General features: G+C 39.3%; 30 protein-coding genes and 4 pseudogenes. 30 read left to right on the forward strand and 4 right to left on the reverse strand.

The annotated features are described in order from the left end of the window. Nucleotides 1-80 precede the first annotated feature (80 nt). Nucleotides 81-2,264, reverse strand: a complete 2,184-nt coding sequence (locus HMPREF9182_RS09385; protein ID WP_441347892.1) for an LTA synthase family protein — start codon at nt 2,262-2,264, stop codon at nt 81-83. A 253-nt stretch (nt 2,265-2,517) separates the two neighbouring features. On the opposite strand from HMPREF9182_RS09385, the gene HMPREF9182_RS09390 reads away from it, so the two are divergent. The 15 genes and pseudogenes from HMPREF9182_RS09390 to HMPREF9182_RS11020 all read left to right on the forward strand — a co-directional run bounded on the left by HMPREF9182_RS09390 (nt 2,518) and on the right by HMPREF9182_RS11020 (nt 17,006). Next, nucleotides 2,518-3,678, forward strand: a complete 1,161-nt coding sequence (locus tag HMPREF9182_RS09390) for a class I SAM-dependent rRNA methyltransferase (protein WP_009754902.1) — start codon at nt 2,518-2,520, stop codon at nt 3,676-3,678. Continuing rightward, complete coding sequence (gene aroD / locus HMPREF9182_RS09395; RefSeq protein WP_009443924.1) at nt 3,675-4,352, forward strand: type I 3-dehydroquinate dehydratase; 678 nt, start codon at nt 3,675-3,677, stop codon at nt 4,350-4,352. Before HMPREF9182_RS09390 ends, aroD begins: the two co-directional genes overlap by 4 nt. Continuing rightward, entirely contained in the window at nt 4,342-5,199 is an 858-nt protein-coding gene (locus HMPREF9182_RS09400) for a shikimate dehydrogenase (protein WP_009755115.1), read from the forward strand. The genes aroD and HMPREF9182_RS09400 overlap by 11 nt, the downstream gene beginning before the upstream one ends. Before the next feature lie 70 nt (nt 5,200-5,269). After that, entirely contained in the window at nt 5,270-6,337 is a 1,068-nt protein-coding gene (aroB, locus tag HMPREF9182_RS09405) for a 3-dehydroquinate synthase (protein ID WP_009443849.1), read from the forward strand. A gap of 89 nt (nt 6,338-6,426) precedes the next feature. After that, on the forward strand, nt 6,427-7,593 hold the full coding sequence (gene aroC, locus HMPREF9182_RS09410; RefSeq protein WP_009754349.1) for a chorismate synthase: 1,167 nt from the start codon (nt 6,427-6,429) through the stop codon (nt 7,591-7,593). Nucleotides 7,594-7,681: 88 nt separating this feature from the next. Next, on the forward strand, nt 7,682-8,020 hold the full coding sequence (locus tag HMPREF9182_RS09415; RefSeq protein ID WP_009443478.1) for a YlbF/YmcA family competence regulator: 339 nt from the start codon (nt 7,682-7,684) through the stop codon (nt 8,018-8,020). 113 nt (nt 8,021-8,133) lie between these two features. After that, entirely contained in the window at nt 8,134-9,048 is a 915-nt protein-coding gene (locus HMPREF9182_RS09420; protein ID WP_009754456.1) for an L-lactate dehydrogenase, read from the forward strand. A gap of 181 nt (nt 9,049-9,229) precedes the next feature. Next, entirely contained in the window at nt 9,230-10,513 is a 1,284-nt protein-coding gene (gene aroA, locus HMPREF9182_RS09425; protein WP_009754810.1) for a 3-phosphoshikimate 1-carboxyvinyltransferase, read from the forward strand. Beyond that, entirely contained in the window at nt 10,506-10,991 is a 486-nt protein-coding gene (locus HMPREF9182_RS09430) for a shikimate kinase (protein WP_009443568.1), read from the forward strand. Before aroA ends, HMPREF9182_RS09430 begins: the two co-directional genes overlap by 8 nt. Next, entirely contained in the window at nt 10,982-11,809 is an 828-nt protein-coding gene (gene pheA / locus HMPREF9182_RS09435) for a prephenate dehydratase (RefSeq protein ID WP_009754595.1), read from the forward strand. The genes HMPREF9182_RS09430 and pheA overlap by 10 nt, the downstream gene beginning before the upstream one ends. 14 nt (nt 11,810-11,823) lie before the next feature. Next, on the forward strand, nt 11,824-13,146 hold the full coding sequence (locus HMPREF9182_RS09440) for an LCP family protein (RefSeq protein WP_009443294.1): 1,323 nt from the start codon (nt 11,824-11,826) through the stop codon (nt 13,144-13,146). Nucleotides 13,147-13,230: 84 nt separating this feature from the next. Beyond that, nucleotides 13,231-14,589: a 23S rRNA (uracil(1939)-C(5))-methyltransferase RlmD gene (gene rlmD, locus HMPREF9182_RS09445; RefSeq protein ID WP_009754371.1), complete on the forward strand. Its 1,359-nt coding sequence runs from the start codon at nt 13,231-13,233 to the stop codon at nt 14,587-14,589. 214 nt (nt 14,590-14,803) lie between these two features. Further along, nucleotides 14,804-15,703 (forward strand): ABC transporter ATP-binding protein, encoded by a 900-nt coding sequence (locus HMPREF9182_RS09450; protein WP_009443268.1) that lies wholly within the window; start codon nt 14,804-14,806, stop codon nt 15,701-15,703. Continuing rightward, nucleotides 15,693-16,433 carry an ABC transporter permease gene (locus HMPREF9182_RS09455; protein ID WP_037602888.1) on the forward strand — a complete coding sequence of 247 codons (741 nt, stop codon included), beginning with the start codon at nt 15,693-15,695 and terminating at the stop codon, nt 16,431-16,433. Before HMPREF9182_RS09450 ends, HMPREF9182_RS09455 begins: the two co-directional genes overlap by 11 nt. Further along, a pseudogene (locus HMPREF9182_RS11020) lies at nt 16,426-17,006 on the forward strand (hypothetical protein). The gene HMPREF9182_RS09455 and the pseudogene HMPREF9182_RS11020 overlap by 8 nt, the downstream one beginning before the upstream one ends. Before the next feature lie 753 nt (nt 17,007-17,759). Here HMPREF9182_RS11020 and HMPREF9182_RS09465 read toward each other — a convergent pair. After that, nucleotides 17,760-19,001 carry a glycosyltransferase family 8 protein gene (locus HMPREF9182_RS09465; RefSeq protein ID WP_009754885.1) on the reverse strand — a complete coding sequence of 414 codons (1,242 nt, stop codon included), beginning with the start codon at nt 18,999-19,001 and terminating at the stop codon, nt 17,760-17,762. Between the two features lie 382 nt (nt 19,002-19,383). Between HMPREF9182_RS09465 and HMPREF9182_RS10165 the strand changes: the two are divergent. The 10 genes and pseudogenes from HMPREF9182_RS10165 (at nt 19,384) to HMPREF9182_RS09510 (ending at nt 32,682) form a co-directional block, all read left to right on the forward strand. Continuing rightward, a pseudogene (locus HMPREF9182_RS10165) lies at nt 19,384-20,786 on the forward strand (IS1182 family transposase). Nucleotides 20,787-20,972: 186 nt separating this feature from the next. Beyond that, nucleotides 20,973-22,184, forward strand: coding sequence for a glycosyltransferase (locus HMPREF9182_RS09475; RefSeq protein WP_009443877.1), 1,212 nt, complete (start codon nt 20,973-20,975; stop codon nt 22,182-22,184). Between the two features lie 119 nt (nt 22,185-22,303). Continuing rightward, nucleotides 22,304-23,563, forward strand: coding sequence for a preprotein translocase subunit SecY (locus HMPREF9182_RS09480; protein WP_009754682.1), 1,260 nt, complete (start codon nt 22,304-22,306; stop codon nt 23,561-23,563). A 9-nt stretch (nt 23,564-23,572) separates the two neighbouring features. Next, complete coding sequence (gene asp1, locus HMPREF9182_RS09485; protein WP_009754570.1) at nt 23,573-25,159, forward strand: accessory Sec system protein Asp1; 1,587 nt, start codon at nt 23,573-23,575, stop codon at nt 25,157-25,159. Next, nucleotides 25,146-25,343, forward strand: coding sequence for a hypothetical protein (locus HMPREF9182_RS11025; protein ID WP_050792360.1), 198 nt, complete (start codon nt 25,146-25,148; stop codon nt 25,341-25,343). The genes asp1 and HMPREF9182_RS11025 overlap by 14 nt, the downstream gene beginning before the upstream one ends. Continuing rightward, nucleotides 25,328-26,710: an accessory Sec system protein Asp2 gene (gene asp2 / locus HMPREF9182_RS09490; protein WP_255263279.1), complete on the forward strand. Its 1,383-nt coding sequence runs from the start codon at nt 25,328-25,330 to the stop codon at nt 26,708-26,710. Before HMPREF9182_RS11025 ends, asp2 begins: the two co-directional genes overlap by 16 nt. After that, nucleotides 26,707-27,741 (forward strand): accessory Sec system protein Asp3, encoded by a 1,035-nt coding sequence (gene asp3 / locus HMPREF9182_RS09495; protein WP_009754282.1) that lies wholly within the window; start codon nt 26,707-26,709, stop codon nt 27,739-27,741. Before asp2 ends, asp3 begins: the two co-directional genes overlap by 4 nt. Then, complete coding sequence (secA2, locus tag HMPREF9182_RS09500; RefSeq protein ID WP_009443990.1) at nt 27,731-30,118, forward strand: accessory Sec system translocase SecA2; 2,388 nt, start codon at nt 27,731-27,733, stop codon at nt 30,116-30,118. The genes asp3 and secA2 overlap by 11 nt, the downstream gene beginning before the upstream one ends. A 76-nt stretch (nt 30,119-30,194) precedes the next feature. Further along, nucleotides 30,195-31,460, forward strand: coding sequence for a hypothetical protein (locus HMPREF9182_RS09505; protein WP_009754553.1), 1,266 nt, complete (start codon nt 30,195-30,197; stop codon nt 31,458-31,460). Nucleotides 31,461-31,515: 55 nt separating this feature from the next. Then, nucleotides 31,516-32,682 (forward strand): family 1 glycosylhydrolase, encoded by a 1,167-nt coding sequence (locus HMPREF9182_RS09510; protein WP_009443302.1) that lies wholly within the window; start codon nt 31,516-31,518, stop codon nt 32,680-32,682. A gap of 360 nt (nt 32,683-33,042) precedes the next feature. Here the strand turns inward: HMPREF9182_RS09510 and HMPREF9182_RS10830 are convergent. Further along, nucleotides 33,043-33,431: pseudogene (locus tag HMPREF9182_RS10830) on the reverse strand (ISL3 family transposase); the annotation flags it as partial. Between the two features lie 290 nt (nt 33,432-33,721). Between HMPREF9182_RS10830 and HMPREF9182_RS09520 the strand changes: the two are divergent. From HMPREF9182_RS09520 to HMPREF9182_RS10785, 5 genes are all read left to right on the forward strand, one after another. Then, entirely contained in the window at nt 33,722-34,384 is a 663-nt protein-coding gene (locus tag HMPREF9182_RS09520; protein WP_009443171.1) for a hypothetical protein, read from the forward strand. A 9-nt stretch (nt 34,385-34,393) separates the two neighbouring features. After that, nucleotides 34,394-35,935, forward strand: a complete 1,542-nt coding sequence (gene gtfA, locus HMPREF9182_RS09525) for an accessory Sec system glycosyltransferase GtfA (protein ID WP_009754384.1) — start codon at nt 34,394-34,396, stop codon at nt 35,933-35,935. Nucleotides 35,936-35,952: 17 nt separating this feature from the next. Further along, nucleotides 35,953-37,281 carry an accessory Sec system glycosylation chaperone GtfB gene (gtfB, locus tag HMPREF9182_RS09530; RefSeq protein WP_009443802.1) on the forward strand — a complete coding sequence of 443 codons (1,329 nt, stop codon included), beginning with the start codon at nt 35,953-35,955 and terminating at the stop codon, nt 37,279-37,281. Between the two features lie 108 nt (nt 37,282-37,389). Then, entirely contained in the window at nt 37,390-37,569 is a 180-nt protein-coding gene (locus HMPREF9182_RS09535; protein ID WP_009755069.1) for a hypothetical protein, read from the forward strand. Between the two features lie 164 nt (nt 37,570-37,733). Next, nucleotides 37,734-49,223 (forward strand): KxYKxGKxW signal peptide domain-containing protein, encoded by an 11,490-nt coding sequence (locus HMPREF9182_RS10785; protein ID WP_009754823.1) that lies wholly within the window; start codon nt 37,734-37,736, stop codon nt 49,221-49,223. Here the strand turns inward: HMPREF9182_RS10785 and HMPREF9182_RS10790 are convergent. After that, nucleotides 49,203-49,441, reverse strand: a pseudogene (locus tag HMPREF9182_RS10790) (hypothetical protein); the annotation flags it as partial. The gene HMPREF9182_RS10785 and the pseudogene HMPREF9182_RS10790 overlap by 21 nt on opposite strands.

Consider the following 49,441-nt stretch of genomic DNA (forward strand, 5'->3'; position numbering starts at 1 on the left):
GCTAGGACTTTTGTCCCAGCCTCTTATTTTATAAAAGCTAATGAAGATTTTTTGAAGATAGGTTATAAAGTGGAGGGTCACTACTTGCTAGAAGAAGAGCTCGAGCTAGCTGAACTATCGCTACTTGATTGAGAACTTTCTGAAGAGCTAGTGCTTTCAAATTGTTCTGGATGAAGCGCACGATAGCTCGGAGCGTTAAAGAGGTCAATAGTCGATTCGTCTTTACGCTGGCTGTAGAGACTGGTTGACTTATCTCCTTTTTCCTTTTCGATTTTTTCCTCTGCTTTAAGAGAGTGATTATAGGAGTATTTTTTGATATCCACTTTTCCAAGATCATTACCAGTATAGAAGCGAAGTAGATCACCTGTTTGGATAGCATCACTCATTTTAAGTTGGGTATTTGCTGCGTTGCGAATTGCTTCTAGCTCTGATTGAGTGGTCGGATCTGGATTGGTAATCTCTTGGCCTGTTTCAGTATAGTAGGTTCGGCCACTATAACTTGTATATTTTGGAGTTACAAAGTTATTCGTAGAACGGAACGTTGTAATCTGTTGATGTTTCTTAGATAAGAGATCTTGTCCAACTTGTAGGAATTTACTAGAATCAATTCCCATCAAGTGTTCCAAAGTTGGTAAGATATCAATTTGTCCACCAAATGTTTGAATAATTTTTCCTGAAGTCATACCAGGGATGACAACCATATATGGGATACGCTGTAACATGGCATTGTCATAACTAGACCAAGTTTCAGAGTTTTTTCCGAGAAGTGGTGCTAAATCTGGATTTCTAGAGTTTGAGATACCGTAGTGGTCTCCATAGAGAACGATAATAGAATTTTCATAAAGGCCACTTGTCTTGAGGTAATCAAAGAAAGCTTTGACGGCTGAATCTAGATAGTTTGCAGTGGCAAAATAGCCGTTAATGGTTTCGTCTTTGGTCTTGGCAAGAGGAAAGCCGACTTCGTCTCCAATCAGACTTGTAGTATAAGGGTAATGGTTAGAAACCGTGATATACTTAGCATAGAATGGTTGTTGCATATGCTCTAAGTATTTGATGGAGTCTTTCAGCATTATCTTGTCGTTCAAGCCATACTGGAAGGAGTTTGTCTCGTCCTGCTTAGTGAAATAGGATGCATCAAAGAAATAGTTATAACCCCATTGTTTATAAGCTGTATTTCGATTCCAGAAACTTCCAGCGTTTCCGTGGAACACAGCAGAAGTATAGCCTTGTTTTGACAAAATAAATGGTGCCGCTTGTTGGGTATTGGTACCTCCATAGTTGACCATGAAAGATCCTTGGTTTAATCCAAATAAGCCGGTTTCTAACATTGTTTCGGCATCAGATGTTTTACCAGCTTTTACTTGATTGAAGATATTTGCAAAAGCTAGGGTAGAGTTTGAATGATAAAGAGAGTTTAGAAAAGGTGTTACTTCATACTCTTTACCATCTGCTTGTAATTTATAGTCAATCAAGAATTGTTGGAAGCTTTCCAAATGTATATAAAACACATTTTTGCCTTTAGCAATACCGTAATAGTCTGGATTTGGCTCAGCATAGTGACTCTTGACGTATGTTTCTACAGGTTTTAGATCATCAGCAGAAGCTTTGGAGCGTTCTTTATTTGCTTGATAGGTTTGGTTTCCACTGTAGCCTAAAAAGGCAGGTAGTCCTAAAGCTCGTACAACATAGTAGTTTGAGAATCCACGAGTTAAGAGTTGCGGTCGGTCAATTTCTGCTAAGAAAAGATTGGCTGAAAAAAGCATGCTAGATAGTGCTGTAATGGCAAAGCTAGCTCTTTTGTTAAAGGGACGGTTGTCAATTCGGATGGCCTTTTTATATAAAAGGTAGCCTAGCACAGGGAAATCAATCAAATAAATAACATCCCAAGGTCTAAATAGACCAAGTGCTGCTTCTCCCAAACCAGCCGAAACACTACTTGATGCCATCATGGTATTTACAGTGACAAAATCACTAAACTCACGATAGTAAATGGCATTTGAAAAGAGCCAAATAAAGAGAATAGTGTATATAAGAATAGCCAATCCATAGAAAAGCTTGCTTCTTTTTAGATAGAGTGCTAAGCCAATCAGCAGTAAACCAAGGGGGATCGGGTTGATAAAAGCTAGAAAAGCTTGGTAAAATCCTTGAATATCTAAATTAAAATCGACAGTGTATGCCCACATGGTTTTTAACCAGTATAAGCAAAGCAAGGTCAAGACAAAACCTAGTCTTGTACTCATAAAAATGAGTATCTTCCTAGTCATTTTTTTCACAAAAGTACTTCCTTGTCTTATTTCCTAAATTTTTCCGTAACGTAATAAGTATATCACATTTTTGATTTGATAGGGGAATGAAAAGTGTGTGGTTTTTCTAAATGAAACATTTAGCTGATTATCAGAAGATGTTCATGTTTGAAAAATAATTTGATTCAAGGAAATGGGTAAAATAAATAGGTTTGGTTTTTGGGCTTATGTAATTTTTTTGAAAAGTTTCTCAATATTTGATATAATTCTAGTTATGAAAAAGCTTACGGTATCTCGATACAGGGAAGAAAAAATCCGACAGGGTGTGTTGATTTTAGAAAAAGAAGACTTTCCAGAACTTTCATTTGATCATCAGGCGGTGGAAATAGTCAGTACTCAAGGGAAGTTCCTCGGATGTGGCTACATTTCTAAGCAAAATAAAGGCGGCTGGCTTGTTTCTCAACAAAAAGTCGCCTTTGATCGTGACTTTTTTATTTCTTTGTTTGAAAAAGCAAAAGAGAAACGGCAGTTTTACCGCCAATCTGAAGACATTACAGCTTTTCGCCTGTTTAATCAAGAAGGAGATGGCTTTGCGGGGCTGACAGTTGATATCTATGGAGATTACGCGCTTTTCTCTTGGTACAATCCTTTTGTATTTTCTTTAAAAAAAGTTATTTTACAAGCTTTTCAAGTTGTTTTTCCAGAAGTTTTTGGAGCTTATGAGAAAATTCGCTTTAAGGGGCTGGACTATGAATCAGCCCATGTCTATGGAGCTGAAGCACCAGAGGTCTTTACAGTTTTGGAAAATGGTGTTGCTTATCAGGTTTTTCTAAATGATGGTCTCATGACTGGAATTTTCCTAGATCAACATGAGGTTCGAGGGAGTTTGGTTGATGGCCTAGCATCTGGAAAAAGTTTACTCAATATGTTTTCTTATACAGCAGCATTTTCAGTTGCAGCGGCAATGGGAGGAGTAAGTGAGACGACTTCTGTTGATTTGGCTAAGCGTAGCCGAGAACTCTCTGAAGCGCACTTTAAGCTGAATGGTTTAAGTTTAGATAACCATAAATTTGTGGTTATGGATGTTTTCGATTATTTTAAATATGCCAAGCGACATGGGCTTAATTATGATGTTATCGTACTTGATCCACCTAGCTTTGCACGAAATAAAAAGCAGACCTTCTCTGTTGCTAAGGATTACTATAAGCTGATCAAGCAATCACTTGAAATCTTGAATCCTAAGGGAATTATCATCGCAAGTACAAATGCGGCAAATGTTTCACGTTCTAAATTTAGAAATGAAATTGAAAAAGGTTTTGTTGGCAAAAAACATCGCTATATCAAGGAATATGGCTTACCAGCAGATTTTAACTATAATAAAAAAGACGAAAGTAGTAATTACTTAAAAGTTTTTACGATTAAGGTAGAAGAATGAAATTAGTAGTTTCTGTCACGCCTAGAAATTTAGAGGAAGCCCAGCAGATAGATGCTCATCGTTTTACTGATGCAGACTTGATCGAATGGCGCGCAGACTTTTTAGAGAAAGATGAAATTTTAAAAGTTGCCCCAGCCATTTTTGAAAAGTTTGCAGGTCGTGAGTTATTGTTTACACTTCGAACAAAGCAAGAAGGCGGGAATATTCAATTATCCGACGAGGAGTATGTAACCTTAATAAAAGATGTAGCTCATCTTTATCAACCAGATTATGTAGATTTTGAATATTTCTCACATAAAGAAAAGTTTGAAGAGATGCTTGAATTTCCAAACTTAGTCTTGAGTTATCATAATTTTAATGAAACTCCAGAAAATATGATGGAAATCTTATCAGAGTTGACTAGCTTGACTCCGAAGACTGTCAAAGTATCTGTAATGGCTCATAGTGAACAGGATGTCCTCGATTTGATGAACTACACCAGAGGATTTAAAACTCTGAATCCGGAGCAAGAATTTGTAACAATCTCTATGGGAAAAGTAGGAAAGATTTCGCGAATTGCCTCTGACTTAACCGGTTCTAGTTGGTCTTTTGCGAGTCTTGATGAGGCAACAGCTCCAGGTCAAATCTCTCTAAGCAATATGAAAAAAATTCGAGATATTTTAAATGAGAATTGATGGTCATACTCGCTTAGCTGGGGTCATCGCAAAGCCAATTAAACATAGTATTTCGCCCTTTATTCATAATATGGCTTACCACTTGACAAATACGAATGCAGTTTATCTTGCTTTAGAAGTGGATTCCAAAGATTTAGGTAAAGCTGTTGAGAATATCAAGCTCTATCATATGCTGGGAGCTAATGTTTCTATGCCTTATAAATCAGAGGTTATACAGTTTTTAGATGAGCTAGATGAGTCTGCCCGTGAAATTGGTGCTGTTAATACGATTATCAACAGGCATGGTTGTCTTATCGGTTATAATACGGATGGTGTCGGCTTTTTCAAGAGTTTGCCGGATTTCAACCTTAAAGGAAAAAATTTAACCATTCTAGGAGCTGGAGGAGGAGCTTCCGCCATTATCAGTCAAGCAGTCAAAGAAGGTGTGAAACGAGTTTTTGTCTTTAGTCGTTCTAAAAATTTGTCTAAGACGGAGGATAGATTAACCCAGCTTTCTAAGCGCCTGTCACATCCTATTATAGTGCAGGCTATTGAGGATCTATCGGCCTTGGATACTGCGGTTGGCCAGTCGGCATTGTTTGTGAATGCAACTGGGGTTGGAATGAATGGGAAGTCTCTACCGATTCCAAATAGTTTCATCTTTCCTAAGCATATTTTAGTAGCTGATATTGCATACAATCCAATGAAGACACCTTTTTTACAAATGGCTAGTGAACAAGGCTTATCAACTGTAAATGGATTAGGAATGTTACTATATCAAGCCGATAGGGCGTTTGAGCTGATGACGGGAAAAGCTATGCCAACAGAACCAATCAAAAATGCTTTATTAAAGCATTTTGCAGAATAATTACTAAATTTTACGGGACATTCTTGGGCTGATAAGCTTGGATGTCCATTTTCATATATAGGAGGCGCTTATGAAACTGAATGTGAATCTCCCGCATCATCCCTATGATATTCTCATCGAAAAGGGGTCTTTATCTCAGGCTGGAAGTTGGCTGAGTCAGCTGTGGCAACCTCAGAAGGTAGTTATCGTCACGGACAATCGAGTGGCTAGACTCTATGCGGAAAAGGTTAAGCTGAGCTTGGAAGTGGCTGGATTTGAGGCCTTTGTCTTTTACTTTTTGGAGGGTGAAGCCAGCAAGAACTTAGAGACTGTCAACAAAGTCTATGAGTTTTTGGTCAAGGTTGGTCTGACCCGCAGTGACGGCATTGTAGCCTTGGGAGGTGGAGTCGTCGGTGATTTGGCAGGCTTTGTCGCTTCGACCTATATGAGGGGCATTCATTTTGTGCAGATTCCGACCAGTCTGACAGCTCAAGTAGACTCCTCTATCGGTGGTAAGACAAGTGTCAATACCCCTTGGGCCAAGAATATGGTCGGCACTTTTACCCAGCCTGACGGAGTTCTAATTGACCCTCAAATCTTGTATACTTTGGGTCAGCGGGAACTGATTGAAGGCATGGGCGAGGTAGTCAAGTACGGCTTGATTAAGGATAAGAAACTCTGGGACGAGCTTTCGGAAATGGATGGTAGTCCAGAGTCGATTTTGGAGCATGCGGAGAGCATCATTTACCATTCCTGCGATGTCAAGCGTAAGATTGTGATCGAGGACGAGCTGGATAATGGTGTCCGCCTCTACCTGAACTTCGGCCATACTATTGGGCACGCTATCGAAGCGACAGCGGGTTTTGGAAAAGTCATGCACGGTGAAGCTGTGGCTATTGGCATGGTTCAGGTTTCTCGCATCGCTGAAAAGCAAGGCCTCATGCCAGCCGGAATCACAGAAGACATCATCTGTATGTGTCAGAAGTTTGGCTTGCCGGTGGATTACCAGCCTTGGGATGAGACCGCTCTTTATCAGGCCTTGACCCATGATAAGAAGGCTAGAGGCAACTCTATCAAGCTAGTACTGGTACCTGAGCTGGGCTCGGCTAGCATTCACCAGATTCCGCTTGAAGAGATGAAAGAATTTCTGAAGAAATAAGTGCCAGATGGAGCTTAAGACGATTGGACAGTTTGGATGAAAAATAGATAGAATGTCCAGTTTTTCCATCTCGGAATAGGAGAAAATGTATGAGATACTTAACAGCAGGAGAATCGCACGGACCACGTCTGACAGCTATTATTGAGGGAGTGCCGGCTGGTCTTCCTCTGACAGCTGACTATATCAATGCTGAGCTCAAGCGCCGTCAGGGTGGATACGGCCGTGGTGCCCGCATGAAGATTGAAAGCGACCAAGTCGAGATTACGTCCGGGGTTCGGCATGGCTTGACCATGGGCGGTCCGATTACCCTCAATGTCACGAATCTCGATCATCAGAAGTGGCTGGAGATTATGAGTGCGGCAGATGTGGATGAAAAGAAAAAAGGGCTACGCAAGATTACCAAGCCACGACCTGGTCATGCGGACTTGGTCGGTGGTATGAAATACCGCTTTGACGATTTGCGAAATTCCCTTGAGCGTTCTTCTGCCCGCGAAACGACTATGCGTGTAGCAGTCGGAGCAGTAGCAAAGCGCTTGCTGGAAGAAATCGGTGTAGAGGTAGCCAGCCATATCGTAACCTTTGGTGGCATTGATATTGATGTGCCGGACGATCTGACTGTAGCAGAGATCAAGGAAAGAGCTGCCCAGTCAGAGGTTTCCATTGTCAATCCCGAGCGCGAAGAAGAAATCAAGGCCTATATTGATCAGATTAAGAAAGACGGGGATACCATCGGTGGTGTCATTGAGACCATCGTTGGCGGTGTGCCGGTTGGTCTGGGTTCCTATGTCCAATGGGACAAGAAGCTGGATGCTAAGATTGCTCAGGGAGTCGTGTCCATCAACGCTTTCAAGGGAGTTGAGTTTGGTGTGGGCTTTGAAGCCGGCCGTCTCAAGGGCAGTCAAGTTATGGATGAAATCCTCTGGTCTGAGGAAGACGGCTTCACTCGCAGAACCAATAATCTAGGCGGCTTTGAGGGCGGTATGACCAATGGTCAGCCTATCGTGGTGCGAGGTGTTATGAAGCCCATTCCAACCCTTTACAAGCCGCTGATGAGTGTGGATATAGAGACCCACGAGCCTTATAAGGCGACAGTGGAGCGGAGCGATCCTACGGCTCTGCCAGCGGCGGGCGTTGTCATGGAAAGCGTGGTGGCAACAGTTTTAGCCACCGAAGTTCTGGAGAAATTCTCTTCGGACAATCTGGAAGAACTAAAGGATGCTGTAGCCCGCCACCGGGAATTTGTCAAAAATTTTTAACAAATCATTATATTTTAGGAAAAATTTGCTACAATAATAGAAAGTACAAATAACTCTGTAGTTTAGATTGAAGAAATGGAGAATTTTTATGTCAAACATTTATGATTTAGCTAATGAATTAAACCGTAGCTTTCGTGAATTACCAGAATACAAAGCTGTTTTAGAAAGCAAAGCTTCTATTGATACTGATGGTGAGGCAAAAGCCTTATTTAAAGATTATATTGCTTTTCAAGGGAAAATTCAGCAAATGATGCAAACAGGCCAAATGCCTACACCAGAATTACAAGAAGAAATGAAGAATTTTAGCGAAAAAATTCAACAAAATTCGCTTTTAACAGATTTCTTTAATAAGCAGCAACAATTATCTATTTACCTATCTGATATTGAACGAATTGTTTTTGAGCCTGTTCAAGACTTGATGAAATAATGCCTAAGTGAGTCTGCAATTGATTTCAGTCTCGTTTTACTTAAAAATACTTGATTTTTGATTTTTTCTGAGTATAATGAAACATACATTAACAGAAATGGAAGGAATTGCTTATGTCACGTAAGGTTGCTATTATTGGAATGGGCAATGTCGGAGCTGCAGTAGCTCATGGCCTGATTGCGCAAGGGGCATTTGATGATTATGTCTTGATTGATACAAATGAGGACAAGGTTAGAGCGGATGCTTTAGATTTTCAAGATGCTGCGGCTAATTTGAATCATCATGCCAATATTACAGTTAATGATTATGAAGCTTTGGCAGATGCTGATGTCCTTATCTCTGCCTTAGGAAATATTAAACTTCAAGACAATCCAAACGCAGATCGTTTTGCAGAGTTACCTTTCACTTCGAAAGAAGTTATTGATATTTCAGAGAAGATTAAGTCAGTTGGTTTTAGTGGCGTCTTGATTGCGATAACAAATCCTGTAGATGTTGTCACCAGCTTATTTCAGCATTACACCGGTTTACCAAAAGAAAGAGTGATCGGTACCGGGACTTTACTTGATACAGCTCGTATGAAACGCGCTGTTGGAGTGAGATTTGGTGTTGATCCGAGAAGCGTTTACGGCTACAATCTAGGTGAGCACGGAAATTCACAATTTACAGCTTGGAGTCAGGTAAGAGTAAAAGGGAAGCCTATTCACACACTCACTTCTGATAAAGTGCTAGAAGAAATAGCAACGGAGGCTATGAAGGGCGGACACACTGTCTTTTATGGCAAAAAATATACCTCTTATGGTATTGCAAGTGCAGCTATTCGTCTAGCACTGGCGGTGGTATCAGATGCCCATGAAGAGCTTCCTATCACAAATTACTATGCGCCACTAGATACATATCTTAGCTATCCAGCCATTATCGGCCGAAATGGCGTAATAGAACAAGTGAAGCTGAGTTTGACTGATGAGGAAGAAGCGAAATTAGCTCACTCAGCACAATTTATTCAAGATAAATTTTCAAAACATATTTAGTAGCTTTGACAAATAAAATCACCCTAGAACTTTTGGACTGTACCTCAAAGTGAGATGGAAAATCTCATATTTGAGATCAGTACAATTTTAGGGTGATTTTTCATTCTTGTAATGCCTACCCGTATTTGTTTTCATGTTTTTTTGTGTTAAAATGATAGGAAACCAATGTATGAGGTATTCCATGAAGCTAAGAACAAATGCAAAAGGCTTGAAAGGGACTCTGTGTGTTCCAGGAGACAAGTCCATTAGCCACCGTTCCATTATCTTTGGTAGTTTAGCTAAAGGAGTTACGAAAGTCCATAATATTTTGCGAGGAGAAGATGTCTTATCAACTATACGAGCTTTTCGTGAAATGGGAGTAAAGATTGAAGATAAAGGCAATCTTGTTGAAATAAAGGGTTGTGGCTTTGATGGTTTACAGGCCCCTAAAAATCCATTAAATATGGGGAATTCTGGTACATCCATGCGTTTGATTTCAGGTGTTTTAGCTGGCCGTAACTTTGGTGTCCAGATGATTGGTGATGATAGTTTATCGAAAAGGCCAATGGATCGGATTGCTCTACCATTGCGACAGATGGGGGTGAATATTTCTGGGCAAACTAGCCGAGAATTACCACCTTTGGTCGTTCATGGAACTTCTGATTTACAGCCAATTCGATACCCGTTACCCATGGCTTCTGCACAGGTCAAATCAGCTTTGATTTTTGCAGCCTTGCAAGCAAAGGGTGAATCTGTAATCATTGAGAAAGAAATAACCCGTAATCATACCGAAGATATGTTGCTCCAATTTGGTGGTGAATTGAAGGTAAATGGGAAAGAAATTCGTGTTCAAGGAAACCAGGAACTGAAGGCACAAGAAGTCTTTATCCCAGGTGACATTTCTAGTGCAGCTTTTTGGTTGGTAGCTGGTCTTATCGTACCAAACTCAAAGCTTATACTTACGAATGTAGGTGTGAATGAAACACGGACGGGGATTCTAGATGTTATCCAGGCTATGGGGGGAAGACTATCTCTTTCTGAGGTCGATGATATGACTAAATCGGCAACAATCATGGTTGAAAGTTCGGACCTTCATGGGACGGAAATTGGAGGAGAATTGATTCCACGTTTGATTGATGAATTGCCCATTATTGCTTTACTTGCAACGCAAGCGAAAGGCCAAACGGTCATCCAAAATGCAGAAGAGCTTAAAGTAAAAGAAACTGATCGTATCCAAGTGGTAGCAGATGTACTGACGAGTATGGGAGCGAGGATAAAACCGACAGCAGATGGGATGATTATTCAAGGGAAAACACCTTTGAACGGAGCTTCTGTAAATACGAATGGAGATCATCGAATTGGTATGATGGCTGCGATTGCAGCGCTTTTAGTAGAGGATGGAACAGTTGAGCTGACACGAGCAGAATCTATCAATACTAGCTATCCAGACTTCTTTTCTCATTTGGAGGATTTGCTAGATGACTAAGATATTATTAGGTTTTATGGGAGCTGGGAAGACAACCGTAGGACGCCTTCTGGATCCTCATTTTTATGATATGGATGGACTGATAGTTCATCAGATCGGTATGTCTATTCATGACTTCTTTGTGCAAGAAGGTGAAGAGGCATTTCGAAAAGTTGAGACAGAGATCCTAGAAGATTTACTAGAAAATCAAGTAAACATTATCTCGCCAGGCGGTGGGATTGTGCTATCCCCCTATAACCAGACGTTGCTTAAGAAAAACCCTTATAATATCTATCTACGAGTCGATTTTGATACGATTTATAGTCGTCTTGAAAAGGATATGGCTATGCGACGCCCACTATACTTAAACCATACACGTGCAGCATTCAAGGAAATTTTTGAGGCTCGTTTGCCCTTGTACGAAGCGCTTGCGACTCATATTATTGATGTAGCTGATAAAACACCAGAAGAGATTGCGGAGACGATTCGATGCTTGTAGGTTATTTAGGACCAAAAGGTTCTTTTTCTCACCAAGTTGCGCAAAAGGCCTTTCCAAAGGCTGATTTAATATCTTATCAAACGATTACAGAAGTCATAAAGGCTTATGAAAATAGGCTAGTGGATTTCTCTATTGTTCCAGTTGAAAATTCGATTGAAGGAAGTGTCCACGAAACATTAGACTATCTTTTTCACCATGCTCAGCTTCAGGCTGTAGTTGAGTTGATTCAGCCTATCAAACAGCAGTTGATGGTCAGCAATCTTGGAAATCCAATCGAAAAGATATTTTCTCACCCTCAAGCGCTGGCTCAATCTAAAGTCTATATCCAAAAGCATTATCCAGATGCTTTGTTAGAGATGACGGCTAGCACAGCTAGTGCAGCGAGATTGGTCGCAGAACATCCGGATAAGCCCTATGCTGCTATTGCACCAGAATCAGCAGCTTATGAGTATGGTTTACAGATTTTAGCGCGTGATGTACAGGAAATGAGTGAAAATTTTACACGCTTTTGGGTTTTAGGGATAGAAATACCCATTTTGTCCTTGGAAAGACTTGGATTCAAGCAGACCTTGGCACTGACTTTGCCGGACAATCTACCTGGCGCTTTGTATAAAGCTTTGTCGGTTTTTGCATGGAGAGGAATAGATTTAACAAAGATTGAAAGTAGACCGCTAAAGACTGCCTTGGGAGAATATTTCTTTATCCTTGATGTAGATGGAAGACAGGAAAAACTACTTCAATTTGCGCTAGAAGAGCTGGCAACAATCGGAATTACTTTTAAGATTTTAGGACACTATCAAGTCTACCTTATTGAATGAATATCGGAGGAATTATGGCAAAACAAAATGACAATTTAAGCCATCATGAACAACTACGGTTAGAATATTTATATAAAAATTTCCATTATTTAAATGAGAAAGAACAGGAAGAATACGATTATCTAATACGAAAGTCTCAAGGGGAAGTTTATGATGCAAATCCTAGACAGGTTGAGGAAGCCCTGTCCGATAATTCTTTGCCGATGTCTTCTACTAGAGCAAGAAGCAGAAAAGATCGTCGAAAGAGTGAAAAAACTGAAAAAATGGCGAAGAAGCGTAGAGAAAATCCTACTTCAGATGAGCCAGATAGCGATACAAAGTTAAAAAAGAACAAAAGACGCAAGAAAAAATGGGGTTTTGCTCGAGTATTGAAGTGGTTGCTTACTCTATTCGTTCTCATTTTAACTGGAATGCTTATTATGTTTATCAAGGGAGTCTGGTCTGTGCCGTCTGAAAATAAGCCAACTGCTGAAGTTTTTCATGGTGAGGAGAGTCCAAATGGCACGAATATCTTAATTTTAGGAACAGATGGGCGAGTTGGACAGACCTCTGATGAGACAAGGACAGATACCATCATGGTGCTGAATGTTGGAGGAAAGGGTCATAAGCTGAAATTAGTCAGTTTCATGAGGGACACGCTGGTTCATATCGAGGGCGTTAGCCAACCTGGAGAATATGATCAGAAGCTAAATGCGGCTTATACGATTGGTGAGCAGAGCAATCATCAAGGTGCTGAGCTCGTTCGTGAAATGCTGAAGGATAATTTTGATATTTACATCAAATACTATGCCTTGGTAGATTTTTCAACCTTTGCGACAGCTATTGACACTCTCTTTCCAGAAGGTGTCGCGATGAATGCACAATTTTCAACGATTAATGGTCAGCCTGTAACGGAGGTAGAAGTCCCTGATGACCTCAACATGAAAGATGGAGTGGTTCCTAATCAAACGATAAGAGTTGGCCAGCAGCGGATGGATGGAAGAACTTTGCTTAATTATGCACGTTTTCGAAAGGATGATGAAGGTGACTTTGGACGAACACGCAGACAGCAGGAAGTATTGACAGCTGTAATTCAGCAAGCTAAAAATCCGATGAAACTTTTTTCAGGATCAGAAGCTTTAGGTAAGGTCTATGCAATGACATCAACAAATCTGCCCTACACCTTCCCTTTGACCAATAGTTGGTCTCTCTTGACTGGAGCAGCAGGTGGTATTGAGAGGGTAACCATCCCTGATTTGGGTGATTGGAAAGATGCCTATGATATGTACGGTGGCCAAGGTCTATTGATCGACTTTGAAGCCTATAAGGCCAAATTACAGCAAATAGGTCTCAGATAAGATATATGATATAATGAAAGGTAGGACAAGTTTCTACCTTTTCTTTTTGGAAATGGCAGAGCGATAAAGCAGAAAGAGAAAAATATGTTAAAAAAGAATGATATGATTGAAGTTGAAATCGTGGATTTGAGCCACGAGGGAGCAGGAGTGGCCAAGGCAGAAGGCCTAGTTTTCTTTGTGGAAAATGCTTTACCAGGTGAGATTATCCGCATGCGTGTGCTCAAGATCAATAAAAAGATCGGCTATGGAAAAGTGGAGGAATTTCTCCGTACTTCAGACCAGCGCAATGAAAATCTTGATATGGCCTATCTGCGCACGGGGATTGCTGACTTGGGGCATCTGAACTACCCAGCCCAGCTGGACTTCAAACGTAAGCAGGTAAAGGACAGTCTCTATAAGATTGCTAGTTTGTCCGATGTTGAAGTGCCTCCGACACTTGGTATGGAGCAGCCGCTGGGCTACCGCAATAAGGCTCAAGTGCCTGTCCGCCGTGTTAATGGCCAGCTGGAAACAGGATTTTTCCGGAAAAATTCCCATGATCTTCTGCCGATTGAAGATTTCTATATTCAGGCCCCAGTCATTGACCAAGTTATCCTTTTTACCCGTGACTTGCTTCGGCGTTTTGATTTGAAACCTTATGATGAAAAGGAGCAATCTGGCTTGATTCGGAACCTTGTTGTTCGTCGTGGGCACTACTCAGGACAAATCATGGTCATTTTAGTAACGACTCGTCCTAAAGTTTTTCGTGTTGACCAATTGATTGAACAACTAATCAAGCAGTTTCCAGAGATTGTGTCTGTCATGCAAAATATCAACGACCAGAATACCAATGCGATTTTTGGCAAGGAGTGGAAGACTCTTTATGGTCAAGACTATATTACCGACCAGATGTTGGGCAATGACTTCCAAATCTCTGGCCCAGCCTTTTACCAGGTCAATGCCGAGATGGCTGAAAAGCTCTATCAGACAGCCATTGACTTTTCTGAACTGACAGCTAATGATGTGGTGCTTGATGCCTACTCTGGTATCGGAACGATTGGGCTCTCTGTTGCTAAGCAGGTCAAGCAGGTCTATGGTGTCGAAGTGATTCCAGAAGCAGTTGAGAATAGCCGAAAGAATGCGGAAATCAACGGTATTACCAACGCCAGCTATGTCTGCGACACGGCTGAAAATGCTATGAAGAATTGGCTTAAAGATGGGATTCAACCAAGCCTTATCCTAGTGGACCCACCAAGGAAAGGTCTCACTGATAGCTTCATCAAAGCAAGCAGTCAAACAGGAGCTGGCCGCATCACCTATATCTCATGCAATGTCGCAACCATGGCGCGTGATATCAAACTATACCAAGAATTAGGATATGAGTTGAAGAAAGTCCAGCCGGTGGACTTATTTCCACAGACGCATCATGTTGAGTGTGTAAGTTTGTTGGTGAAACGTAACTAATCCTCAAAAGGTTCCCCAAACCTTTTGAGTCCATGGGATAGGACTCGTAGAATGAGGAGAGAAACCGACGAAATGATACGGTAAGTCTGAACCGCTGAGGGTGTAGCTTGCTCTTAAAAGCTTAGAAACCTTTTAGTGAAAGTAATTCAAAAATCCTTGTTTTTAAATTTTTGACAGTTCAAAGTATTAGTAATCGAAAGAGGTTAATGCAGGCATGACTGAAATTATTGTACGCAATCTAAAGAAAAATTTTCGTGGTAAAGTTGTATTGGACATTCCTAGCTTTGAATCGCATTCAGGAGAGATTGTTTCTATAGTTGGCACCAATGGTGCAGGTAAATCAACTTTCATAAAAATTATCTCTGGCTTAATGTTACAAGACGCAGGTGATGTATTTGTTTTTGGTAGTAAGAATACTTCGAAAGATATTCATAACAATGTCAAGCTTGTACTAGAAAGCGGTAGAGGCTACTACGAGTATCTGACGGCAAATCAAAATATTGATTACTTTTTACATTTGAATAAAAGTTCGCGTAGTCAAGTTAAGGATGAATTGGAGGATTTATTTAATAAACTAGCTTTCCATCCCTATGTTGATGTATTGGTGTCCGAATTATCACAAGGAACGAGACAAAAATTGTCTTTGATTATTGCCTTACTTTGTAAGCCAAAAGTATTGTGTTTAGATGAGCCAACTAATGGTCTGGATGTCATTGCCAAAAAGCAGTTTGCGAAATTGTTACTAACTCTCAGCCAAGAAAAAGGAACCATTGTTCTCATGACGACTCATGATATCTATTTTGCAAAAGAAATATCAACAAGAATTTGTATCATGAGTAGAGGCGAAATAATACAGCAAGGTAGTTTTTCAGAAATCTTTTGGAAAAATACTAGGTGGATTAAATATAGAATTGGTATTTCTGATTCTGAAAAAGATGCTTTTGAGAGACTGTTTCCTGATTTATCTTATCAAGTAGAAAATGAAAGGTTGATTGTTGAAGTAAAAGATAGTCAGGTAAAAAATAATATCTTTAATAATTTTGAGATGATATTTTTTGAAGAAGTTGAGGAAAGTATCGAAGAAATATTGTATGAGGTTATCAATGATGATTAAAGAAATAAGAAGGGAGTTAAAGAGACAGCTGCAAGAGATGATGCAGTTTAAATTTAATTTATTTTTTTCAAATTTTGGAATTTTGATAATGGTTTCAGCTTATCTTCAATACTTTAAAGATACGCAAAGTAAATTTTTATTGTTATGTTTATTATTTACTTGGTATTTTACGAGTCATAGTATTACGCATCCAACTTTTTTTATTGAGGATGACCTTTATGATAGAACTTTGATAAGTGTAATCCAGAGTAGTAAGAGTGTTTTTCATGTCTTAATGTTTAAAATTATTGTTCAGATATTGGTGGATCTAGTTAAAGCCATACCTATATTTATCATTTTATCCACGTTAAATGATATTGATTTTCCGGATGGTATCTTAAAGTTAGTTGGAAACCTGGTTGCATGTATGCTAACTATTATTAGCATATATGGTTTGGGCTTTTGCCTGTCAAGCCTCTGCTTCGTTTTTAATCGTACTTCTAGCATTACATCGTTAATTTCTTATTTCATGCTGTATTTTACTGGCATACTAACACCGCTAGGTGGTTTATTTGGCTTTATAGGAAAGCTTTTCCCTTACTATGCCTTGAGAAATTTTATTATTTCTCCGTCCTACCAGAGTATCTTTTTTATTATAGTCTATTGTGCAGTATATTGGTCAGCTGGAACTTTCCTATTTTTCACTTTATTAAACATTGCTAAAAAAAGAGGGAGTCTTTTCCATGTTTAGTGAATTAAGAAGATATGTTAATTATAGAGTTCGATACACGTTTGATAGTATTTGCGAAGTGATTTATTCCATGATTTTTATTACAGGAATCATTATTATTTTCAATAGTAATAAACCGATAAATCTACTCTATTTTTTATTTATTATTCTATAACTAATGTGATATTGCTTGCTAATGAGGAGTTGGAATTTGAAATTCGCACTAATCAATATACAAATATCAAAACAACTAGACGGACACCAATGATGATTTATATTGCTAGATCAACAACTTATTTTATTTGGTCAACACTCATTTTTTTGATTTCAATCATTCTATCTCATATGTTTTTTAATGGAAAATTTTTTATGCCCTCATTACATTTAGTGGATTTGATTTTGATGTCAATACTTAATTATGCTGTATTTTTTGTCTTATATACCATGGCAATTAAGTTAACAGAACGCTTTAAACGAGTATCCGTCTTATTGAATTTATTTAATACTATAATGCTATTTTATTCTGGACTAGTATTTCCAGCTCCCCTTGTTAGCTATGCAGATGTGTTAGATATATTTTTGAATAAAAAATAAAAGTAAATTGATATGTCTAGAACTAATCATTTAAGTCTTTCTCTGAAAGATTATAAAGTAGCCTTACGTTTAATGGTTTAATTTAAATCTTTCGACTACTATTATTTTGTTTTATAGTATGGGAAATAACAGTCAGGATATGTTGAGGCGGTATCACTGCTTGTAAGAGCTGAGGCATCAGCAAGTAGAAGTAGAGGCTACTCCCATGGGATAGGACTCGTAGAATGAGGAGGGAAACCGACGAAATGATACGGTAAGTCCGAACCGCTGAGTGCGTGGCTCTGTTCGTGAAAGCTTAAAATATTTTGATAAATCGCTACAATGAAAAGCCTTGATTTCCAGGCTTTTTGTAATATAAGAGGAAGCGTCAGAGTAAGAGCATCAGAGGTATTATGGTATTCTCCAAGAGTTGTCCCGCACTGGAAACTGTTTTCCAAAGCAGAAAAACCACAGGACTCAGATTTGTCAGTTAGTAGCCATCTTTACTGACTATTGAAAGTAGATAAACTCATTAAAGCTCCTGTCCCTGGATTAGAAGAACGGCTGTTTCGTATTAAGAAACTTATTGAGATGGATAATCACGTGGAGGTTCTGCGCTAAAACGTTACTGGAAATTCGTTGTTTTGAACATCAAAAAGGAGAGAACTAATTTGGTCCTCTCCAGGTTGTAGCTTTTCATTAACTCACTACAGTTGGCAATGAGACTTTTTATGTTTATCAAGATAGAGTTGATAAACATAAAAATTTCAAATATTACTTGGAATTATCCTTGATGTATAATTGTTTAATATGATTGACCATCTGTTCTGGATGAGAATCATCAAAAATGATACTCTGACCTGTCTTATCATGATTGGTAATTTTGAAAGTTAGTACAGGTTTATTCATTGAGTGTACAGTATTCACAATATCATCAACTTCGCTGAAATAATTAATATCTAAATAGAAGTCTATTTTATCTAGTACTTCACGACTAACAAAAGGGTTGTAAGATGGGAAAAGAGAAACATTTAAATAGCTTTGCAAATCCATTACGCTAGCTGCAAAATTTGTTGGAGCTAAGATGTTAAAATGAACTTCAGGTAATGCTTTGATAAGATATTCCAAATGTGCCATTTCTGCAGCATTTGTAAAGATACATGTCTGGAATTTCTCTTTATCAACGACACTTTCATAACCTCCTTTAAGTGCATAGGAACGGAGCAAAATGTCAGACCAGTCTAATGAATGGTAGAACCACCATACATCTTTATAACGATTCGCATTGAGTGCTTGCCAAGGTTTACCAGCAGTATAGTGGATGATTTTTGGCATATATGTATGTGGGTTTTTGTTTTCTATAGACTGATCATACCAGCTTTGGTCACCATCCGCAACAGAATGTACAATGCTATCTAGACCAACCATGTAATTATATTTTTTGTCAAGGTGTTTCCAACGATTTTGAAAGTACATATTTAAAACACCTTGGTCACCATAAACATGTTCATGATGCTCGTTGGTCAATTCGATTAAATTTTGCAATACATTTTCTTCGCGCCATTTATCAGTGTCAATTAGCATCACGCCAGAATTAAAAATTGTTAACCATCCCCAAGAAGAATAATCTTGAATAGCCGCTAAAGGTAATCCTTCTAAGTCTGTTGTAAATAATTCATCTAAATTTCCAGTGACAAGAGTATCTGAATCAAGATAAAGGACACGACTATCATGGATGTAATGAGGGATGAAGTATCTAAAGAAAGCTGCATAATTTAAGCGTTGTGCATCGGGAACACTATATTCTTTTAAAGGATGTTCCGTGATTTTTACATTCACAATTTTAGAATTAATAGTTTTTAAACGATGATTCATGATTCTGAACCATTCAGAAGGTACATCATCGTTTAAAAGATAAAATGTTATATTATCATTGTGAGCGCAGATAGATTTAATTGTAGTAGTGACCTTATCAATATAGGCGTTATCTGCACCAAAGGCGATTGCTTTGTTCATATTTAACCTTTCTTTTTATGCAAAAATGATTAAGCCAAGTATAACATAAATACTTATATTTTGCTAGTCAATTTAAGCTATTTGTTCCCGAATTTATAAATATTCTTTGAGTACAATTCTCTAAACGTAGTTTTAATCCTGTACTAAACAAACAAAGGAAGTGATTTAGAAATAGCTTCTTAACACCAAAGAAATACTTTTGAATCAAGACATGGATGGAATTTGCACGAAAAAAATGGATGTAGAAAACAACACTTAATATATATCAGATTAAAGATAAAGTCCTTAGAAAACAAGATTTTAAGGGCTTTTCTTGATGTAAAATCATATAATAGAGTTAAGAAGAGTTGAGGGTTGTTCCTTAGCCTTTACAAAGAAAAAATTGATTATAAGCGCCACTCGTCGCCAATATGGCTTTTACACGCTAGATAAATTGGTCCCAAAAGATTATGTAGATTCGAAGATTGATTCTGATTTTATCTATGACTTAGTTGAAGAAACTTATAGCCCCGATCAGGGCCGTCCTAGTCTAGATCCGGTCATGTTAGTTAAAATCCCTTTGATTCAATGTTTTTATGGTATTCGCTCTATGCGCCAAACCATTAAAGACATTGAAGTCAATGTAGCCTATCGTTGGTTTCTTGGACTAAGCTTGGATGACAAGGTGCCTCATTTTACCACATATGGAAAGAATTACAGTCGTCGCTTTCAAGATAGAGAACTGATTACTGGGATATTTTCACAAGTACTCCATCAAGCTTTATGTGCTGGTTTGATTGATCCTTCTGAAATATTTGTGGATGGTACCCATATCAAAGCGGCAGCTAACAGTCACAAGTATCATAAGGAAATGGTTGACCAACAAGCAAAATTTATGAGTGAGCAATTGGAAATTGAGATTGATTTAGATAGGAGAAAACACGAAAAAAAGTCCTTAAAGCCCGCGCAAGAAAGCGAGGCTAAGGAAAAGAAAATCTCAACGACAGATCCTGAGAGTGGTTGGTTCCACAAGGGGGAACACAAGGAAGTATTTGCCTATTTTGTCCAAGTAGCTTGTGATAAGTATAGTTGTGCCTTGGTTTATACGGTTGAAGCATGACATGTTCATGATAGCCAGGCTTTTTCTTCTCTTTTTTCAAAGTTAGAACTTTTCTCACCCCGCTACATTATTGCGGAATCAGGCTACAAGACCCTAGCTATTGCTCAGTATTTTATTAAAGAGAAATATCATCCCTGTTTTTTTATACTCGTCCCAAAGGAGTTAAGGGAAACTCAAGACTCAATGACTTTGTTTATGATGACTACTATGACTGTTATCTCTGTCCAGAGAACTAGGTGTTAACCTATCTCACTACGACACGAGAAGGCTATCGTGAGTATGAGTTTACTCCCAAGGGGTGTCATTTGTCCTCTATTATCCAATTGTACCCGAAGGTAGAATTTCCAAAGGTAAGAACGAGATATTTATGGAAAGAAGACCTTGAATATTGTGAAGAGATTCGGTATCAAAGAGGGATGAAGGAGCTCTATAAGAAACGCAAAGAAACAATTGAACGCTTCTTTGAGACTGCTAAGGAGTACCATAACTTGAGATACAGCAGAGAGAAAGAAAAGTTTAGAATGGAAGAAAAGTTTGGGCTTACTTTGGTGTATTTAAATTTCAAAAAATTAGTGAAATGGATAGCGAATATCCCTTTATTTTTCTCTAAATCAGATTTTGGGATAGAGTATTATGTAGTGAAGAAAATATTTTTGAAAAGAAAAAAGACAAACCTCCAAATTTGACGTTTGCCTTTAATATAAATATATAGTCATATCGTTTTGATATCTCATGTGATAAACATACTAATTCGTAAAAAGCAGTTATCCCTTTTTATGCTTTTTGATGATGATACTTGAATGAATCCGTCAAATGTGCTATACTAGTGAAGTGCTGTGCTTTATAATTAAACTCAAAAGGGAGAATTGTATATGAATAAAACAAAAGCGGTAGTTCTTGCGGGAGATTATGGGTATATTAGACAGATTGAAACTACTATTAAATCTCTTTGTAGTCACCATAAAAACTTGAAAATTCATGTTTTTAATCAAGACATTCCGCAAGAATGGTTCTACTACATGCGACATAATGTTCAGAAAGCTGGTAGTGAATTACAGGATGTTAAGTTATTTAATAGTCAGCTGAAATTAAAATGGGAAGCGGCAAATTTTCCACATATCAATTACATGGCGTACGCTCGCTACTTTATTCCAGATTATGTAGAAGCTGATAGAGTATTGTATTTGGATTGTGATATTGTGGTCACGCGAAACCTAGATAATCTTTTTGAAATGGATTTGGATGATTATTATGTAGCAACAACTCGTGCAACTTATGGGACAGGAATTGGTTTCAATTCTGGTATGATGGTGCTTAACAACAAACGCTGGCGCGAAGATAATATGTCACAAAAGTTAGTTGAGTTAACAGATAGAGAATTATATAATATTCCTGAAGGTGATCAGACTATCTTGAACATGATGTTTGAAGGTAAAAAGTTAGAATTAGAAGATACTTATAATTTTCAAATCGGTTTTGATATGGGTGCAGCCTTAGATGGTCATGATTGGATTTTTGAAATTCCGCTTTCTCCCCTTCCGGCAATTCTTCACTATATTTCAGGTCAAAAGCCGTGGAATACAGTTTCTAATATGCGTTTGCGTGAAGTATGGTGGTTCTACTATTTCCTTGATTGGTCTAGGATTATTGCAGGTGATAAGATAGATCTTGAGAAAGAGTTAAAAAGAAGAAATGAAGGATATCAATGCCAACTCTTGACTTTGACCAACTCAGATCAGTTGGAACGAATTGAAGAATTAGTTACAGCCTTACCAGAATGTCTGTTTCATATAGCTGCGTATACTTTAATGTCTGATAGATTACTTGAGTTGATGTCCTATGAGAATGTTCGATTGCATCCATCTATTTTACCTTATCCTTTAAATGATTTGATTAAAGAAAGTGACATTTATTTGGATATAAATTATGATCAAAAGTTTGAAAATGTAGTGAAGCAATTTCAAGAATTAAATAAGCCTATTTATTCTTTTGACAATGTTCAAACAGAAGGAATTCAAGAAGAAGTATTTTCGCATGAGAACTATCAGGAAATGATAGAGCGAATTAAATCCAACTTGAATTAGAAGTATGCTTACCTACACTTCTTAAATGAAATATTTTAGAAAGCAGGTTGATTCCTTTTAAACGGTTTATTGGAGTGAACTTGCTTTATTAAATTAAACCTAAGTAATAAAGGACGAGAATGAAACATTTCGGAGTAAATAAGAAAAAACGGATTAATATTTTTAGACATCGAGCGAAATTTACAGTATTTATTTTAGCATTCTATATATTTGGAAGGCATATTTTGCTTCCAGGTCTAATGCACAGTGCAAATTCTGGAACTTCCCGAGCAGATAATCCAATATCATATTTATATGCTTTGGCGGGCCTAGATTTATCCCAAGTATCTATTTTTTCATTGGGACTGGGACCATGGATTACAGCCATGATTGTATGGCAAGTTGTCAATCTGAACAAAAGTTGGAATATCCAATCTTGGTCCTTTAAGAAAATGGATTTTGTTCAAAAATTGTTGACACTAGCTTTTGCAATATTACAAGGGATCGCAGTGATATTTATGGTACGGACAGGGAGCGCTCGTTTTCTGTTGATGGTTGATGATTGGATATTTAATGCAAGTATTTTAATGACAGTAATTGCCGGAAGTTTTGTCATCATGTGGCTTTCTAGCCTTAATTCAGAACATGGAGTTGGCGGTTCAACGATTATCATCATAGCTGGAATTGTTTTGCAGTTTGGGAAACAAATCGTTCTTCTTGTTGGTGATTACATTGATAAGAGTAATGCTTTTATGGTTTTTGCCAGTGCTATCCTATGCTATATGTTTCTAGTGTTGGTAGGTGTTTTTTTTGAAAAGGCAGAAATTCGCTTACCTCTAAATCGTATTTTAATCAGCAACCGATATTATGACAAATCTTATTTGCCAGTTAAATTTGTGCCCTCAGGCGGAATGCCGATTATGTATGCAACAAGTGTTATCATGCTGTTTCAATTATTACAAGAATGGTTTGGCAGGATCTTACCCTTTAAGCTAGGCAATTTATTTGACTTTACTAAGCTGCCTAGTCTTATTGTGTATTTAGGGGCGATTTATATATTGGCAATTTTATTTGCTTATATTAATCTCGAGCCTGAAGAGACAGCTAAAAGATTGCAGCGCCAAGGTGAGTATTTCGATTATGTTCAGCCAGGTAAAGCAACCTTGAAATTCTTGAAACGGTATGTGTTTATTCAGTCTCATATTGGTGCAATATATCTAGTACTATATATTGGCTTGCCTTATTTTATTAATTTCTTTATTTCGCTTCCTAAATTCTTTTTAACTTTACCAAGTATGTTGGTCATTTTAATTAGTATGCTTCTCCCTCTGAGAGAAGAAGTGAAAATTTTGCGTATTGGAACACGCTATCACAGTGAATTAGCAACAAAAGGAGAATAAACAAACAAAATGTTTTATTTTGTGCCTTCGTGGTATAGACAAGATAGAAAATGGTATTCGAATGCTCTGCCTTTTTTCTACGTATCAAAAAATATGATGTTTGATGATGCGGTGAATTTATTGAGAATGTTTCAGCAATCTAATGAGGAAACGACTGCTTTAATATTAAATTATTCTCCTCAAATTCGCACTTTTTTCTACCAACAAAAAATGGATACGGATGATATCTGGAGCCTGTTTGATACAATTCAAGGTGTGACGGATATTGTCCAAAGAAAAATAAGATTAGCAGATTTAAAATGGCCCCAAGGAGCAGAACTTTATTATACTCCCTTTATTGTAGATGTTGAGTGGCATGGTAAAAAATATGCCCAAGTAAATTTTTCCCAAGTTGGCAACATATATGATATCACTTATTTCAAAGAGGGAAAAATAGATTATCAATTAATATTTGACGATCGAGGCTTTGTATCTAGTATTATTTATTTTAATGACGGGCAGGCTCACTATCAAGATTATTTGGACTTTTGTGGCGAATGGCGACTGAGAGAATACCTCTTAGATGAAAATCATCAAGTGCATGTCAATTCAAAGTTTAATCATCTTTTTCAAAAAGAAATTTATAATGATATTGAAGAATTAGTGCAAGAAAAGATTGTGGAACATCTGGATAAGGTTCTGACCGTAGAAGATTCACTCATTATTTCAGCGGATTCTCAGCATAATTATTTCTTCCAAGAGATTAAACAACATCATTCGGTTATCTATTCCTTTTTTGGGGAACGTTATCCGATAGATGATGTGGAGCGCTTGATAAATGATTTAAAAGGGACACCGTTTTTCGTGGTTGATACATTTAAGAAATTGGAAAGAATATCTGAGTCAATTGACATAGAACGGCTGCCAGCTTGTTATGAGATTTCACCGTATAATACTCAGTTGAGTTTAGGGCATAGTCAGCGAAAAAAAGAGCTAATACTTTATCTTAATTTTGACAATTTGCCAAGTGAACAGGGTCAATATATCTTTACGACTTTATTTGACTTGATGTTAAAAAACGAATGGATTGATTTGGTTGTTGGGACTCAGAGTCAGGAATATGGCAGAGAAGCCTATATCAAGCAAACGATTGAAGCATTTCGCTCTAACAATCCTGATTATGAGCAGTTAGAGTTTGTAAAAAAAGGTCCAGAAGGTACAGATATTGTCCTAGATGATGAAAAGCCACTGCGAGAACGAATTGATATCTGTAGTATTTATAGTGATACAGATATGGCGAAAGCCTTGAAATATGTGAGACTGATTCTTGATTTTGGGAATCCTGCCGATGTCCTCACACAGATTGCAGGAATTAGTGTAGGAATCCCTCAAATTAACCTTTCTGATTCATCTTATGTAAAACATGGCGAAAATGGATGGATATTAGAGGGAATTTCGGAATTAGAACAAGCTATTTTATACTATTTTACGGATTTACAAAATTGGAATCAATCTCTCGTTCATTCTGTTAAGAAAATTGAGCAATATACAAAAGGTGAGATTGTGGACATGTGGAAGAATATCATAAAGGGAACAAATGTAAATGAAAAAAATTAGTGTACTGCAAATTGCTGATACAAATTGGCAAGAGCAATATATAATTCCTGATAATTTAGAGTGGACATTTGTAACTCCGCAGGATGTTATGTCTCTATTGCCGGAAGATGTTGGCATTGCTGAGGAAGAAGATGTCAAAAAGAAAAAAACAAGCCCTTTGATGTCGTCATTGTTGATACAGTAGAGCATTTAGATTATATTACAGTTTTGGATAGCTTGATTCAGGTTTATCGGCTGTTTTATCATGAACGTTGTCTGGTAAAGACGCAAACGATGGAAAAGTTTTTACTAAAAAAACAGGCCTTGAAATCTAACTTTGAAAACCCTGAACAAATGATTCACACTTTTTCTAGAGGATTTTATGCGAGTCAAAGTGGTACAAAATTAAGTGTAAATCAATTATCTGTGAATCCCTCTTTTACGGGTGAAATCAACTATGAAGGAACTAGCTATTTATCATTGTGCGGAGAATACGGTGATGATTATCAAGCTGTGGCTACTTACCAATATAATATCTATTTAGGTAAGGAAATTCCTATCGAATTATGGCCGGAGTTTATCACATATGGCCAGTGTTCCATTCGTTATATATTAAAGGCTTATCCTGTTGGCGGAAGTGCCAGTGAAACGAAGGAATGGATTTATGATCAGGAGAGTTTTGACAAGCCTCTCATTTTAGACAGTGATGCGGACTATTATATTAGTGTGACACTTCAGGCCAAAGGAGAAGGTGTTGTTAAAATCGGTCCTTTCCATTACCGTGATTCACATCTTGGCTATGGCGATTTATTAGTTGGCGGGAAGCGCATTGTTGATAAAAATAGAGAAGAACTCATTTATTTCTTTCACCCTGGTGACTTAAAGCCACCATTAAATATCTATTTTTCAGGATATCGGCCGGCAGAGGGCTTTGAAGGCTATTGGATGATGAATAATTTAGGGTCGCCATTTTTATTGATAGGAGATCCTCGTTCTGAAGGTGGAGCCTTTTATCTAGGTTCAGATGAATTAGAACAGGCTCTTGTTGATGTGATTCATCAATGTCTAAACACTCTTCAATTCACACCTGATCAATTGGTTCTATCTGGTTTATCAATGGGGACTTTTGGGGCTTTGTATTACGGTTCCATGCTCCAGCCTCATGCGATTATCGTAGGGAAACCATTAGTAAGTTTAGGAGATATGGCTCAAAACGAATCCACCATCAGACCAGGTGGTTTTCCGACTTCCTTAGATTTGGTTTATCGAGTGAGTGGGCAGCTTTCTGATAGCGGAGTTGAGCAATTAAATCACCGATTTTGGAATTTATTTGATAAAGCAGATTTTTCAAAGACGAAATTTTTAATGTCCTATATGTACCATGATGACTATGATGGCAGTGCCTATCAAGATATGTTGGAAAAATTGAGTCAAAAAGATTATAAAGTAAGTGTCATTAGTAAAGGTTTGACAGGACGACACAATGACGATACCCAAGGCATTGTAGAGTGGTTTTTTAATCAGTATAAAACCTTGATGAAAAATGATTTTGGAAGGGAGTATGATTCTTGAGATATAAAGAAGAAGTCTATTCTGTTTATTGGGATATGCAGAGTGCTTTTCAATATCTATATGGTTCATCTGTCAAAATTTTGGATGATGGGCAAGTACTATATGAAAATCAATTTATGCCCTCTGGAACAGTGATTCACGATTGGCATTCAGCTGTTAATTATCAAGGAGCAAGAAATACAAATCAACTTCCACAACTAAAATGTGGGCATCAATATAAAATATGTGTCTTTATTGAAACAAAACCTGAAAATTCAAGTTATTTGAAGGTTGAATTTCTGGATGCTCTTGATGAGACGATTCTGAGTCAGATTATTAAACAAGATGAAATACAGACTGTCACCGTTCCAGATAATACACATCATTATAAAATTCAGTTAGTTAGTTCAGGCTGCCATCGTTTTTTATTCGATTGCATTGACATCTCAGAAGTTGAAACAAATGAGTACTCCGTTGATCGTTACTGGATTTCTGATTTACTGAATATTGATGAAGAACATAAGAGTATGTATGTTTGTTTTACTGAACCGGATATCAACCGCACAGGCTTTATCAAAGAGTCGTTTCAAAAGCAGTTTCCAAATCTCCTACTGGTGAATACTTCCTACAAAAGAGCTCTTTTGTATATGGAAATACAGTTCTTTGAGATGTTGCTACAACAAATTGAAAGCCTAGCGGACACCTATCGAATATCTAGAGTGGTATTTGTTGGGTATGGTCCTATTTCGAACATTGCAGCTTTATATTACTCTAAGCAATTTTCAAATGCATATGCTTTAATCACCGATGATTTTTTAACAGAAGTAGAGTATCAAACAGTTATTGATCGCTATCGGAAGCGAGTGCGCTATCCAGTCTTTAAAGAACTATTATTGCATCGGTTTAATCCCCAAAAGGTAATGTATTATGTTGAATCAGACTCTAAAAAATCAGAGTTCGCTAATTTTGATTACTTATTAGAAAAATCATTTTTGCTTCAAAAAATACAGATAGAACAGGTTGAAAATTGGATAACGGATAATGAAATCTAAGAAATTTAAGTTAATAAATTCGTATAAATTGCGGCGTTATGAGAAAATTTTACGTAAAGTAAACCAATTAGCTGAAGAATATGCGGCATTAAGTGATAGTGAATTGCAATCAAAAACGCAAGAGTTTCGAAATCGCTTATCTTTTGGTGAAACACTGGAAGATCTCCTGCCGGAGGCTTATGCCACAATACGTGAGGCTTCAAAGCGGATCTTAAAACTCTATCCCTATGATGTTCAAATCCTAGGCGCTCTAATCATGCAGGATAATCAAATTGCTGAGATGAGAACGGGAGAAGGCAAAACACTAACGGCTATTTTACCCTTGTATTTAAACGCTTTAACAGAGAAAAGTGTCATCTTAGTAACCGCAAATGCTTACCTAGCTCGACGCGATGCGGAAAAGATGTCACCTGTTTTTAACTTTTTAGGAATGACCATTGGTGTTGCCGTTCCAGAGGATCCAGCTAAACCGATAAAAATTCCAGAGAAGCAACGGATTTATCAATGTGATGTTGTTTATACGACACACAGTGCTTTAGGATTTGATTATTTAGAAGAAAATCTTGCCACTTCTCATTCAAAGCAGTTTCTGCCTGAGTTTTACTTTGTTTTAGTAGATGAAGTAGATGCGGCTTTATTAGATAGCGCACAAATGCCTCTCATTATTTCTGGTTCACCTAGGGTACAATCAAATCTTTATTTGACTTGTGATGAATTTATAAAAACTCTTAAAGAAACGGAAGATTACAACCTGGATTCTACTAGAACTTCTGTTTGGCTGACTCGTAAAGGGGTAAAAGAAGCTGAAGTTTATTTTCGGGTTAAAAATTTGTATGCCCCAGATAATTTCCAACTGATTCGTCAGATTAATTTAGCCTTACGAGCAAATACACTTTTTGAAAAAGATAGACAGTATACTGTTGATGGGGGAGAAGTGAAATTGATGGACGAATCTACTGGTCGTTTGCTAGAGGGAAATAAGCTTCAATCAGGCTTGCATCAAGCCTTGGAAGCCAAAGAACGTGTAAAAATCACCCTTGAAACAAGATCAATGGCTTCCATTACCTATCAAAATCTCTTCAAAATGTTTCCAAAACTGGCAGGAATGACGGGAACAGGTAAGGTCTGTGAGGATGAATTCCGACAAGTTTATGATTTGGGCGTAGTTGTCGTCCCTACGCGTAAGAAGAATCGGAGAATTGATTACCCAGATGAAATTTATTTGACAGCTCCTCAAAAAATTTACGCTTCGCTTGCCTATATCAAAAAACTTCATGAGAAGGGACAGCCAGTTTTGATTGCAACTGGATCAGTGGGAATGTCTGAACTGTACTCTATGCTTCTCTTAAAAGAAGGAATCGCTCATAATGTTTTGAACGCTTACAATGCGGCAAAAGAAGCGGAAATGATTGCACAAGCAGGTCGATATGGTGCCGTAACGGTTGCTACTTCTATGGCTGGCCGTGGAACGGATATTTTATTGGAAGATGGTGTTGCAGAATTAGGCGGCCTTGCGGTTGTTGGGACAGAGAGAATGTCAAGCGAACGTGTCGATCTTCAGCTGAGGGGGCGTGCTGGTAGGCAAGGTGATCCTGGCTTAAGTAAATTCTTTGTTTCATTGGAAGATGATCTCATTACCAAAAGCGGCAGCAAGTGGATCAATGATTATTATCAAAAAGAAGTAGCTAAACCAGAGAGTAAGCAGAAACGGGAGTTGAAATCTCGGCGGATAAAAAATGCGATTGAGGAAGCGCAAAGAAATAGTGATAATTCAGGTGCTTCTTCACGCAGGTCTACCGAGGAATATGATGAAAGCATCCGTATTCAGCGACAAATTATTTATAGCAGACGAAAAGCAATTATTGATCATCCTGATTTTGATTATAAATACTTTTTAGAATTATTGTCAGAAGGGCTTGATTATTATTGCAAGAAGCACCCATTTAAAAATCGGGCAGATTTCTTCCGCTTTATTTTAGATAACATTAGTTATTCTTGTGAAGAAATACCAGAAAGCTTAGACGTATCAGACTTGGCACAAATCAAAGAATTTGTCGCTCAATTGTTAGCTGATGAATATCAACAAAAGAAAATCAAAATTAAAGACCCTGAAACATTTAGTCAATTTCAGCGAATTGCTGTACTGAAAGCAGTTGATGATTGTTGGGTAGAACAAGTGGACTACTTACAACAATTTCAATCATTAGTTATCAGTCAAGGCTATGCGCAAAAGAATCCTGTGTATGAATTTCATAAAGAAGCGTTTGCATCCTACCAGAAGATGAACGAAGATATTAAACTACAGACGATAAAAAACATTGCTTTAAGCTATATTAATGTGGACTCAAAAGGAAGATTAGAAGTATATTTTGGGTAATATTTTGACATATGATGCTTTAGGCTTTATAATATAATAAGAATATTACAAAATCATTCTGGGAGAGAATGGAAATATGAGTAAAAAACATAAAAAAACATCAGGATTTCAGCGTTTTAAAGAAGGTTTAAAAAATTTAATTTTTGAAAAAGAAGACAGCAAGGAGTCTAAGGAGGCAAAACCTCATCTGCGACAAGTAATCAGAATGACTCCCCCCTCTTCAAATGGAGAGAGCAAAAATGGGGATATGACTGACTCAGCTTCGTTTAAAGAAGCTCTGAAAAAAATTCGGTCCCAAAATAGCTTGGAAGTGACTGATTTGATTATCAGCCTGAGTCAAAGCCTTTCAACAGATGCTTCAGAATCGTTAGAAAATACTATATCGAATTCGAAATCTCTATCGCATAGCCAAAGTATATCAGTGGTAGCTGCTTCATTGAGTGAGTCTATTTCTGAGGTTCAGTCGCGCTCGAACGATATCAGTTTGTCAGTGGCAGAGTCGGTCTCCCTCAGCCAAAGTGAATCAGTACATTCAGTGGAAATTGCCGAGTCAGAAGTTTCAGAGTTAGAAAGTCTCTCAGATACTTCAGTGGACTCAGATTCAATTGTTCAGTCGCAAAGTATAGATGGTTTTCAAAATGATGAAATTCAGGCATCTCTATCAGTCAGTATGTCTTTATCTCACGCAGATCTAGTGTCACAGGAGCAAAGCTTAGAGTATTCATTATCACAAAGCCGTCAAGAAGAGAGTTATGTAGTTTCTTTATCTGAAAGCGAGAGGGAGCATTCTATTTTAGAATCAGAATCCATAACTTATTCACTAAATCAAAGTGAATCTGATTCTTTATATGACAGTAGTATATTATCAGAGCAGGTCTCTTTAAGCATTTTTGCGTCCCAATCATTGAGTGAGTCTCTGAGTCAACGTATAGAAGAAAGCCAAAGTGAATTGGAATCAGAAAGCTATTCTTCAAGCGAGTCGCTTTCGAATTCCGATAGCTTAGGTCGCTATCGGAGACAGCGTGTTGAAGAAGATTCTTATTTTTACAGTCAGAATTGTTCTAAACAAAGCTCTCACTCATTGAATGCTTCGCATAGACCGATATCAGAAATCAGAAATATTCCAATCACTGGGAAATCGGTATCTGCTTTGGGAACTAAAAATGCATTGAAATTTGTAAATGCAAATAGGTCGTCTCTATTGACTGAGCAGCAATTATATCGCTTGATGAGGCCAAGTTCACAGCCAGTGACGCGTGAATTTAAGAATATGACACGCGATTTATCTAATTTGGCATCAATTACAAAAACTAAGAAAGTGATGTATAAATTTGATAAATAGTGCTTTTTCTAAATTTATATATCAAATACGAAAACTAAAATTTAAAGGAGTTATCATGATTAGAAATATTATGTCAAATAATGATAAAGGGCTGGGGACAATTGATGTTCTTCCAATAGGAGATTATCGTGCTTCTGTGATGAATGGCGAATTGGATTATAAACAAGTGCCTTTAGGGGCGTACGATTTATTTGGTGAAACTCTTCAAAGTAAAAATGATTATATAGAAGATATCAAATTATTACAATCGATGGGGTTTAACGCATACTCTCTTTCCCTGTCTTGGACGCGCATCTTTCCAAATGGCGATGAAACAATGCCGAACGAAGAAGGCTTGAAGTTCTATGAAAACATCATTGACGAAATCTTAAAAAGAGAGATTGAGCCGATTGTAACCCTAAGCCATTTTGATATTCCGCTGAATTTATATGAAAATTATGGTGCATGGAGCAATAGAAAAATGATTACTTTCTATGAAAAATATTGCCAAGCCGTATTTTCACGTTTTAAAAATAAGGTCAGATACTGGATTACCTTTAATGAAATGAATATTTTACATCATTTGCCATTTGTAGGAGCTGGTTTATGTTTGGAAAATGTTGAAAATCGTGAGCAGTTAATTTGGCAGGCTGCCCACTATCAATTAGTTGCATCAGCAAAAGCTGTAAGGTTAGGAAAAACAATCAATCCAGATTTTCAAATTGGCAGCATGTTTGTTGTCAGTCAGGCCTATGGACAGACTGAAAATGCTGTTGATGCCATGGAAGCGGAAGTGAAGAATCGTGAGAACTATTTCTTTACGGATGTCCAGGTACGCGGTTATTATCCTAATCACTTTTTGCGTCGTTTAGAGCGGGAACAGTTGGTTTTAGATGTTGATAATGATGATTTATTTGTTCTAAAAGATGGGACAATTGATTTTGTTGCCTTTAGTTATTACCCATCTGCAAATTCTCAAGATGTATTTGTGAGCAAGTATGTCGAAAAAACAAGCAGTGAAGAAAAAATAGATCCTGTTGGTTTGCGTGTCGTCATGAATAATTTATATGATCGCTATCAAAAACCGCTTTTTGTAGTTGAAAACAATTCTTTTGCTTTAAACGATGGCACAAATGCCGAAGATCTAAAAGAAAATGTTCAGGAAATCATCAAGACGGTAGAGTTTGATGGGATTGATTTGTTAGGATATACCCCTCTACATTGGGTTGATTTAGATATCTAAAAAAATAAGAAAAGCACAAGAAAGATCTATAATTTCTATAGTGGATTAAACTGCTGCAGGGGATTATAGGTATAGTGTGTTGATGAAAAGTTAGAGCTTGGAGAGGACTAAATGGTCCTCTCTTTTTTGATATTCAAAGCAATGAGGATTCTAGTTTTAAAGTTTTCAAAGATTCGGAAGCCAAAAAGCTTTTCGCTTAATGACTTTAATGATGTCGTAGCGGGGATAAACATGCCCGTGGTAATGACTTCAACCCTCATTTCGGACCTGTCTGGAATAGCGAAAAAATGCTTATGAATAGTTACTTGAGTTTGTCCATCTAAGATAGCTATGATTTCTCTTGAAGTCAAAATCCTTTTATTTGTGAATGACTGTAGATGGGGAGACAGCTAAGCTTTCAGCGATGGTAGTCATGAGGACTTTCTTGATTAATTTTTGGCGATTTGGTTGTTGATAGATATGATTTGGTGCTTCTTCTTGACTAAGGAAGTCTCTGAAACAGCCATTTTTCCACAGATTTCACAGCGAAAACGTCGTTTCTTTAAGTGAATGAGATTTTTATATCCCGTACGCTCTAGGTAAGTTTTTCTTGATTCTTTCTGGAAGTCATATTTAGTCATTTGTCCTGTACAGTTGGGCTGCGGGATAATCAAGCTTAGCGAGAATTTATTTATGTGTTCCAGCATCAAGATGATCCAAGATAGTGATTTTAATCCGAGTAAGTTTGTGATAAAATTTAACTGTTCCATAAGAGCTTTTCTAATGATAGTTTAGTTGCTTTTCATTATAGTTCTTATGGGACTTTTTTTTACAATAAAATAGGCTCTATAATTCTTGCAGTGATTTGAACCACTATAGAAATTATAGAGGAAAAAGAGAAAAGTAGGTGACAAACTAAATCACTGTAAATAAATCGTTAGTTAATCGTTAAAATTATGTATTGAATATGTAAAAATGCTAGTAAAAACTGGTAAAAAACTAGAGAGTATGTTATAATTCTATATTGGTAATATATACAATTTTAGATGGAGAAGTTAAAATGAGGATTAAAAGAACATTATTTGGCAATTATCGTGCAAAAGAAGTTGAAGCCTATATTGAGGTTTTAAAACAAGCTCATGATAGAGAGTTGAATAAGAAAAATGAAAAGATTGCGGCTCTCCATAAAAAAGTTGAAGCTACAAAAAATCAAGAAAAAGAAATCGGCGAAGCGATTGTTCATGCTAAGTCACTTATCATCGAAGCGCATGAAAAAGCAGAGAAAGAAGCGCAGAGAGTTTTAGAAGATGCTCAAAAAGATTATCTTGACACGCGAACTTCAATCTTGAAAGAAATCGATGAACTGACCAAAAAACGCCAAAATACAGAAGATGTTTATGAAAACGGCAAGAGCAAAATTAAAGAAATATTATGTGAGATCAATGAGCTTCTGGATAATGTGGAATTAGTTGGTGAAAAAGAAAAAAAATCTGAAAAAGTTGAAAAAATTCGAGAGTTTGAGAAGAAACTAGAAGCTACGACTACTTCAAGCATTCTTAATTTTGAGAAACAAACAGCTAAAACAGGGACAGATGACACAGTTCCAGTTACTTATCCTAAAACTGATGTTGGGCGGCTCAAGAAAAAAGAAGATGAAAAAGCGGAAAACGATAAAACGGTCAGACGTTTATCTCGGATTCCTCAAGATGATTTTTTACAGTAGGGAGTTTTTATGACGATTTATAATATCAATTTAGGCATTGGCTGGGCTAGCAGCGGTGTCGAATATGCGCAGATTTATCGTGCTAAATTGCTTCGCAGTGTAGGGCTGGATGCCAAGTTTATCTTTATGGATTTTATCTCGTCGGATAATATCCAGCACCTCACTCAGAATATCGGTTTTTACGACTCAGAAATCATCTGGCTTTATCAGTATTTCACAGATATCAAGGTTGCGCCAACGACTTATACCTTGACGCAAGTCTTAGCAAATTTAGAAAAACAGCCTCTGGAGATCATACGAAATCCTGAGAATAAGACTATCAGATTAGACTATGGCAATGCAGATTTTATTACTTGCTACGCCTGTGATATGGACAGAGAATTAATAGAGCGAGTTGAAATCGTCTCTCGAGGCTGTCTGATTCAAAAAGAATATTATAGCTATACTAAGATGTTTGTGGAATATTATGCTCCAGTAAACGGGCGAGCTAAATTGCATCAGCGTAGTTGGCTCAATGAAGATGGAAGCGTTGCTTACGACGAAATCATTGATGATGTTGATGGGAAATATGATACTTGTCTCTACCGTTTTCCTAAGCAGGTTTTTTACTCTAAGCAAGAATTTGTAGCTTACTTCATTCGAAGCTTGCAACTGCAATCAGATGATTTAGTGATTTTAGATCGAGAGACAGACATCGGTCAAGCGATTTTTGAGAATAAAGGTCAGGCTAAATTAGCTGTCATTGTTCATGCGGATCACTTTAGTGAAAATGAAGAAGAAACCCAGTATATTCTTTGGAATAATTACTATGAATATCAGTTTGAGTATGCGCAAGATGTCGACTATATTATCAATTCTACCGATGCTCAGACAGAACTGCTGAAAGAGCAGTTTGCCCAATATACAGATATCACGCCGAGGGACATTCTGACTATTCCAGTTGGGAGCTTGGACGAGCTGCGTTATCCAGAGGGTCCAAGGAAGCCTTATGCCTTGATGACGGCTTCTCGTCTGGCCAGTGAAAAACATATTGACTGGCTGATCCGTTCTGTTGTAAAAGCACACGCACAGTTGCCACAGCTGACATTTGATATTTATGGAACAGGTGGCGAAGAGCTTATGTTGACGAAGCTCATTGCAGAGTTACAGGCGGAAGATTATATCCGTCTCATGGGGCATCACCATATGGCGGAAGTGTATAAGGATTACGCAGCTTATCTATCAGCATCTACTAGTGAAGGATTTGGTCTGACACTTTTAGAAGCAGTTGGTTCAGGATTGCCACTGATTGGTTTTGACGTTCGTTATGGGAATCCGACCTTCATCCGCCATGGAGAAAATGGCTATTTGATTCCAGAAGCTAGACCAGATGATATTGAAAAGATGACAGATGAATATGCTCAATATATCGTCAAGTTGTTTACGGAGCATACGCAGGAAGAACTGTCTGCTGTATCTTATCAGATAGCAGAATCCTATCTCGATGAGCATATTGCTCAAAAATGGTATCAATTAGCTCAGTCTGTTCAAGATAAAGAAAGAGTAAAATAGAAAGGAGAATACAATACATGCTTTGTTTATTTGAACGCTATGATCAAGCTAGTTTTGATTTGCTACGTTCCTTGAAACTTGCAGGTATAGAATGTCCTGTTGTGGTCGTTCAGGATGACGGTTACTTAGCGCCTGATGTAGAATCGCCATATAGTTATTTTACAGGTGATTTAGAAGCGCCTGAAGGTTATCCGCTTTATTTCAATCGTATTCAAGTGCCACATTTGTGGGAAATCCGTTCCAGTAACACCAGTGGGGAAGTTCTAGATATGGGCCAAAAACGCGCAAATATCTATTATCGTCAGCCAACTCATGAACGCCGTGTACGAGCGGTGGAATGGCTGGATTTAAATGGTGCCGTACGAACGGCTGATATTTATAATCGTAAAGGTCGGCTTTTTGCACAGATTACATACGATAATGCCCAGCAGGCTATCCATACTTGTTACTTTGATCAAAATGGTGTTGTGGTCATTATGGAGAATCATCTTACTGGGGATATTCTCTTGACACTCGGAGAAAAGCAACATATTTTCAAATCAAAACAAGAGTTTGTAGCCTTTTATATCCGCTATAGAGGCTATCAGACAGAGCGAGTTGTTTATAACTCACTCGCCACTCCATTTTTAGTAGCCTATGATTTAGAACCTAGAGATGGAAGTGCTCAAGATATTCTTTTCTGGCAAGAAGAAATTGGTGAAGAGCTTCCTGGTAATATGGTAGCCCTATTGCAAAGCCAAACACGGCACACTAAAATTTCCGTCCAAGACAAAAGAGTTTTTGAAAAGCTAGTAGCTTTGGCACCTGCGGATGCGCAACAAAAAATCTATAATGTAGGCTATATTTATCAATACCAGCGTTTAAATAATCTAAATCCAGAAGCGCTCATCTTGACCAACAGTGATCAAATTGAGCAAATTGAGACCTTACTGACTTCTCTACCAAAAGTTCATTTCCATATTGGTGCTATTACAGAAATGTCAAGCAAATTAATGGATTTGAATAAATATGGCAATGTATCGCTGTATCCAAATATTCAACCAAGCAAGGTCAAAGAATTGTATACGAAATGTGACATTTACTTGGACATCAACATTAGTGATGAAATTTTAAATGCTTGTAGGCAAGCTTTTGAGAATAATATGCTCATCCTTAGCTTTGATGCGACCTGTCACAATAGACGTTTTATAGCACCAAGTCATATCTACAATCCTGAAAACGTGGAAGAAATGATTGGCCTGATTCGTCAAGTACTGGCGGCGCCAGAGCAAATGGAAAAAGCATTAGCCACTCAAAAAGAAGTAGCTAATCAAGCAAGCTTAGAACAGTATCAATCTATTTTTTAACGTGGACACTGTCTTCTATCACAGAATAGCAGAAGTCAGCTGGACACATCGCCGTCTGGCTGCATTTTAAACATACAGCCAGTCCATCTTAAAGAAAGAGGGTACGCTATGTCGCAAAAAGACAATAGTATTCTACAAGAGCATATTCAAGAGAAGTTGAAAAATCGAAGAAAACCATTGAAAAGAGAAAAGCAAGAATTTAGTATCATTGCGGCTTTTGGTGCCATTCTCTTTTTAATCACAGTCATCGTGACGTTGGTCATGCAATTAGGCCATTTCTTTAAATAGAGTTAATGACTAAAAAATACGATTAAAGGAGGTGAGGTCTATGGTTTGATCCGAATCCCTCTTCAAAAATCCTGGAAATTAAAAAGAAGAGGAAAAAGTCGTTTCTTTGTTAGCGTTCATGAGGTTAACAAAGTCATCCTATTTTTGAAAAAGAAAGGACAACAATGTTTAGAAGTAAAGATTATAATAAAGACTTCAAGATTGTCGACGAGAAAAAGCGTTATAGGCTTTATAAGTCGGGTAAGAATTGGGTTAAGGCATCGAATTCCCAGTTGGATCTGTTCCGTGTGGGTGGCATGAGTGAGGTTGTCTCCTCAGGCTTATCTCAGACAGAAGAACTGGATCATGATGCAAAAGGATTTAAAACCCTAGCAGGTTTAGGAGGTATCCTAGCCGCCGGGGCCGGTGGTTTCTTAATAACGCAAGAAAACACAGTCTATGCGGAAGAAAACACCGAGCAAACAGAAGACAAGGCTGTCATCGCACCAAGTGCGCAGCCAGAAGCTAAGGCAACTAATCAAAATGCGATTATTGCCCAAGCGGAAGCAGAAGCAAAAAGTGCTCAAGTATCTACCAGCATTCAAGCTTCTCAGGTAGCAGAAGAAGCATCACTGCAATCCTCAGTTTCTCTTAGCACTTCAACTAGTGTGTCTGTCAGCAACTCTGTGTCTGCTAGTCAGTCACTATCCGCCTCAGCCTCAGCTCAGTCAGAAGTGACTTCTGTTAGTGCCAAGGCAGAAAGCAAGGCAGTCACAAGCAACGCTAGCCAATCAAGTGAAAGTACTTCTGTAGTGAGTGCTTCAGCACAGACAAGTGAGAGTGTCGCAACTTCTCAAACCGAACAAACCAGCACGAGTATTTCCCTTTCTAGCCAAGCGCCACAAAGCAGCCTGAAGCCAAATGCGGCTGTGTCTAAGCTAGCAGGTCTAGTGGGTATCCAACGTGCTGATACTCAAGCAGCTGTTGGTCGGACCACCTTCTTTGCGGCAGGACATGCAGCGACTCGCTCAGCGCGTAACCGTCGTGATTTGAACGGCGGGAATGATACAGGTATCGGAACAGTTAACCCAACGACCTTTGAAGGGACGCTTGCACCAGCATCAGTCGGAGCTGGCTATTCACAAGATATTAGAGTAGCCGATAGAGACGGTGTTCAAGAAAGTGCTATTACTCTCTCAAGCGGTCGGGATCAATTAACAGCTCTTGGACTGAGATTCTCTTCTAAACCGGGAGCTTTCACGATTTCAGGAACACCTACTCAATCTGGCTATGCTCGCTTTGAAGTGACCGTTATTGATGACAAAGGTGCGAAAACCACCCAGATGTTTGAAGTTGGTGTTATGCCAAAGCAAATCACACCAGATAGTACCGGTGTGGAAAAACCCACAATTTTTGAAGGCACTTTGAAAAATGCAAAAGTTGGACAAGGTTATAATCAAGATATTGCGGTTAAAGATGAAGATGGTATCGCTGAACAAAATATCACACTGATAAGTGGAAGAACGGAATTAGAATCTGCGGGTCTTCAGTTCTCAACCAAGACAGTAGGTGGTATTCGCTATATTACGATTTCTGGTATGCCAACTCAATCTAGAGTAGTGACTTTGGTTGTGAAGACTACGGATAATAAGGGAGCGATTAGTACTCAAACCTTTAAGTTAGCCATTAATCCAGCCAGCGGTACAGCACTTGAGACACCGAAGAAAGGTCTAGAAGCCAAAGATATCGTTGGTGATCTAGGGATTGGGCAAAAAGACAGACGCTATAGTGACTTCTTGTTGGCTGCAGGCGCAACCAATATGTCTGTCACTTCAGGCAACCTGCCAGATGGCCTCACTGCACGTTGGGACGCAACGACACAACGTCTCTATATTGAAGGAACTGCGACAAGAGCAGGAAACTTTAATTTTACAGTCACAGCGACCGATGCAGAAGGTAATACCGTCTCTCAAAATCGTGGCATCACCATTAATATCCCAGCAGCTAAGACCGGTATTGATGCGACAGCTGTCAATGGTCAATTTATCGCAGGTCAAGTCAATGAAGCTTATAGTGACTCTATCACAGTTGCTGGAGCAGTCAATGCTGAGGTTATCAGTGGTAACTTGCCACCAGGTTTGACAGGAAGCTATGATTTAGGTACGCAGACCTATACAGTGTCTGGTACACCGACTCGGGCTGGAAATTATAAGTTTACCCTGAAAATTACTAACCCAGATGGTATGACAGCTACAGTAGAGCGGGTGATTTCGATCGTCTTGGTTAACAAGCCAACTCCTCTTCAAAGTAATGCTATTCAAGGTACCTTTAACAATGCTGTCAAAGGTCAGCCTTACAGTAGCTTCATCAATGTCGGTGGCGATGCTAACCGAGTAGAAGCGGTCGGACAATTGCCAGCAGGCTTGACAGCGCGCTGGAGCCAAAGTGAGGGACGTTTTTATATTGAAGGTACTCCAACTGAGGCTGGCTCTAAGACCTTTATCGTGCGGGCAACCAATGCCAATAACACCAGTGTCGAAGTTTCTCGAACGGTCACTGTTCTGAACAATGTTGGTGATTCAAGTTCTGTCACACCAGCTAGCAAAGGGGAAACCAACCCTACTACTTTCTCAAAAGATGCTTTAGCAGCTGGCGTTGTCGAAAAAGAGTATACGGAAGCGGTAACAATTAATGATTCAGACGGCATCACCAACTATCAGACTCAGGTTCAGTTGACCGGTGGTGAAGACCAGCTGAGAGAGTACGGTCTGCGCTTTGCAGTACAAAAAGCTAATAATGGTACTTTAACGTTTAACCTGTCTGGTACACCGACAAAAGCTGGCTATGTAGACTTTGATGTGACGGTGACAGATAACAAGGGTGCGGTCACGACCCAACACTTCACGATGACAATCAATCGTCCAATCGTTTGGCAGGAAACACCGCAAGGACAAAGAGGGAAAGATAATCCAACTTCCTTTAGTAATCCGAATTTTTCTAATGGTACTGTCGGACAACAATATAATCATACAACGCTTATTCGTGATCAGGATAATGAAACAAGTACTAGTCGATCTTGGTTTACAGGAGGCGCGAGTTCTTTTAGAACTCACTATGCTGAGACAAAGCTTCCAGGAGAGATTCTTTTAGATTATGTTGGAGACAATGCTAGTGGTAGAGATATTAGTCAAACCAATGCCAAAAATTCTGCTAGTCAATATGTTGGATTGGCCTCTGGTCAAGATAGTCTAGCTGCTGTTGGTCTAAGGTTTGAAGTGACCTATGGTGATGTCCGTAAGGTGGAAGATAGCTCTGAGCAGAGAGCTAACGCTGACTCACCAAGTGAAAGAAGATGGTTTCGATACTATCCAAAGTATGTTGGTAAACCAGGATTCAAGATTACAGGTACACCAACACGATCTGGCGAAGTTTCTTTCCAAGTTTGGGTTAAAGATGGTAAAGGGAATAAGATTATCCAAACATTCCGCTTTATGGTCAACGTACCTGAGGATAACAAAAGAGATCAAAACAGTGGTTCAGATAATACTAGCCGGATTAGCTATCAGGGGGCTTACCAAACTGCTCGTGTTGGACAGCCATATTCAAGCGCAATTACTATAAGAAATGCGACGACTGCTACGGTTAATAGTGTTCTGCCAAGCGGCTTGACTGCGACTTGGGATCAGACTTCTGGTCAACTGCAGATCTCTGGTATTCCAGCTCAAGACACTGATGGCAACTATCCAATCTCCATCACAGCGACAAATGCCAGTGGTCAAAGTATGACCTTTACACGGACTCTAACCGTTTTACGGACAGATAAACCAAAACCTGTCTTGACAAGCGATACCTTTGATGGTGATTTCCGTACAGCCGTTCTAGACACTCCGTACAGCCATTACATCAATGTCAAAAATGGTGCTCAAATCGCTAAAGTCGAACGAACAGCAGGTGTCCTGCCAGAAGGAATTACCGCACGATGGGATAATGATAACAAGCGCTTCTATTTAGAAGGAATTCCAAAACAAGACGGTAGCTTTAACTTTACCTTAACGGCGACAGATATCAATGGCTATCAAGTAAGTAAATCTTACTATATCAATGTTATCTTGATTGAAAAAGATAAGCCAGCGGCGACCAATGTTGTCTTTGACGATAAAGGCTTTAAAACAGCTCGACAAGGACAAGGTTACAGCGATTATGTTACTGTTAATGGTGGCGCTGTTAGGGCAGAGATTGAAGCCAGCACCTTACCAGATGGTTTGACGGCTGTATGGGACGCTGGAACAGGCCGCGTTTATGTGGAAGGTATTCCAAGCCGTGCTGGAAACTACCGTGTCCTCATCACAGCGACAGATGCCAATGGAAATAAGACTAGTACGACTAAGACTCTGACGGTCTTACTGCCAGAGAAACCAACTGTCAAGAGCACAGTTACTTTTGGCTCAGAGCAGTTAGCAACCGGTAGAAAGGGTCAACCATATAACACCTATATTACTGTCAATGGAGCAAAAACTGTTACTATTACAGAAGGTACGCTACCGTCTGGTGTAACAGCTAGCTTTGACTCGGCTAGTGGTCAGTTTAAGTTCACGGGGACTCCAACGCAAGTTGGTAACTTTGAACTTATGATCACAGCGACCGATGAAGCTGGAAACAAGGCGACCTTGAAGAGAAACCTTACTATCCTTCAACCTGACCAAGAAACTACGAAGTCAACTATCAAATTTGGTCCAGAAAACTTTGCCATTGGTAAGAAAGGTGAAGGATACAGCAGTCACCTGACCGTGACGGGTGCAGCGACAGTGACGATTACAGAAGGTGCTCTGCCTCCAGGAGTAACTGCGACCTTTGATGCGGCTAATAATCAATTTAAGCTATCTGGAACTCCAACCCAAGCGGGGGATTATCCAATTACGATTACAGCAGTTGATTCGGCTGGTAATAAAGTAGTTACCAAGAGAGTTGTCGCGATTCATAGTGATGTGAAAGACCAAGTGGCGCCAAATACAGTTTATAATATGTTTGGTGATAGTGGCCTCCCTAATGGTACTGTGAACCAAGATTATGAAGGCAATATTAGACTGAATAAGGCCTCAACTGTTACTGTAACCGGTGGTACTTTACCAAGTGGCTTGTCAAGTAGATGGATTCCTGCACTGAAAACCTTTAGAATTACAGGTACACCGACTCAGGCAGGTCTTGCTAGCATTGATTTGACAGCAACAGATGAGCAAGGAAACCAAGTAACCAAAACCTTCAAGTTCCACATCTTAAATCCTGGCGAAACCAAGGCAAATGAAGTGGATCATCCAAGCGTCTTCACTAAAACCCTTTATGACTATGGTCGAGCACCATCTACAACACCATTGGTTTCAGATGGTGTCGTTGGAACAGCTAAAAACGATACGGTCTATATACACGATCAGGACAATGGAGGCACGACAAATTCTTACTATGATTCATGGCCTTCACAGGATAGTGCAAAGAGGGCTGTTAGGATCATTTCTGGGCGTGATCAATTAAATGATTTGGGATTAGAGTTTGAGGTTGATGCGACTCACGTTGGTAACGGTAATTATGTTCCATACTTCCGTATCACAGGTAACCCAGTTGCTTCAGGTTATGTCAGTTTTGTCGTCCAAGTCACAGATGCAAAAGGCAATGTAACCAAACAAACCTTTAACTTCAAGGTGACACCAAAAGAAACGGTAGCTGACCGTCCAACGACCTTTGATAAAAATGCTGGCATAACAGAAAACCTGGATGGTCCGAATGATGGTTCTTTCACAAATCGTACAGTTGGAGAAAATAAATCTGAGCAAGTCTATGTCCATGACCAAAATAATTCAATTAATGTAAGTTATAGGCCAGGTTATGTAGGTTATCGCTATGGTGGCTGGCCAACTGAGGCAGAAGCCAAAAATTCTGTTAGCATAACAGATGGACTAGCTAGTTTAACTGCGGTGGGATTAACCGCAACAATTAAAAGTGGAGTATATGGTAACAACTTTATACCATATATTGAGGTAGCAGGCACTCCAACGGCTTCAGGCCAAGTCAGCTTTACCGTTAAAGTGACAGATGCATCGGGTAATGTTACATTCCAAACCTTTAAGTTCAATGTCAATGTCCCAGACAAGGCAAGTCAAGATAAGCCTAATGCACCAACAACCTTTGATAAAAATGCTCTCATAACAGAAGGCCAGAATGGTCCGAATGATGGTTCTTTCACAAATCGTACAGTTGGAGAAAATAAATCAGAGCAAGTCTATGTCCATGACCAAAATAATCCAGGATATTATACTTGGAAGCGGTTTTATTATGGTGGCTGGGAAACTGAGGCAGCAGCCAAAAATTCTGTTAGCATAACAGATGGACTAGCTAGTTTGGCTGCGGTGGGATTAACCGCAGAAATTAAAGCTAAATATGAAGGCAACTTTATACCATATATTGATGTAACAGGCACTCCAACGGCTTCAGGACGCGTCAGCTTTACCGTTAAAGTGACAGATGGATTAGGAAATGTTACGAATCAAATCTTTAGCTTCAATGTCAATGTACCGGATAAAACGACAGCTAATCATGCTAGTACTTTTGATAAAACGGTATCTAATGCAACAAATGATGCAGTTGTTCCGAATCCAACGGTCGGTCAATCATATAATCAAAAAATTTATGTCCACGATGCGGACAATACCCGTGGTCATTACTGGGGCAATCAAACAGCTGCCCAGAATGCCATTCGCTTAGTTAGCGGTGGTGATACTCTGACAGCTCTTGGACTGACCTTTGAAACAGGAGTTGAGGCTAGTGGTTATTATGGAAATCAGTATACTCCTTATTTCAGAATTCATGGAACACCGAGAAACTCAGGAAATATCAGCTTTGTGGTCGAAGTAACTGATGAACAAGGTAACGTGACTCGTCAAACCTTTAACTCCGCTTCCAACCGTGATAATGCTCAAAATCCGGGGGCTGAAGGTGAGTTTGACATGACATCACTGCGGAACTCACTCAGTGTCTACCGTAACTTGAGTAACAACACCTCGCGTTGGGTCAGCCAGCACTCTGTATCGCTTTCTCAAAGCGCTTCAGTATCGGCTAGTCGTCGCGACTCAGCAAGCTTGAGTAACAGCATTTCGGCATCCATCTCAGGCAGCCAAAGTGCATCGATCTCAGTAAGTAGCAGCGTAAGCGCATCAATTAGCGCGTCTAACTCAGTAAGCGCAAGCAACTCTGTATCTGCATCAATTTCAGGATCGATTTCTGCAAGCAACAGTGCTTCAGTATCAGTAAGCAACAGCGTGAGCGCATCAATTTCAGGATCGATTTCTGCAAGTCAAAGCGCTTCAGTATCAGTAAGCAACAGCGTAAGCGCATCAATTTCAGGATCGATTTCTGCAAGTCAAAGTGCATCAGTATCAGTAAGCAACAGCGTGAGTGCATCAATCAGTGCATCGAACTCAGCAAGTACATCAGTTTCTGTAAGTAACAGCGTGAGTGCATCAATCAGTGCGTCGAACTCAGCAAGTGCATCAGTTTCTGTAAGCAACAGCGTGAGCGCATCAATTAGTGCATCGAACTCAGCAAGTGCATCAGTTTCTGTAAGTAACAGCATGAGCGCGTCAATTAGTGCATCGAACTCAGTAAGCGCAAGCAACTCTGTATCTGCATCAATTTCAGGATCGATTTCTGCAAGTCAAAGCGCTTCAGTTTCTGTAAGTAACAGCGTGAGCGCGTCAATTAGTGCATCGAACTCAGTAAGCGCAAGCAACTCTGTATCTGCATTAATTTCAGGATCGATTTCTGCAAGTCAAAGTGCTTCAGTATCAGTAAGTAACAGCGTGAGTGCGTCTATCAGCGCGTCAAATTCAGTAAGCGCAAGCAACTCTGTATCTGCATCAATTTCAGGATCGATTTCTGCAAGTCAAAGTGCTTCAGTATCAGTAAGTAACAGCGTGAGTGCGTCTATCAGCGCGTCAAATTCAGTAAGCGCAAGCAACTCTGTATCTGCATCAATTTCAGGATCGATTTCTGCAAGTCAAAGCGCTTCAGTCTCAGTAAGCAACAGCGTGAGTGCGTCAATTAGTGCATCGAACTCAGTAAGCGCAAGCAACTCTGTATCTGCATCAATTTCAGGATCGATTTCTGCAAGTCAAAGCGCTTCAGTCTCAGTAAGCAACAGCGTGAGTGCGTCAATTAGCGCATCGAACTCAGCAAGCGCATCTGTATCTGTAAGCAATTCAGAATCTGCATCAGTATCAGTAAGCAACAGTGTGAGTGCGTCAATTAGCGCATCTAACTCTGTATCAGCGAGCGAGTCAGCATCAATTAGTGCATCGAACTCAGCAAGCGCATCTGTATCTGTAAGCAATTCAGAATCTGCATCAGTCTCAGTAAGCAACAGCGTGAGTGCATCAATTAGCGCATCTAACTCTGTATCAGCGAGCGAGTCAGCATCAATTAGTGCATCGAACTCAGCAAGCGCATCTGTATCTGTAAGCAATTCAGAATCTGCATCAGTATCAGTAAGCAACAGTGTGAGTGCGTCAATTAGCGCATCTAACTCAGCGTCAGTAAGTGCAAGTGAATCTGCATCCATCAGCGTATCTAACTCAATTAGTGCGAGCCACAGTGTTTCTATCTCCTTGAGTAATGGTGGTAGCACTGCAGCAAGCCACAGCGCATCTGTCTCAGTAAGCAACAGCGTGAGTGCATCAATTAGCGCATCGAACTCAGCAAGCGCATCTGTATCTGTAAGCAATTCAGAATCTGCATCAGTCTCAGTAAGCAACAGCGTGAGTGCATCAATTAGCGCATCTAACTCTGTATCAGCGAGCGAGTCAGCATCAATTAGTGCATCGAACTCAGCAAGCGCATCTGTATCTGTAAGCAATTCAGAATCTGCATCAGTATCAGTAAGCAACAGCGTGAGTGCATCAATTAGCGCCTCTAACTCAGCATCAGTAAGTGCAAGTGAATCTGCATCTATCAGCGTATCTAACTCAATTAGTGCGAGCCACAGCGTCTCTATCTCCTTGAGTAATGGTGGTAGCACTGCAGCAAGCCACAGCGCATCAGTCTCAGTAAGCAACAGTGTGAGTGCGTCAATTAGCGCAAGCAACTCTGTATCAGCGAGCGAGTCAGCATCAATTAGTGCATCGAACTCAGCAAGCGCATCTGTATCTGTAAGCAATTCAGAATCTGCATCAGTCTCAGTAAGCAACAGCGTGAGTGCATCAATTAGCGCAAGCAACTCTGTATCAGCGAGCGAGTCAGCATCAATTAGTGCATCGAACTCAGCAAGCGCATCTGTATCTGTAAGCAACAGCGTGAGTGCATCAATTAGCGCATCTAACTCAATTAGTGCGAGCCACAGCGTCTCTATCTCCTTGAGTAATGGTGGTAGCACTGCAGCAAGCCACAGCGCATCAGTCTCAGTAAGCAACAGCGTGAGCGCATCAATTAGCGCCTCTAACTCTGTATCAGCGAGCGAGTCAGCATCAATTAGTGCATCGAACTCAGCCAGCGCATCAGTCTCAGTAAGCAACAGCGTGAGCGCATCAATTAGCGCCTCTAACTCTGTATCAGCGAGCGAGTCAGCATCAATTAGTGCGTCTAACTCAGCAAGCGCATCTGTATCTGTAAGCAATTCAGAATCTGCATCAGTCTCAGTAAGCAACAGTGTAAGCGCGTCAATTAGCGCAAGCAACTCTGTATCAGCGAGCGAGTCAGCATCAATTAGTGCATCGAACTCAGCAAGCGCATCTGTATCTGTAAGCAATTCAGAATCTGCATCAGTCTCAGTAAGCAACAGCGTGAGTGCATCAATTAGCGCCTCTAACTCAGCATCAGTAAGTGCAAGTGAATCTGCATCTATCAGCGTATCTAACTCAATTAGTGCGAGCCACAGTGTTTCTATCTCCTTGAGTAATGGTGGTAGCACTGCAGCAAGCCACAGCGCATCAGTCTCAGTAAGCAACAGCGTGAGCGCATCAATTAGCGCCTCTAACTCTGTATCAGCGAGCGAGTCAGCATCAATTAGTGCATCGAACTCAGCAAGTGCATCAGTCTCAGTAAGCAACAGTGTAAGCGCGTCAATTAGCGCAAGCAACTCTATGTCAGCGAGCGAGTCAGCATCAATTAGTGCATCGAACTCAGCAAGCGCATCTGTATCTGTAAGCAATTCAGAATCTGCATCAGTCTCAGTAAGCAACAGCGTGAGTGCATCAATTAGCGCAAGCAACTCTGTATCAGCGAGCGAGTCAGCATCAATTAGTGCTTCTAACTCAGCAAGCGCATCTGTATCTGTAAGCAACAGCGTGAGTGCATCAATTAGCGCATCTAACTCAGCATCAGTAAGTGCAAGTGAATCTGCATCTATCAGCGTATCTAACTCAATTAGTGCGAGCCACAGCGTCTCTATCTCCTTGAGTAATGGTGGTAGCACTGCAGCAAGCCACAGCGCATCAGTCTCAGTAAGCAACAGCGTGAGCGCATCAATTAGCGCCTCTAACTCTGTATCAGCGAGCGAGTCAGCATCAATTAGTGCATCGAACTCAGCCAGCGCATCAGTCTCAGTAAGCAACAGCGTGAGTGCATCAATTAGCGCAAGCAACTCTGTGTCAGCGAGCGAGTCAGCATCAATTAGTGCGTCTAACTCAGCAAGCGCATCTGTATCTGTAAGCAATTCAGAATCTGCATCAGTCTCAGTAAGCAACAGCGCGAGTGCATCAATTAGCGCATCTAACTCAGCGTCAGTAAGTGCAAGTGAATCTGCATCTATCAGCGTATCTAACTCAATTAGTGCGAGCCACAGTGTTTCTATCTCCTTGAGTAATGGTGGTAGCACTGCAGCAAGCCACAGCGCATCAGTCTCAGTAAGCAACAGCGTGAGCGCATCAATTAGCGCCTCTAACTCTGTATCAGCGAGCGAGTCAGCATCAATTAGTGCATCGAACTCAGCAAGCGCATCTGTATCTGTAAGCAACAGCGTAAGTGCGTCAATTAGCGCCTCTAACTCTGTATCAGCGAGCGAGTCAGCATCAATTAGCGCAAGCAACTCTGTGTCAGCGAGCGAGTCAGCATCAATTAGTGCATCTAACTCTGCATCAGTAAGCGCAAGTACTTCAGCATCAGTAAGTGCAAGTACTTCAGCATCAGTAAGTGCATCTAACTCTGCTTCAGTAAGCGCAAGTACTTCAGCATCAGTAAGTGCATCTAACTCTGCATCAGTAAGTGCATCTAACTCTGCTTCAGTAAGCGCAAGTACTTCAGCATCAGTAAGTGCATCTAACTCTGCATCAGTAAGCGCAAGCACAAGTGCATCAGTAAGTGCAAGTACTTCAGCATCAATCAGTGCATCTAACTCCGCTTCAGTAAGCACAAGTACTTCAGCATCAGTAAGTAACTCTGTATCAGCAAGCACAAGTGCATCAGTAAGCACAAGTACTTCAGCATCAGTAAGTGCATCTAACTCTGCATCAGTAAGTGCAAGTACTTCAGCATCAGTAAGTGCATCTAACTCTGCATCAGTAAGCGCAAGTACTTCAGCATCAGTAAGTGCAAGTACTTCAGCATCAGTAAGTGCATCTAACTCTGCTTCAGTAAGTGCAAGTACTTCAGCATCAGTAAGTGCATCTAACTCTGCATCAGTAAGCGCAAGCATCTAACTCTGCATCAGTAAGTGCATCTAACTCTGCTTCAGTAAGCGCAAGTACTTCAGCATCAGTAAGTGCATCTAACTCTGCTTCAGTAAGCGCAAGCACAAGTGCATCAGTAAGTGCAAGTACTTCAGCATCAATCAGTGCATCTAACTCCGCTTCAGTAAGCACAAGTACTTCAGCATCAGTAAGTAACTCTGTATCAGCAAGCACAAGTGCATCAGTAA

Origin of the sequence: Streptococcus sp. oral taxon 056 str. F0418 (assembly GCF_000220065.1) — a bacterium.
In the GTDB taxonomy this organism is placed as follows: domain Bacteria; phylum Bacillota; class Bacilli; order Lactobacillales; family Streptococcaceae; genus Streptococcus.

Bases quoted from the DNA above. Each gene is read 5' to 3' on its own strand.
- HMPREF9182_RS09385 (WP_441347892.1), bottom strand. From the start codon at position 2,264: ATGACTAGGAAGATACTCATTTTTATGAGTACAAGACTAGGTTTTGTC.
- HMPREF9182_RS09390 (WP_009754902.1), top strand. From the start codon at position 2,518: ATGAAAAAGCTTACGGTATCTCGATACAGGGAAGAAAAAATCCGACAG.
- aroD (WP_009443924.1), top strand. From the start codon at position 3,675: ATGAAATTAGTAGTTTCTGTCACGCCTAGAAATTTAGAGGAAGCCCAG.
- HMPREF9182_RS09400 (WP_009755115.1), top strand. From the start codon at position 4,342: ATGAGAATTGATGGTCATACTCGCTTAGCTGGGGTCATCGCAAAGCCA.
- aroB (WP_009443849.1), top strand. From the start codon at position 5,270: ATGAAACTGAATGTGAATCTCCCGCATCATCCCTATGATATTCTCATC.
- aroC (WP_009754349.1), top strand. From the start codon at position 6,427: ATGAGATACTTAACAGCAGGAGAATCGCACGGACCACGTCTGACAGCT.
- HMPREF9182_RS09415 (WP_009443478.1), top strand. From the start codon at position 7,682: ATGTCAAACATTTATGATTTAGCTAATGAATTAAACCGTAGCTTTCGT.
- HMPREF9182_RS09420 (WP_009754456.1), top strand. From the start codon at position 8,134: ATGTCACGTAAGGTTGCTATTATTGGAATGGGCAATGTCGGAGCTGCA.
- aroA (WP_009754810.1), top strand. From the start codon at position 9,230: ATGAAGCTAAGAACAAATGCAAAAGGCTTGAAAGGGACTCTGTGTGTT.
- HMPREF9182_RS09430 (WP_009443568.1), top strand. From the start codon at position 10,506: ATGACTAAGATATTATTAGGTTTTATGGGAGCTGGGAAGACAACCGTA.
- pheA (WP_009754595.1), top strand. From the start codon at position 10,982: ATGCTTGTAGGTTATTTAGGACCAAAAGGTTCTTTTTCTCACCAAGTT.
- HMPREF9182_RS09440 (WP_009443294.1), top strand. From the start codon at position 11,824: ATGGCAAAACAAAATGACAATTTAAGCCATCATGAACAACTACGGTTA.
- rlmD (WP_009754371.1), top strand. From the start codon at position 13,231: ATGTTAAAAAAGAATGATATGATTGAAGTTGAAATCGTGGATTTGAGC.
- HMPREF9182_RS09450 (WP_009443268.1), top strand. From the start codon at position 14,804: ATGACTGAAATTATTGTACGCAATCTAAAGAAAAATTTTCGTGGTAAA.
- HMPREF9182_RS09455 (WP_037602888.1), top strand. From the start codon at position 15,693: ATGATGATTAAAGAAATAAGAAGGGAGTTAAAGAGACAGCTGCAAGAG.
- HMPREF9182_RS09465 (WP_009754885.1), bottom strand. From the start codon at position 19,001: ATGAACAAAGCAATCGCCTTTGGTGCAGATAACGCCTATATTGATAAG.
- HMPREF9182_RS09475 (WP_009443877.1), top strand. From the start codon at position 20,973: ATGAATAAAACAAAAGCGGTAGTTCTTGCGGGAGATTATGGGTATATT.
- HMPREF9182_RS09480 (WP_009754682.1), top strand. From the start codon at position 22,304: ATGAAACATTTCGGAGTAAATAAGAAAAAACGGATTAATATTTTTAGA.
- asp1 (WP_009754570.1), top strand. From the start codon at position 23,573: ATGTTTTATTTTGTGCCTTCGTGGTATAGACAAGATAGAAAATGGTAT.
- HMPREF9182_RS11025 (WP_050792360.1), top strand. From the start codon at position 25,146: ATGAAAAAAATTAGTGTACTGCAAATTGCTGATACAAATTGGCAAGAG.
- secA2 (WP_009443990.1), top strand. From the start codon at position 27,731: ATGAAATCTAAGAAATTTAAGTTAATAAATTCGTATAAATTGCGGCGT.
- HMPREF9182_RS09505 (WP_009754553.1), top strand. From the start codon at position 30,195: ATGAGTAAAAAACATAAAAAAACATCAGGATTTCAGCGTTTTAAAGAA.
- HMPREF9182_RS09510 (WP_009443302.1), top strand. From the start codon at position 31,516: ATGATTAGAAATATTATGTCAAATAATGATAAAGGGCTGGGGACAATT.
- HMPREF9182_RS09520 (WP_009443171.1), top strand. From the start codon at position 33,722: ATGAGGATTAAAAGAACATTATTTGGCAATTATCGTGCAAAAGAAGTT.
- gtfA (WP_009754384.1), top strand. From the start codon at position 34,394: ATGACGATTTATAATATCAATTTAGGCATTGGCTGGGCTAGCAGCGGT.
- gtfB (WP_009443802.1), top strand. From the start codon at position 35,953: ATGCTTTGTTTATTTGAACGCTATGATCAAGCTAGTTTTGATTTGCTA.
- HMPREF9182_RS09535 (WP_009755069.1), top strand. From the start codon at position 37,390: ATGTCGCAAAAAGACAATAGTATTCTACAAGAGCATATTCAAGAGAAG.
- HMPREF9182_RS10785 (WP_009754823.1), top strand. From the start codon at position 37,734: ATGTTTAGAAGTAAAGATTATAATAAAGACTTCAAGATTGTCGACGAG.